Origin of the sequence: Halorubrum ejinorense (genome assembly GCF_039522565.1) — an archaeon.
GTDB lineage: Archaea > Halobacteriota > Halobacteria > Halobacteriales > Haloferacaceae > Halorubrum > Halorubrum ejinorense.
Genome location: NZ_BAAADQ010000009.1, coordinates 111,621 through 157,037, shown reverse-complemented (window position 1 = coordinate 157,037; position 45,417 = coordinate 111,621). Strand labels below are relative to the sequence as shown.

At 68.2% G+C, this 45,417-nt stretch carries 50 protein-coding genes, 1 tRNA gene and 2 pseudogenes (1 of these 53 cut by a window edge); 29 read left to right on the top strand and 24 right to left on the bottom strand.

What is annotated here, in order from left to right; translation table 11 throughout:
- Positions 1-574: 574 nt before the first annotated feature.
- Entirely contained in the window at positions 575-904 is a 330-nt protein-coding gene (locus ABDZ89_RS09705) for a non-histone chromosomal MC1 family protein (protein WP_343778622.1), read from the bottom strand.
- Positions 905-1,246: 342 nt separating this feature from the next.
- Here ABDZ89_RS09705 and ABDZ89_RS09700 point away from each other — a divergent pair, with 342 nt between their 5' ends.
- Both ABDZ89_RS09700 and ABDZ89_RS09695 read left to right on the top strand, forming a co-directional pair.
- Entirely contained in the window at positions 1,247-1,450 is a 204-nt protein-coding gene (locus ABDZ89_RS09700) for a hypothetical protein (protein WP_343778620.1), read from the top strand.
- Positions 1,451-1,547: 97 nt separating this feature from the next.
- Positions 1,548-2,603 (top strand): quinone-dependent dihydroorotate dehydrogenase, encoded by a 1,056-nt coding sequence (locus ABDZ89_RS09695; RefSeq protein WP_343778618.1) that lies wholly within the window; start codon positions 1,548-1,550, stop codon positions 2,601-2,603.
- A gap of 24 nt (positions 2,604-2,627) precedes the next feature.
- Here the strand turns inward: ABDZ89_RS09695 and ABDZ89_RS09690 are convergent, their stop codons facing one another.
- Together ABDZ89_RS09690 and ABDZ89_RS09685 are read right to left on the bottom strand one after the other, a co-directional pair.
- The gene (locus ABDZ89_RS09690) at positions 2,628-5,294 is read right to left on the bottom strand and encodes a valine--tRNA ligase (RefSeq protein WP_343778616.1); all 2,667 of its coding nucleotides are present in this window, start codon (positions 5,292-5,294) and stop codon (positions 2,628-2,630) included.
- Positions 5,295-5,399: 105 nt separating this feature from the next.
- On the bottom strand, positions 5,400-5,654 hold the full coding sequence (locus tag ABDZ89_RS09685; RefSeq protein ID WP_343778615.1) for a DUF7967 family protein: 255 nt from the start codon (positions 5,652-5,654) through the stop codon (positions 5,400-5,402).
- Positions 5,655-6,086: 432 nt separating this feature from the next.
- Between ABDZ89_RS09685 and ABDZ89_RS09680 the strand changes: the two genes are divergently transcribed.
- Positions 6,087-6,329, top strand: a complete 243-nt coding sequence (locus ABDZ89_RS09680) for a ferredoxin (RefSeq protein WP_343778613.1) — start codon at positions 6,087-6,089, stop codon at positions 6,327-6,329.
- A 287-nt stretch (positions 6,330-6,616) separates the two neighbouring features.
- On the opposite strand, the gene hemB is transcribed toward ABDZ89_RS09680, so the two are convergent.
- The 3 genes from hemB to ABDZ89_RS09665 form a co-directional block, all read right to left on the bottom strand.
- Entirely contained in the window at positions 6,617-7,597 is a 981-nt protein-coding gene (gene hemB / locus ABDZ89_RS09675; RefSeq protein ID WP_343778611.1) for a porphobilinogen synthase, read from the bottom strand.
- Between the two features lie 107 nt (positions 7,598-7,704).
- Complete coding sequence (locus tag ABDZ89_RS09670; RefSeq protein ID WP_006114727.1) at positions 7,705-7,869, bottom strand: DUF6757 family protein; 165 nt, start codon at positions 7,867-7,869, stop codon at positions 7,705-7,707.
- A 25-nt stretch (positions 7,870-7,894) separates the two neighbouring features.
- Positions 7,895-8,791 (bottom strand): PHP domain-containing protein, encoded by an 897-nt coding sequence (locus ABDZ89_RS09665; protein ID WP_343778608.1) that lies wholly within the window; start codon positions 8,789-8,791, stop codon positions 7,895-7,897.
- A gap of 147 nt (positions 8,792-8,938) precedes the next feature.
- On the opposite strand from ABDZ89_RS09665, the gene ABDZ89_RS09660 reads away from it, so the two are divergent.
- Entirely contained in the window at positions 8,939-9,223 is a 285-nt protein-coding gene (locus ABDZ89_RS09660; protein WP_008585525.1) for a DUF5789 family protein, read from the top strand.
- Positions 9,224-9,303: 80 nt separating this feature from the next.
- Here ABDZ89_RS09660 and ABDZ89_RS09655 read toward each other — a convergent pair whose 3' ends face one another.
- Positions 9,304-10,353 (bottom strand): DUF5784 family protein, encoded by a 1,050-nt coding sequence (locus ABDZ89_RS09655; protein WP_343778606.1) that lies wholly within the window; start codon positions 10,351-10,353, stop codon positions 9,304-9,306.
- 125 nt (positions 10,354-10,478) lie between these two features.
- Here ABDZ89_RS09655 and ABDZ89_RS09650 point away from each other — a divergent pair, with 125 nt between their 5' ends.
- Complete coding sequence (locus ABDZ89_RS09650; RefSeq protein WP_343778630.1) at positions 10,479-10,646, top strand: DUF5786 family protein; 168 nt, start codon at positions 10,479-10,481, stop codon at positions 10,644-10,646.
- A gap of 213 nt (positions 10,647-10,859) precedes the next feature.
- Here the strand turns inward: ABDZ89_RS09650 and ABDZ89_RS09645 are convergent, their stop codons facing one another.
- Both ABDZ89_RS09645 and ABDZ89_RS09640 read right to left on the bottom strand, forming a co-directional pair.
- Positions 10,860-11,528, bottom strand: coding sequence for a DUF7530 family protein (locus ABDZ89_RS09645; protein ID WP_343778604.1), 669 nt, complete (start codon positions 11,526-11,528; stop codon positions 10,860-10,862).
- On the bottom strand, positions 11,525-12,469 hold the full coding sequence (locus ABDZ89_RS09640; protein ID WP_343778602.1) for an NAD(P)H-binding protein: 945 nt from the start codon (positions 12,467-12,469) through the stop codon (positions 11,525-11,527). The genes ABDZ89_RS09645 and ABDZ89_RS09640 overlap by 4 nt, the downstream gene beginning before the upstream one ends.
- Positions 12,470-12,596: 127 nt before the next feature.
- Between ABDZ89_RS09640 and ABDZ89_RS09635 the strand changes: the two genes are divergently transcribed.
- From ABDZ89_RS09635 to ABDZ89_RS09620, 4 genes are all read left to right on the top strand, one after another.
- Positions 12,597-13,508, top strand: coding sequence for an MBL fold metallo-hydrolase (locus ABDZ89_RS09635; protein ID WP_343778600.1), 912 nt, complete (start codon positions 12,597-12,599; stop codon positions 13,506-13,508).
- A gap of 117 nt (positions 13,509-13,625) precedes the next feature.
- Positions 13,626-14,231, top strand: coding sequence for a PspA-associated protein PspAB (pspAB, locus tag ABDZ89_RS09630; protein ID WP_343778598.1), 606 nt, complete (start codon positions 13,626-13,628; stop codon positions 14,229-14,231).
- Positions 14,222-14,722, top strand: a complete 501-nt coding sequence (locus ABDZ89_RS09625) for a hypothetical protein (RefSeq protein WP_371152056.1) — start codon at positions 14,222-14,224, stop codon at positions 14,720-14,722. The genes pspAB and ABDZ89_RS09625 overlap by 10 nt, the downstream gene beginning before the upstream one ends.
- On the top strand, positions 14,719-15,351 hold the full coding sequence (locus ABDZ89_RS09620; protein ID WP_343778596.1) for an IMPACT family protein: 633 nt from the start codon (positions 14,719-14,721) through the stop codon (positions 15,349-15,351). The genes ABDZ89_RS09625 and ABDZ89_RS09620 overlap by 4 nt, the downstream gene beginning before the upstream one ends.
- Before the next feature lie 81 nt (positions 15,352-15,432).
- Here the strand turns inward: ABDZ89_RS09620 and ABDZ89_RS09615 are convergent, their stop codons facing one another.
- On the bottom strand, positions 15,433-17,118 hold the full coding sequence (locus tag ABDZ89_RS09615) for a DNA-directed DNA polymerase II small subunit (RefSeq protein WP_343778595.1): 1,686 nt from the start codon (positions 17,116-17,118) through the stop codon (positions 15,433-15,435).
- A gap of 174 nt (positions 17,119-17,292) precedes the next feature.
- Between ABDZ89_RS09615 and ABDZ89_RS09610 the strand changes: the two genes are divergently transcribed.
- Entirely contained in the window at positions 17,293-18,432 is a 1,140-nt protein-coding gene (locus tag ABDZ89_RS09610; protein WP_343778593.1) for a S26 family signal peptidase, read from the top strand.
- Between the two features lie 4 nt (positions 18,433-18,436).
- On the opposite strand, the gene ABDZ89_RS09605 is transcribed toward ABDZ89_RS09610, so the two are convergent.
- A complete protein-coding gene (locus ABDZ89_RS09605; RefSeq protein WP_343778592.1) occupies positions 18,437-20,263 on the bottom strand; it encodes a Cdc6/Cdc18 family protein in 1,827 nt (608 codons plus the stop codon).
- A 1,016-nt stretch (positions 20,264-21,279) separates the two neighbouring features.
- Between ABDZ89_RS09605 and ABDZ89_RS09600 the strand changes: the two are divergent.
- Positions 21,280-21,587 (top strand): annotated as a pseudogene (locus ABDZ89_RS09600) (CoA transferase); the annotation flags it as partial.
- A gap of 94 nt (positions 21,588-21,681) precedes the next feature.
- On the opposite strand, the gene ABDZ89_RS09595 reads toward ABDZ89_RS09600, so the two are convergent.
- Positions 21,682-22,332, bottom strand: coding sequence for a TetR/AcrR family transcriptional regulator (locus tag ABDZ89_RS09595; protein ID WP_343778590.1), 651 nt, complete (start codon positions 22,330-22,332; stop codon positions 21,682-21,684).
- A gap of 125 nt (positions 22,333-22,457) precedes the next feature.
- Between ABDZ89_RS09595 and ABDZ89_RS09590 the strand changes: the two are divergent.
- The 5 genes and pseudogenes from ABDZ89_RS09590 to ABDZ89_RS09570 form a co-directional block, all read left to right on the top strand.
- A pseudogene (locus ABDZ89_RS09590) lies at positions 22,458-22,628 on the top strand (amidohydrolase family protein); the annotation flags it as partial.
- 237 nt (positions 22,629-22,865) lie between these two features.
- The gene (locus ABDZ89_RS09585) at positions 22,866-23,507 is read left to right on the top strand and encodes an Era-like GTP-binding protein (RefSeq protein WP_343778587.1); all 642 of its coding nucleotides are present in this window, start codon (positions 22,866-22,868) and stop codon (positions 23,505-23,507) included.
- A complete protein-coding gene (locus ABDZ89_RS09580) occupies positions 23,507-23,923 on the top strand; it encodes a DUF2073 domain-containing protein (protein WP_343778586.1) in 417 nt (138 codons plus the stop codon). The genes ABDZ89_RS09585 and ABDZ89_RS09580 overlap by 1 nt, the downstream gene beginning before the upstream one ends.
- Positions 23,924-24,652: an OapC/ArvC family zinc-ribbon domain-containing protein gene (locus tag ABDZ89_RS09575; RefSeq protein ID WP_343778584.1), complete on the top strand. Its 729-nt coding sequence runs from the start codon at positions 23,924-23,926 to the stop codon at positions 24,650-24,652.
- A 330-nt stretch (positions 24,653-24,982) separates the two neighbouring features.
- Positions 24,983-26,164, top strand: coding sequence for an aspartate kinase (locus ABDZ89_RS09570; protein WP_343778583.1), 1,182 nt, complete (start codon positions 24,983-24,985; stop codon positions 26,162-26,164).
- Positions 26,165-26,228: 64 nt separating this feature from the next.
- Here the strand turns inward: ABDZ89_RS09570 and ABDZ89_RS09565 are convergent, their stop codons facing one another.
- The gene (locus ABDZ89_RS09565) at positions 26,229-26,708 is read right to left on the bottom strand and encodes a hypothetical protein (protein ID WP_343778581.1); all 480 of its coding nucleotides are present in this window, start codon (positions 26,706-26,708) and stop codon (positions 26,229-26,231) included.
- A 92-nt stretch (positions 26,709-26,800) separates the two neighbouring features.
- On the opposite strand from ABDZ89_RS09565, the gene ABDZ89_RS17110 reads away from it, so the two are divergent.
- Together ABDZ89_RS17110 and ABDZ89_RS09560 are read left to right on the top strand one after the other, a co-directional pair.
- Entirely contained in the window at positions 26,801-26,890 is a 90-nt protein-coding gene (locus ABDZ89_RS17110; RefSeq protein WP_425544609.1) for a hypothetical protein, read from the top strand.
- Positions 26,890-27,723 (top strand): DUF7089 family protein, encoded by an 834-nt coding sequence (locus tag ABDZ89_RS09560; RefSeq protein ID WP_343778579.1) that lies wholly within the window; start codon positions 26,890-26,892, stop codon positions 27,721-27,723. The genes ABDZ89_RS17110 and ABDZ89_RS09560 overlap by 1 nt, the downstream gene beginning before the upstream one ends.
- Positions 27,724-27,823: 100 nt before the next feature.
- Here the strand turns inward: ABDZ89_RS09560 and ABDZ89_RS09555 are convergent, their stop codons facing one another.
- The gene (locus ABDZ89_RS09555) at positions 27,824-28,402 is read right to left on the bottom strand and encodes a DUF7090 family protein (protein ID WP_343778577.1); all 579 of its coding nucleotides are present in this window, start codon (positions 28,400-28,402) and stop codon (positions 27,824-27,826) included.
- A gap of 99 nt (positions 28,403-28,501) precedes the next feature.
- Here ABDZ89_RS09555 and ABDZ89_RS09550 point away from each other — a divergent pair, with 99 nt between their 5' ends.
- Positions 28,502-29,074: a magnesium transporter gene (locus ABDZ89_RS09550; protein WP_343778575.1), complete on the top strand. Its 573-nt coding sequence runs from the start codon at positions 28,502-28,504 to the stop codon at positions 29,072-29,074.
- Positions 29,071-29,646 (top strand): magnesium transporter, encoded by a 576-nt coding sequence (locus ABDZ89_RS09545; RefSeq protein ID WP_343778573.1) that lies wholly within the window; start codon positions 29,071-29,073, stop codon positions 29,644-29,646. The genes ABDZ89_RS09550 and ABDZ89_RS09545 overlap by 4 nt, the downstream gene beginning before the upstream one ends.
- 47 nt (positions 29,647-29,693) lie before the next feature.
- Here the strand turns inward: ABDZ89_RS09545 and ABDZ89_RS09540 are convergent, their stop codons facing one another.
- Positions 29,694-30,137 (bottom strand): DUF2391 family protein, encoded by a 444-nt coding sequence (locus tag ABDZ89_RS09540; RefSeq protein WP_343778571.1) that lies wholly within the window; start codon positions 30,135-30,137, stop codon positions 29,694-29,696.
- A 67-nt stretch (positions 30,138-30,204) separates the two neighbouring features.
- Between ABDZ89_RS09540 and ABDZ89_RS09535 the strand changes: the two genes are divergently transcribed.
- From ABDZ89_RS09535 to cgi121, 4 genes are all read left to right on the top strand, one after another.
- Entirely contained in the window at positions 30,205-30,882 is a 678-nt protein-coding gene (locus ABDZ89_RS09535; RefSeq protein ID WP_343778570.1) for a class I SAM-dependent methyltransferase, read from the top strand.
- 96 nt (positions 30,883-30,978) lie between these two features.
- Entirely contained in the window at positions 30,979-31,872 is an 894-nt protein-coding gene (locus tag ABDZ89_RS09530; RefSeq protein ID WP_343778568.1) for a hypothetical protein, read from the top strand.
- A 156-nt stretch (positions 31,873-32,028) separates the two neighbouring features.
- Positions 32,029-34,488, top strand: a complete 2,460-nt coding sequence (locus ABDZ89_RS09525; protein WP_343778566.1) for an ATP-dependent DNA helicase — start codon at positions 32,029-32,031, stop codon at positions 34,486-34,488.
- A complete protein-coding gene (gene cgi121 / locus ABDZ89_RS09520) occupies positions 34,485-35,120 on the top strand; it encodes a KEOPS complex subunit Cgi121 (RefSeq protein ID WP_343778565.1) in 636 nt (211 codons plus the stop codon). The genes ABDZ89_RS09525 and cgi121 overlap by 4 nt, the downstream gene beginning before the upstream one ends.
- Positions 35,121-35,203: 83 nt before the next feature.
- Here the strand turns inward: cgi121 and ABDZ89_RS09515 are convergent.
- Positions 35,204-35,276, bottom strand: a tRNA-Gln gene (locus tag ABDZ89_RS09515).
- A 185-nt stretch (positions 35,277-35,461) separates the two neighbouring features.
- Between ABDZ89_RS09515 and ABDZ89_RS09510 the strand changes: the two genes are divergently transcribed.
- Complete coding sequence (locus tag ABDZ89_RS09510; RefSeq protein WP_343778563.1) at positions 35,462-36,055, top strand: IMP cyclohydrolase; 594 nt, start codon at positions 35,462-35,464, stop codon at positions 36,053-36,055.
- A 97-nt stretch (positions 36,056-36,152) separates the two neighbouring features.
- Positions 36,153-38,294 carry a S9 family peptidase gene (locus ABDZ89_RS09505; protein WP_343778562.1) on the top strand — a complete coding sequence of 714 codons (2,142 nt, stop codon included), beginning with the start codon at positions 36,153-36,155 and terminating at the stop codon, positions 38,292-38,294.
- A gap of 21 nt (positions 38,295-38,315) precedes the next feature.
- On the opposite strand, the gene ABDZ89_RS09500 is transcribed toward ABDZ89_RS09505, so the two are convergent.
- The 4 genes from ABDZ89_RS09500 to ABDZ89_RS09485 form a co-directional block, all read right to left on the bottom strand.
- Complete coding sequence (locus tag ABDZ89_RS09500) at positions 38,316-38,690, bottom strand: helix-turn-helix domain-containing protein (protein WP_343778560.1); 375 nt, start codon at positions 38,688-38,690, stop codon at positions 38,316-38,318.
- Positions 38,691-38,742: 52 nt separating this feature from the next.
- Positions 38,743-38,982, bottom strand: a complete 240-nt coding sequence (locus ABDZ89_RS09495) for a DUF8001 family protein (protein ID WP_343778558.1) — start codon at positions 38,980-38,982, stop codon at positions 38,743-38,745.
- Between the two features lie 101 nt (positions 38,983-39,083).
- Complete coding sequence (locus tag ABDZ89_RS09490; protein WP_343778556.1) at positions 39,084-39,770, bottom strand: DUF5828 family protein; 687 nt, start codon at positions 39,768-39,770, stop codon at positions 39,084-39,086.
- Positions 39,771-39,844: 74 nt separating this feature from the next.
- Positions 39,845-40,105 carry a DUF8007 family protein gene (locus tag ABDZ89_RS09485; protein ID WP_343778554.1) on the bottom strand — a complete coding sequence of 87 codons (261 nt, stop codon included), beginning with the start codon at positions 40,103-40,105 and terminating at the stop codon, positions 39,845-39,847.
- 127 nt (positions 40,106-40,232) lie between these two features.
- Between ABDZ89_RS09485 and ABDZ89_RS09480 the strand changes: the two genes are divergently transcribed.
- Positions 40,233-40,613, top strand: a complete 381-nt coding sequence (locus ABDZ89_RS09480) for a cupin domain-containing protein (protein WP_343778553.1) — start codon at positions 40,233-40,235, stop codon at positions 40,611-40,613.
- Positions 40,606-41,235 carry a DUF8052 family protein gene (locus ABDZ89_RS09475; protein WP_343778551.1) on the top strand — a complete coding sequence of 210 codons (630 nt, stop codon included), beginning with the start codon at positions 40,606-40,608 and terminating at the stop codon, positions 41,233-41,235. The genes ABDZ89_RS09480 and ABDZ89_RS09475 overlap by 8 nt, the downstream gene beginning before the upstream one ends.
- Positions 41,236-41,289: 54 nt before the next feature.
- Here the strand turns inward: ABDZ89_RS09475 and ABDZ89_RS09470 are convergent, their stop codons facing one another.
- The 4 genes from ABDZ89_RS09470 to ABDZ89_RS09455 form a co-directional block, all read right to left on the bottom strand.
- Positions 41,290-43,176: a carbon starvation CstA family protein gene (locus ABDZ89_RS09470; RefSeq protein ID WP_343778549.1), complete on the bottom strand. Its 1,887-nt coding sequence runs from the start codon at positions 43,174-43,176 to the stop codon at positions 41,290-41,292.
- A gap of 229 nt (positions 43,177-43,405) precedes the next feature.
- Positions 43,406-44,359 (bottom strand): ArsA family ATPase, encoded by a 954-nt coding sequence (locus ABDZ89_RS09465; RefSeq protein ID WP_343778548.1) that lies wholly within the window; start codon positions 44,357-44,359, stop codon positions 43,406-43,408.
- A 25-nt stretch (positions 44,360-44,384) separates the two neighbouring features.
- Positions 44,385-44,681 carry a DUF7990 family protein gene (locus tag ABDZ89_RS09460; RefSeq protein WP_343778546.1) on the bottom strand — a complete coding sequence of 99 codons (297 nt, stop codon included), beginning with the start codon at positions 44,679-44,681 and terminating at the stop codon, positions 44,385-44,387.
- A 117-nt stretch (positions 44,682-44,798) separates the two neighbouring features.
- Positions 44,799-45,011 (bottom strand): hypothetical protein, encoded by a 213-nt coding sequence (locus ABDZ89_RS09455; RefSeq protein WP_343778544.1) that lies wholly within the window; start codon positions 45,009-45,011, stop codon positions 44,799-44,801.
- Between the two features lie 120 nt (positions 45,012-45,131).
- Between ABDZ89_RS09455 and ABDZ89_RS09450 the strand changes: the two genes are divergently transcribed.
- A protein-coding gene (locus ABDZ89_RS09450; RefSeq protein ID WP_343778542.1) for a CobW family GTP-binding protein crosses the window boundary here: on the top strand, positions 45,132-45,417 show its beginning. 1,004 nt of this gene lie beyond the right edge of the window; only the first 286 of its 1,290 coding nucleotides appear in the window; its start codon is at positions 45,132-45,134; its stop codon lies off the right edge, out of view.

The following is a 45,417-nucleotide window of genomic DNA, read 5'->3' as shown; positions in this document are numbered from 1 at the left end:
TAGCATGGCTAAATCGGATCCCAATAGCAATGGCCTCCGGCAGGATCAACCGGAATGAATATCCTTTGAGCCTGATTCCCGGCTCAAAGGGGGTGTTGGCGGGTGTCAACTTCGGTTGAGACGAAGGTTGACACACCATTGCATTGGTCTGTGTGGTGTCCGGGTCCAGCCAACGGCTTGGATGGCACCGAACGACCACGGCTCACATCAGATCGCCGCTTACGCCGGAGCGCAGGGGGCGCGATCCTCATCCTTCGCGGACCTGAACGTACCATTCGACGGGTCATAAACCCATCGAATCTGTCCGATCCAGCGAAACCGGGCCGAGTTGAACGGCCCGAGTCCGCGTTGCGTTCTTCGCATTTCTTCGAATGCCCGGGTTGTACTTAACCCCGTCGAACTACCTGCGCCACGTCATGCGATTTCATGCCGGGAAGGAGACGACCTTCGACCGGATCAGGTGAGGGGCGAACGAGGGAACCAGAGTGGTGTCTCCGCAGCGGTCCTGGGTTCAGATCGTGACGGGTCGGACTCCGCCGGCTAAAAGGAGAGATCGGAATCGAAGCGCCCGAGGCTACTCCTCGTCGAGGTACTCGATGCCCTGTTTCGAGACGTTGGCTTTGGTGATGTCGTCGAGGTCGTTGAGCCAGAAGTCGTCTTCCGCCTCGTCGACTTCCGGAGCGCTGTCTTTCCACGCCCATCCCTCGTACTCGTGGACTTTTCGAGTCCCCTTTTCACGAAGGCGGAGCGTCGTTCGTTGCGCCTCCTCTTCGGAGGGCGCCGGCTCGAGCGTTCGAGCCGCTTTGAGTGCCGCCTGACGCGGCATATTCCCCGAGAACTCGCTCGGTTCCGATCCGTCTTCCTCCCGAAGGGCAAAGTTTCGCTTACCGTCTTCACGTACCATGGTTTTGCCTCCGTGTGACACCAGCACACAGTCTGTAATAAATATATCGGGGAAATGAAAGCTGTACGCCACAATTTTTATATACTATCCCGGCTGCTGGTAGCGATTTCGGCGCCGATACGACGGTTGCCGGCGCCCGGACCGCCAGTAGACCTGAGAACGCCCGCACCGCGCGGGCCCGTGTGGGGTTCGTGAGGCGACCCGTTCGCACCCGGAGGCGGCTCCACGCTCGGTCCGACCGTGAGGGAAGGAAGACTGCGAGTGCGGGACCCGGGACCGGACGGCTATCGGTAAACAACACTTATGTGTCTGCTATGGCGAAGTGCGACAAGCACACCCGCGATGGTCCGCAAAAAGAAGCTCAGCCCCAGTGGCGCCAAAGACGACGATGGGGAGTATCACAACGTGCACGTGAACCTCCACGAAGACGAACTCGCCGTCGCCGGCATGGAAATCGGCGACGAAGTGTTCGTGCGGGTCCGAGACGGGAAGATAATCATACAGCGGGCCGATTCCAACCCGGACCAACTCGAACACGACTTCTGACGCGGATCGCGGCGTTCCGTCGGCGAGGGCCTCGAGCGTGTCGAGGGTCGGACCGACGGTCGGCGGATTGATTAGCGCTCGCGAGGAGACTAACACGATGGGCGCGTACGATCTGTTGAAGCCGGCGCTGTTCCGGCTTCCGCCGGAGACCGCACACGGACTGATACATCGACTGCTCGCCGGCGTTCAGGGGACACCGGTGAGCACGGCCCTCGCCGGCCGATACGCGGTCGACGACGATCGCCTCGCGATCGACGCCTTCGGCACGACTGTTCCGAACCCGGTGGGCGTCGCGGCGGGGTTCGACAAGAACGCGCACGTCCCGCGAGCGCTGGCGTCGCTCGGGTTCGGCCACGTCGAGATCGGCGGCGTCACGGCCGAACGACAGCCCGGAAACCCCCGACCGCGACTCTTCAGACTACCGGAAGACGAGGGGCTCGTCAATCGGATGGGATTCAACAACGAGGGGGCGGACGCGGTCGGCGAACGGCTCGATCGCGACCCCCTTCCGGACGTACCGGTCGGCATCAACATCGGGAAGTCGAAGTCGACTCCGCTCGACGACGCGCCAGACGACTACCTGTACACCTACGAGCGCGTCGCGGACGCGGGGGACTACTTCGTCGTCAACGTCTCAAGTCCGAACACGCCGGGACTCCGCGAGCTCCAGAACCGGGCCGCTCTGGAGCGGATCCTCGGGACCCTCGACGACGCCGGCGCGGACCCTCTGCTCGTGAAACTCTCTCCGGACCTGCCCGAACCGGCCGTCACGGACGCGCTCGCGGTCGTCGACGACCTCAACCTCGACGGCGTCATCGCGACGAACACGACGACGTCGCGGCCCGACTCCCTGCGGGGTCACAACCGGGCCGAGCGGGGCGGGCTCTCCGGGAAGCCGATCGAATCGCTCGCGACGGAGCGAGTGCGGTTCGTCGCCGAGCGCACTGACGTCCCGGTGATCGGAGTCGGCGGCGTCTCGGACGCCGCAGGTGCGTACGAGAAGATACGGGCGGGTGCCTCGATGGTCCAGCTGTACACCGGACTCGTCTACGAGGGGCCCGGACTCGCCCGCGACATCAACGAGGGGCTCCTCGAACTACTCGAGCGGGACGGGTTCGACTCGGTCGAAGACGCCGTCGGCGCGGATCTGTGAGAGAAACGAGTCGGCGGCTGAGGCCTACGCCTCGTTGCGGACGATGACGACGACGTCGCCGGCCTGGAGCAGTTCGCCCTCGTCCTGGTACTGCCGCTCCTCCTCGACCGCGAACTCGTCGTCGACGAGCGTGACGTCCGCGACGCGGAGTTCGTCGCCGTCGAGTTCGTACTCTCCTTGCGCCAAGGCGGCCTCGATGTCGCCGACCTGATTGCCGTACTTCGGCCCCACGGTGGCGTAGTCGAGGTCGATGCCCGTGATCACGGTTTCGACGGGCGCGTCTCCGTCGGGGTGGACCGTGAGATCCTCGACGTGCATCACGCCGGTGATATCGTCCTCGAAGCCGCGCACGTCGGCGTACACCTCCACCGCGTCGAGCGCGGCGGTGAGCGGGAGCTGGTTCTCGCTTTTGTACTTCCGGAGGGTACCGACGACGGCCGTGGCGGCAGCGCCGGCGTCGCGGTCGGCCTCGACGCCCATCGGTTCGGGCCAGTCGGAGAGGTGGATCGAATCGGTCGCGCCGTCGGCGAGCGAGACGCCGTCTGCGCCGGCCGCGTCGTCGGCGTACATGTCCTGCCACAGCTCCTCAGTGACGTGGGCTAAGAGCGGCGCGAACAGCTTCAGGAACCGGCGGTGAGCCGTCCGAAGGGTGTAGGCCGCGGCGGCGTCGTCCCGCTGTTTCGCGATCTCGAGGTAGTCGTCACAGAACGTGTTCCAGAAGAAGCTCCGGAGTTCGTCCCGGGCCTTCGAGAACGCGCGCTCTTCCAGCAGGCCGGTGAGCCGCTCGACCTCGGCGTCGAGCTCGGCCAGCAGCCAGCGGTCGAGTTCGCGGAGGCCGTCGGCCGGCTCGGACGGGAACGGCTCCGGCGCGAGCGACTCGACGAGCTTCGAGGCGTTCCACAGCTTCCGGATCAGCTTCTCGCCCGCGCGGAGGTCCTTCTCCTTGAACGGGAAGTCGTCGCCGACGGCGGTGCCGGCGGCCCAGTAGCGCGTGGCGTCGACCGGGAACTGTTCGAGCACCGTCTCGGGTTCGACGACGTTGCCGACGGACTTCGACATCTTCTGGCGGTTCTCGTCGAGGACGTGCCCGTTGATCATCGTCTCGTCGAACGGGACCTCGCCGGTGTGCTCGTAACACTTCACCAGCGTGTGGAACAGCCAGAAGCTGATGATGTCGTGGCCCTGCGGCCGGAGGTCGAACTGGTACAGCTCCGGGTGCTCCATCGTGAACTCCCCGGCCTCGTCGTCCCAGTCCCACCCGGCGTTGATCAGCGGCGTGAGACTGGAGGTGGCCCACGTGTCGAGCACGTCGTCTTCGGGTTCGAACTCGTCGTGGCCACAGGCCGGACAGGCGTCGACCGGCGGGTCGTCCGAAAGGGGGTCGACCGGCAGGTCGGTCTTGTCGGCCACGACGACCTCGCCGCAGTCCGCGCAGTACCACACCGGGAACGGGATGCCGGAGGAGCGCTGCCGGGAGATGAGCCAGTCCCACTGGAGCCCCTCGACCCAGTGTTCGTACCGCGTGAACATCTTCTCGGGAGACCAGTCCATCTCGCGACCGATTTCGAGGTACTCGTCGGTCTTGTCGAGCATCTCGATGTACCACTGCTCGGTGACGAGGAACTCGACGCTCGTCCCGCAGCGCTCGTGGACGTTGACCGTGTGAGAGATGGGGCGGCGGTCCAACAGCGCGCCCGCGTCGTCGAGGTCGTCGACGATGGCCTCGCCCGCCTCGCCGGAGTGTAGTCCCTCGTACTCCTCGGCGACCTCGGTCATGTGGCCGGACTCGTCGATGGCGACCCGGAGGTCTAAGTCGTGGACCTGGTACCACTCGATGTCGTTCTGGTCGCCGAACGTACAGCACATCACGATGCCGGAGCCGGTCTCCATGTCGACGCGCTCGTCGGCGATGATCGGCACCTCGTGGCCGAACAGCGGGACCTCGGCGGATTCGCCGACGAGGTGCTGGTTCGCGTCGTCGTCCGGGTGGACGAACACGGCGACGCAGGCCGGGAGGAGCTCGGGCCGGGTCGTCGAGATGGTGAACGTCTCCGCGTCGCCGGCGTCACCGCTTTCCGCGACGGGGAAGGCGATGTCGTGGAAGTGGCTGTCCTGCTCGTCGTCTTCCGTCTCGACCTGCGAGATGGCGGTCTCGCACTCGGGACACCAGATCGCCGGGGCCTTCTCGCGGTACTCGCGGCCCTTGTCGTACAGGTCGACGAACGACAGCTGGGAGACGCGCTGGACGCGGGGTTCGATCGTCTGGTAGGTGTGGTTCCAGTCGACGGAGACGCCGAGCGACTGGACGTTCTCGGTGAATTGGTCTTCGTACTGCGCGCAGACCTCGCGACATTTCGCCTGGAACTCGCGGCGCTCGAAGTCCTGGTGACGGATGTCGAGCTCGTCCTCGGTGAGCCGCTCGGAGGCGATGCCGTTGTCGTCGTAGCCGAACGGGAAGAACGTCTCCCCGCCGTTCATCCGCTCGAAGCGGGCGACGAAGTCCTGGAGCGTGAACCCGTAGAGGTGGCCCATGTGGAGGCTGCCCGATACCGTCGGCGGCGGGGTGTCGATGGAGAAGACCGTGTTGGGATCGGTCGGATCGTCGTCGGGGTACGCGTACGTCTCCTCGTCGACCCACCGCCGCTGCCACCGCGGCTCGACGGCGTCGGGGTCGTACTCACCACTGGGCATTTCAGCCACACGTTCCGCCGGTTCCCCCTTAACGGACTCGATTGTGTGGGGGCTGGTCGCGCGGACGGGCGGAGTCAGACGCGGTCAGGGCGGAATCGGACGCGGTCAGACCCGGTCGTCGAGGTCGTGTTCGGCGGCCATCTTCGACGCCTCCGCCGCGAACCGCTCCACCTCGTCCGCGGGACTCTCGCCCAGCGCGCTCTCGTCGACCTCGCGGCCGGCGGTGATCCCGTCGCCCGTGACGAGGCGCTGTTCGGCCAGTTCCTTCGTGTGCATCCGCTCGCCGTCTTCCGTGGCGTAGGTGAGCCGCACGAGTCCCTTCGAGTCGAACTGCCGGTCGACGAGCCAGACCGTGGTCATACGCGGCGATGGGTGCCTGTGACGCTTAAAAAGGACGGTCGCGCTGTGGGAGAGCCCGTGGCGGGGACCGGTTCCGGAGGGCGGTCACGGTCGGCGCGTGCCTGTGAGCGGCCGGAGCGAAGCGGAGGCCGCGAGCCAGCACGCGCGAGGGACGCCGCGAGCGACCGGAGGGAGCGAGCGGCGAGGCTGGGGAGGCGTGAGGGGCGGAGCGGAGCGGTGCGGGGTGGGACTCAAGGGCAGTCGGGAGCGGCCCGGAGGCGACGCAAGCACTGGAAGGAGCGAACGAAGTGAGCGACTGAAGCGCGCAGCGAGCGTCCGGGGCGCTCCCGACTGGGGCTTTGGAGGTACTCTCCGGCAGTCGGCAGCCGAATCGACTAGCGTCCTGCGCGTCTCGTCGCCACGGCTTTGTACCGTCTCATCTAAGCGAGAGCCATGTACGTCGAGTTCGACCGCGACACCTGCGTCGGGATGTACCAGTGCGTCGCCGAGTGGGACGCCTTCGAGAAGAACCTGAACGACGGAAAGGCTGATTTAGAAGGGAGCAGCGAGGAAGAAGACGACCTGTTCGTCGTCGAGGTCCCGGACGGCGAGGAGTTCGACGCGAAGTTCGCAGCGCGCGTCTGCCCGGTCGACGCCATCGAAGTGTACGACGACGACGGCGAACAGGTGGTGTGAACGGTTCTGGACGGTCGATTAGCTGTTGATAAATTGGTGCCGGTGTATCGGTTCGGGCGAACGCCACCGAAGCCCCGCCCGCACAGCGCCTCACGCCTCCCCAGCCTCGCGGCTCCCTTCGCTTCGCTCCGGTCGCCGCGTCCAGCGAGGGACCTTCGGTCCCTCTGGCAGTCGGGCTTCGCCCGACGACCTCGCGCGTGCTCCTCGCGGCCGCCGCTGGCGGCCACTCGGAGGCACGCGCCGTAGTGAATAACTCACCGGGCGCGTCGATTCTCGCCCGATTCTATTTACAAGTGTTCGGCCACGTCCTCTGCGAAGTACGTGATGATGAGGTCCGCGCCCGCGCGTTTGAGCGCCGTGAGCGACTCCAGCGCGGTCGCCTCCAGGTCGAGCCACCCCTTCTCCGCGGCGGCGTGGAGCATCGCGTACTCGCCGGAGACGTTGTACGCGGCGATGGGGCGGTCGAACTCCCGCCGGAGGTCGCCCACGATGTCGAGGTACGGGAGACCGGGCTTCACCATCAACACGTCGGCGCCCTGCTCGGCGTCGAGCCGGGCCTCCCGGAGCGCCTCGCGACGGTTCGCGGGGTCCATCTGGTAGTGTCGGCGGTCGCCGAACGCGGGCGCGCCGTCGGCCGCGTCGCGGAAGGGGCCGTAGAACGCCGACTCGTACTTCGCGGCGTAGCTCAGGATGGCCACGTCCTCGTGACCCGACGCGTCGAGCGCCTCGCGGATCGCGCCCACCTGTCCGTCAGTCATCGCCGAGGGAGCGACCACGTCCGCGCCGGCGTCGGCCTGCGAGACGGCGGTCCGGGCGAGCAGGTCGAGCGTCTCGTCGTTTTTCACCGTGAGCGTCGGGTTCGTCTCGGCCGACTCCTCGATCACGCCGCAGTGCCCGTGATCGGTGTACTCACAGAGGCAGACGTCGCCGATCACGGTGGCGTCCGTCTCGGCGTCGAGCCGGCGGACCGCCCGCTGGACGACGCCGTCGTCGGCGTACGCTCGGCTTCCCGTGGCGTCCTTCGACTCGGGAACGCCGAAGAGGATCACGGCCTCGACGCCGGTGTCGCTGATCTCGGCGACGCGCTCGACCGCCTGATCGACCGGGACGCGCTCGTGACCGGGCATCGTCTCGATGGGCACGCGCTCGTCGGTCGTCGCGTCGACGAAGACGGGCGCGACCAGGTCCGACGCCGAGAGGTCGGTCTCGGCGACGAGCGGGCGAACGCCGTCGGCCCGGAGGCGGCGGGGCCGGTCCGTGAGGTCCATACCGGCGGATTGGCCCCGCACGGACTTTTACCGTTCGTCTCGACGCGGATCGTGAGACCGCTCGGAAGGAAGAGGCGGCTCGGAAGCGGCCGGTTCGGCCTCGGCGGCTACTCCGAGGACTCGATGTCGATCCGGTCGCGAAGCTCGGCGAGCTCGTCCGACTCGGCGAGTTCCTCGACGCGCTGTTTGAAGTGGGACTCGCAGAGCCCGACGACCACGCCGCGCTGCTCGGCCTCGTACGTGGCCTCCCGGTCGCAGTAGTGACACCGCATACGAGACACTCCGTTCGGCGCCGGCTTAATCCTGTTTGTCGCCCGTCGCCCCGGCGGAAAGCGATTCGACGGGGACTGGCTCCGGCAGCCGTTCACGAACGGGTTCGAAGGCAGGCCCCGTCAGCCCCGCGACCCCGAGGGTCCGTTCGTGAGCGTCGGTACCGCCGGTTCTGAGCAGGTCTGCCTCCTCAGCGAGACGGTCGATCCGGCCGTCGTCGACCGCGCGGCCGTACGGGTAGAAGCGCTCGATCGCATCGATCGCCGTCGACTCCTCGGCGACCGCGAGCGCCTCGTCGACGCGCTCGTACCGGAACGGGTGGGCGAGTCCGACGAGCGCACAGGCGTCGTCGAGGAGGGCGAGCCCCTCGTCGAGCGTCGTCACCTCGCGCGCGACGTAACACGGGCCGTCGTCCCCGATCAGCTCGTCGAACGCCCCGGCGTAGTCGTAGGGCGCGTCGGACTCGTCGATGGCTCGGGCGACGTGGGGCCGCCCGAGGCCGGGGCGGGGGTCGACGTCGAGGTCGACGCCGAGTCGGTCCTCGACCCGGTCGAGGATGGCGGCCCCGCGCTCCCGGCGGTCCCGCTGGAGGCGGTCGATCTCCGCGTCGAGCGCGTCGGTGTGTTCGACGCCGTAGCCGAGGAGGTCGAGCCGTTCGAAGCCGGCGTCGACGCGGAGTTCGATCCCGCGGACGATCCGGACGCCGTCGCGCTCGACGACCGACGCGTCGAGCCCCGGGTGGATCCGGTCGTGGTCGGTGACGGCGACCCAGTCGACGCCCGCCTCGCGGGCGGCCGCGGGCACCTCGTCGAGGGTCAGCGTGCCGTCGGAGACGACCGTGTGCGCGTGGAGGTCGGCGACGACCGGATCGCCGGGAGCGGCGGAATCGGAAAATTCGGCGGAATCGGCGGAGTCAGCGGGCATGAAGTCGGATGATTGCGCCCGACACTAAGCCGCGGCGGTTCCGGGAACCGCCGGATCCGATCTGATATAAGGCAATATAAGGTATCCCCTCCGACTAAGGTCGTACATGGACAATCATTAAGAACCATCGGCGGTTTCCGACTGTTGATGCGCTTGAACGGCGTCGACGACCGACTCGAACGGCACCAGTACCCGACCACGTCTGAGGAGATCATCGCGGCTCACGGCAACGCGACCGTAGAGCTTGCGAACGGGTCCGAGCGGCTCGGCGACGTCTTAGAGCGGTTCGGCGACCAGACGTTCGAGGACGCGGAGGACGTGTTCACCACGCTCCGGGCCGGCGTCTGTCACCGAGGAGTCGGTCGCCGGTTCTACTCGGACCGCGACCCGACCACCGACGCGGAGGACGGGCCCTCGCCGGTCTCGTTCTGACGCGCCGGACCCACCGAAACCGTATCCGTTTTTACTGAACCGGTCCGTAAAGCGTCAGCCACACTTGCGAAGCGGCGCGACTACGAAACCGGATCGATGGCTCCGTCGAGGTCGAGCGGGACGGACCCCTTCTGATACCCCTCCACCGAGCCGTCGGGCTCGGCGCGGTAGACGACCGCGGGCTTGTGTCGGACCGCTGGTTCGGCCGCGCGCACCGCAGCCCACTCGTCGGCGGGGAACGACGAGCAGTCGACGAACAGCGTGACGCCCCCGCCGTGGGCCGCGAGCTGACCGCTCGTCTTGGTCTCGGCGGTGTCCCGGACGGCGGCGACTGGGTCGTCGGCCGAGCGGCCGGCCGTCGGCTGCGGGCGGGTCACCTCGACGAGTTGCCCGGTGCCCGTCTCGGGGTCCGTCGCCCGGTAGTCGAGCGAGTGGCCCGTCGTCACCTCGATCTCCGGCGTGACCTCGTAGCCGGCCCGCGTGAGGATCCACGCCGCGGTGAACTCGGCTATCGCCGCGCTCATCCGGACGAGGTCGCGGGAAGATGACGTGCCGAGCTTCCCGGCCATCACCTCGCGGTCGTCGTCGAGGACCCCGGACCGGAGCGTCTCCTCGACGAAGCCGGTCCCCTCGTCGCGGGTCGCGTCCGGAAATCCGGCGGCGTGGTCACGGAAGAACGCCCGGCTCGTCTCCGCGCCGTCTTTCGAGCAGAACACGGGGAGGAAGTACCACGAGACGTGGGGGTAGTCGGCCAGCCACGGCTCGTCGTCGTGGAGCCCGGCGAGCAGTTCCCGCTGTGCCCACCGCGAGACCGGGTAGGGCACCTCGTCGAACCCGTACTTGTCGGTCCGCCAGAGCTCGCTCGGCGTCTCCGTGTTGCCGAGCCAGTACCCGACCGGCCCGCCGTCGGCGCCGGACGGCGGGTCCGCGTCGTCGTCGGTCCAGCAGAACAACGCGAAGGATCCGTCGTCCATGTCGAAGCGGCGCGCCTCGTAGCCGGGCGGGGCCGCGAACCACGGGGCGTCGGCGGTCGCTCCGAGGTTCTCGTCGAGAGGGCGGCGGAGCTGCGACCGGACCCGATCCGGAGTCCATCGGCCGGGCGAGCGCCTGAAGCGGAGCGGTTGTGCCACAGTCGTTCGGTATCACACCGCGAGGTTAATCGATTCCGGTGGCGGGAGGCTAATGTTCACGGTTTATGATACGTTCACCGACAGGTATATTACAGGAAACGGTCAAGTGTGGTCGTACCATGTCAATGGGTGCCTATGACGAGGCCGAACACGAGCGTCGCGAGAAGAAGACCAGCGAAGTCGACGCCGACTTCGACGCGGAACGGCCCGAGTACTCCGGATCGCTGACCTACGACTCGGGCGACTCCGCGGAGGCACTCCTCGACAAGTTCGAAGAGCTACAGGGCGAGTGACGCGGCCGCGGCGGCGCCGCGGCTACTGATTCGATTCTCGGCGAGACCGACGACAACGACCGTGAGCGACGGCCCTCGCGATCGCGGCGAGGATTCTAGTGCTCGTTGCGACCGCGGTGATGACGACCGCGACGGACGCGATGGGCGCGACGGACGCGACGGACGCGGATCGACAGGGTGGCGACGGACGTGGAGCGACAGAGTGGCGACGCGTCAGGTGAGCCAGATCGCCGCCGTACACACTATCGCGACCGCGATGACGTGGCCGACGACCGCTCCGAGCAGGACGGGCTCCGTGATCAGGAAGGGGACGAGCACGAGTTGTATCACGGAGAAGCCGATGTTCTCGGCGTCGAGCCGTCTGACCGTCGCCCGCTCCTCGGGCGACAGGTCGACGTGGATCGCTCGCCACAACGCGACGACCGCGCTCCACCACGAGGTGCCGATGCGGTACGTCAGGTCCCAGAGGACGAGCAGCGTGAGGTAGACGACGGGGATCGGCGGATCGGCGCCGAAGAGCCGGTCGAGGAGCGTACCGTCCCAAGCGAACAGGTACGTCACCAGCGCGATGAACGCCAGCACGCCCAACACGATCTCGATGCTCGACCCGAACAGCAGCCGCTTGTGTTCCGGCGGCGTCCCGAGGAGCCGGTTTTTCGCGCCCAGCCGGTGCATCTCGACGCTCCCGATCGCGGCGACGACGACGGCGACCGTCCCCGCGATCACGGCGTTCCAGACCCCGTAGTACCAGCCGAGCGCCACGACGCCGACCTCGAAGATCACGAACTGGAGCGCGACGGCCAGCGTCCGCGAGATGCCGAGCCCGGGTATTCCCCCGACGAGGCTCTCGTACACCCACGTCTCTCCGTACTCTCGGCTCACGGGGAGACCCCGGGGATCGCCCCCAGTCGCGACCGCTCGGCGTTCTGCGAGTCGGTCAGCGCCCGCGCGACTGCCAGTTCGAACGACGTACACTCGATCGGGAGGAACTCCCGAATCCGGTCGTCCTCGACGATGACGGTGTTCCGGAGCCCCTCGACCAGCGACTGGGCGAGGTAGGGGTTCACGTCGGTTACCAGTCGGAGCCACCGTGCCGAGAGCCCGGGGCTCAACACCGGTACCCTGACGATCCGCAGACCGCCGCCGAGCTGTCGCCTGGTCCGCCGCAGGATCTCGGCGTAAGTCATCACCTCCGGGCCCCCGATCTCGAGGGTCTCGCCCGCGGTCTCGTGGACGTCGAGGACGCCGGCGAGGTAGGCGACCACGTCGGTTACCGCGATCGGCTGACAGAGCGTGTCGACCCACTTCGGGGTGACCATCACCGGGAGGCGTCGCGCGAGCCCGGCGATCACCTCGAAGCTGGCGCTGCCGGCGCCGATGATGATCGCAGCCCGCAGCGTCGTGAGCGCCGGGTCGCCCTCGCCGAGGATGCGCTCCACCTCGCGCCGCGAGCGGAGGTGTTCGGAGAGGTCGTCGCGGTCCTCACCGAGCCCCCCGAGGTAGACGATGCGGTCGATGCCCGCGGCCGACGCGGCCGCTGCGAAGTTGGTCGCGCAGTTCCGGTCGCGCTCCTCGTAGCCCGGGCCGCCGTCCATCGAGTGGACGAGGTAGTAGGCGGCGTCGACCGGTTCGCCGTCGATCTCGAACGCTGGCGGGAGGGTGTCAGGCTCTAAGAGGTCGCCCTCGACCACCGCGACCCCCTCGGGAGCCGCGTAACCGTCGGCGTCGCGGACGAGCGCGACCACCTCGTGGCCGCGGTCGAGGAGCGTCGGGACCAGTCGGCTCCCGACGAATCCGGTCGCACCGGTGACGAGTACTCGCATACGGTCTCCACGGGCGGAGCGACCATAAGCCCCGGCCCGTTGGCGGAGCGGGCTCGTGGCGGGGGGACGCGGAGTGCGGCGGCTCCCGGACCGATCGCTAGAAGTGCCCCCGGGTTCCTCGTCCGGTATGCGCGCTGGCGAGTTCGAGCCGGTTCGAGGCGTCGACGACCTGTACGTCCACGACACCGGCATGTTCGAGACCGACGAGTACGGCGCGGTGTACGTCTACGACGCGGAGCGGCCGATCGTGATCGACACCGGAACCGGAGCGAACCGGGAGGCGCTCTTCGGGTCGATCGAGGAGATCGGAATCGGTCGCGAGGAACTCGCGTGGATCCTCCCGACGCACGCCCACCTCGACCACGCGGGCGGGGCCGGCTACCTCGCGGAACGCTACCCGAGCGCGGAGGTCCGAGTCCCGGAGCGAGGGGTCCGCCACCTCGTCGATCCGGAGGCGCTCGTCGCCGGCACGAAGTCGGCGGTCGGCGACCAGTGGGACCACTACGCGGAGCCGAAGCCGGTCCCGGACGACCGGATCGAGGGCGTCACCGAGGGCGACCGGATCGACCTCGGCGACCGCGAGTTGGTCGTTCACGACGCTCCCGGGCACGCGCCTCACCACGCCGTCTATCACGACCCCGACGCAAAGGTCGTGTTCACCGCCGACGCGGCCGGCATCTACGTGCCCGCAGTCGACGCCGTGACCCCCACGACGCCGCCGCCGCAGTTCGACTTCGAGCAGTGTCTCGACGACATTCGACTGGTCGAGGATCTCGATCCCGATACGCTCTGTTTCGGCCACTTCGGGCCGCGAGGCTGCGACGCGGACCTGATCGGCGAGGCGAAGCGGGCGTACGTCGAGTGGGTCGAGCGCGTCCGGCAGAAGCGCGCCGAACTCGACGACGACGAAGCCGTCCTCGATCACTTCGAGGCGGCGAGCCGCGACATCGACTACTGGAACCCGGAGCGGGCGCGCGCGAACACGAGCCTGAACACGCGCGGCGTGTTGACGTACCTCGACCGGGTCGACGGGGAGTGAGAGGCCGACAGCGGGGGACAGGCCGACAGCGAGGAGAGACGGGCCGACCGGCTCGACGGCGCCGAGAGGCGAGTCGAGAGAAACTCCCTAAACCCCGCCGCACGTAGACCCGCTCAGATGGGCATCTTCGACACGATCCGCGCCGTGCTCGGGACGAGCGCCGAGACCGACGCGACCCGCGAGGCGGACCCCGAGGACCTCTTCGGGATGTCGACCGCGTACCTGACGATGGAGGCGGACCTCGGCTACGACCACTGCGGCGAGGCCGCGCTGTGTTTCTCCGGCGTCGACAGCACCCGGTTCGACGACGCGGTCGGGAACGTCGAGGCCATTCTGGAGGCCGGTGAGATCGACACGGGAACCGGGTTCCACCGCCACGAGGACGACCACGGCTACCAGTGGTTCGTCCTCGAGGACGACGACCCCGAGGACCTGGTGACGAGCGTCCACTTCGCGGCCGACCAGTTCATCGAGGAGGGGTTCGGATCGCGGCTGCTCGCCGCCGTCTTCGGCTTCGAGAACGACGAGGGTCCGGCCTACTGGATCTACTCGTTCCGGCGCGGGGCGTACTACCCGTTCGCGCCGCGGGGGACGAACGACCGGAACCAGCGGATCGAGTTCAAGCTCCAGTCGGTCCTCGACGGGGAGCTCGGCTTGGAGGACGACGAGTCCTACTGGTACCCGCTCTGGCCGGACGCGCGCGGTACCCACCCGTGGGAGTGAGCCGAAACGCCGGCTCCGAATCGACGCGAGACGCCCCGAAGAAGCGACTGCTCCGAGGGATCGCCGTTCAGACCGCGGTCGTCGCCGGCGCGGTCCACCTGCTGTGGGCGTGGCCGCGGCTCGGGTCGCCGCCGGACGCGCGGCCGTACTTCTTCCTCGCGGGGAGCGCGCTCGCCGTGGCGGTCGCCGTCGCGACGCTACGGGCGGACGAGTACCGGCGGCTGTACGCGCTCGGGGCCGGGACGCTCGGCACGTTCCTCGGCGGCTTCCTCGTGTGGCACGGGACGGGCGCGCTCGCGGCGCTCGCGGCCGACCCGCTCGCGATCGTGGCCGCGATCGTCGAAGTCGTCGGGGTCGGCGCGTACCTCGCGCTGTTCCGCCTCGCGCCGCCGACGAGCGTCGTCGTCGAACGACGGGCCCGAGGCGAGGGAGGGCCCGAAGCGGAAGGACCCGGAGCGGAAGGGCGAGCAGAGAGCGGAGAGGAGCCGTGACCAACGCGTATCGGACGGTGGCCGAGCGCGCGACGGCGCGGTTCGAGGTCCAGGGGTCTGAGTTCCTCGGACACGTCGCGCCGGTCGACACCGTCGACGAGGCCGAGTCGTTCGTCGAGGCGGTCAGCGAGGAGTACGCCGATGCGACCCATAACGTGCCGGCCTACCGGGTCCCCGCCGGCGAGCCGTCGGAGCGCGCGCCGGGGGCCGAGCCGATGCTCAGGGAGTACTCGTCGGACGACGGCGAGCCGACCGGGTCGGCCGGGAAGCCGGCGCTGAACGTCCTCCAACAGCGCGAGGTCCGGAACGTCGCCGCGGTGGTGACGCGGTACTACGGCGGGACGAACCTCGGCGTCGGCGGGCTCGCGCGCGCGTACTCGCGAGCGGTGAAAGAGGGCGTCGACGCGGCCGGGGTGATCGAGGAGCGGCCGCACCGGAGCCTCGTCGTCGAGACCGAGTACGACGACTCGGGGACGGTTCGCGGCGTGATCGAGTCGACTGGCGTGGAGTTCGACGCCGACTACGGGCAGCGGGTCCGGTTCGACCTCCGGGTGCCCGTCGAGGAGGTCGACGCGCTTCGCGAGCGGCTCAACGACGCGACGAGCGGACGGGTCGAGATAGGAGAGTAGGGTCGGCGGAGTTGATGTCGGCGGAGTTGATGCCGGCGGGGTTGATGCCGGCGGGGTTGATGCCGGCGGGACCGATGCGGGCTACGAGAACTTACGGACCGTCATGTCGAGCGTGTCGAGGTCGAGGATGGGCGCGTAGCCGGCGTCCGGGTCGATGTTGACGGACTTCTGGAAGTCGGTCTGGGCCTGCCAGCAGCCCGAGTTGACCGCGAGGACGTTGTGGTACTTCCCCCAGCCGAGCTTGTGGACGTGGCCGGTGTGGAACACGTCGGGCACGTCCTCTATCACGAGGTAGTCGCGCTCTTCGGGGGCGACGCGGGTGTGGCCGCCGAACTGCGGCGCGACGTGGCGCTTCTTCAGCAGCTGGTACATCGCCTTGTGGGGCTCGTCGTAGCTCGCCTTCTCCTCGGGCAGTTCCGCGATCACCTCGTCGAGCGAGACGCCGTGGTACATCAGCACCTCGACGCCCTCAACGGAGACCGTCGCCGGGTTCGAGACGATCTGCGCGTCGTGGACGTCCATGATCGAGCGAATTTCGTCGTTGAACCCGGGCTGTGGCTCGGCGAGTCGGACCGCGTCGTGGTTGCCCGGGATCATCACGATCTCGGTGTCGGCGGGCACCTCCTTGAGGTGTTCCGCGAAGACCTCGTACTGCTCGTAGATATCGACGATGTCAAGCTCCTCGTCCTGGTCGGGGTAGACGCCGACGCCCTCGACCATGTCGCCGGCGAGCAACAGGTACTCGACCGGGTCCGCCTCCGGCGTGTGGAGCCAGTTGGTGAAGCTGTGCCACGCGTCCGCCATGAACTCGTCGCTGCCGACGTGGACGTCGGAGATCAGCGCAGCCTGGACGTGGCGGTCCGCGCCGCCCGGGTGATGGGTCCGGGGGACGTCAGGGAAGTGGAGCGAGTCGGCGAACAGGATGCCGGCGTCGTCGGCGAGCGTCCCCTCGACCGCGAGGCACTCGTCCAACAGGATCTCGTCGACGACGTCCGCGAGCCCCTTGTCTTTCATCACCAAGGCGGGGAAGGTCCCGGTGGTGTCCTCCAGTTCGATCAACCAGTGACCGGACTTGGTGGAGCGCACGTCGTTGACGAGCCCGATCATCGCGGCGTCGCTGCCGCCGGGCATGTCCGCGATCGCCTCGGCGGGCCGGTGGTTGACGCGACCGCGAAGTATCTTCGAGAGCCGCTCGTACCGGTCGCGGAACGTCGTGACGAAGTCGCCGTACTCGCCGGTCCCGGTGCTGCGGCCGGTCATGTCGTTGCCGACTTCGAGGTCCCGCAGGTCGGGATCCCGAGTGGTCTCGGTGGTCGGAGAGTCGGCGGTGGAAGAACCGGTAGTCCGAGAGTCGGCAGTGGGAGAGTCCGCGTAGGGAGGGACGGCGGAGGAGCCAGCGGTCGGCGCGGAATCGGTCGACCCGGGATCGACGGCCGCGACGGATCCGTCGGCAGGCGAACCCGAGGTCGGTGCGGCCTCTGAATCGGGGACGGAGTTCCCCGTGTCGGCTCCGGCCGACCCCTTCGTTTCGACTGGAGATTGTCCGTTTTTGTCCGGTGAGGCCGGCGATCCTTCGTCGGCAGCGGTCACCGCACGGACGTGGTCGGCGGTGATCCGGAGGGCGTCGTCCGGGGCGTGATCGACGGCGGCCGCGACCGCGGCGGCCGGGTCGGTCGCGCCCGCGAGGAGGGTGACCGCCTCGCGCTCGGCGTTGTAGCCGCGCTCGGCGAGGGCTTTCGCGATCCGGGCGTTCGACTCCAGCGGCACGCTACTCGAAAGGGTGCTCCCGACCAAAACCGTTCCGGACGGTCGGAGCGCGCGTTCGGAAGACGGCGTTCTCCCGCCGGCGTTCTCTCGTCGACCCGTGTCTCGTCGTCCGAGCGCGTCGCTGTCGCAATTGGACCCGGAAGCTTATGAACGAAACCCGCCAAAGCCGACGTAATGGACGAAGGAGATCGGCCGACGGACGCGGACGGGTCGGCCGATCGAGACGAGCGGACGGAAGGAGCGGCCGAGGAGAGTCGAGACGAGCGGACTCAGGGAGAGACCGGAGAGAGTCGAGGCGAGCGAACGGCGGAGCGGTCAGAGAAAGGGACCGACGGACCGGTCGCCGAAGAGCCCGGCGAGGCGGACGGGGTCGATCCGACGACCAATTCCGAACCGGTCGCCGACCCCGACGGTTCGGTCGAAAAACCGGGTGAGCCGGGAGCGGAAACCGGGTCCGAATCCGATTTGGGCGGGTCAGCGGCTGACGGCGAAGGGCCCGTCACCGGCGATTACACTCGGACTGCGGAGCCGGCTGGATCGTCAGAGCCGTCCGGGACGGACGAGTCGCTGCTGTACCGACTCCGACACGACCGGGACGGGGTGCTGATGTGGATCCGGGAGATGTCGGCGAGCGTCGGCGTCGTGCTGCTGGTCGGCCTGCTGCTGTTCGGCGTCAGCGGCATCTGGCCGCCGATGGTCGCCGTCGAGTCGGGGAGCATGGAGCCGAACATGAACGTGGGCGACCTCGTGTTCGTCACCGAGCCCGGGCGATTCGCGCCCGATGCGGCCGACAACGGCGTCGGCGTCGTCACCCACGAGGTGGGCCAAGACGTCGACTATCAAACGTTCGGCGCTTACGGGTCGGTCGTAATATACACGCCGCCGGGCCGGACCGGGTCGCCGATCATCCACCGAGCCATGTTCCACGTTAACGAGGGAGAAAACTGGTACGACCGCGCCGACGAGGAGTATCACAACGCCGTCGACTGCGGATCCCTCGCCAACTGTCCGGCCCCGCACGACGGGTTCGTCACGCTCGGAGACAACAACGGGGCCTACGACCAAGCCAGCGGCCTCTCGCCGCCGGTCAGGGCCGAGTGGGTGAACGGGGTGGCGCGGGTCCGCGTCCCGTATCTCGGGTACATTCGCCTGATAGCGACGGGACAGGTAGAGCTGAACGAAGCGATAGCGCGGACGGTCGGGAGCGCGGTTCCTGTCGAGGGTAGTCTCCCCGTCGAGGGTAGTCTCCCCGTCGGGAATAGTCTCTCCGTCGGGAATAGTCTCCCCGTCGGGAACGCGGGACTGGCCGGGTGACGAGTCAGTTGTCGAACCGCGCCTGAACGAACGGCTGCGCGTTCTCGATGTCGCCGAGCCGCGAGTCCGACAGGAGGACCGCCTCGGTCTCCTCGACCGGGACGGAGAGGCCCATCTCCTTCGTCCGCCCGTACCGGCCCTTCGAGACGACGACGGCGTTGACGATCCCGAGCATGTCGAGTTCGCTGATGAGGTCGGTGACCCGGCGCTGGGTTAAGACGTCGGCGTCGATCTCCTCGCAGAGGCGCTTGTAGATGTTGAACACCTCGCCGGTGTTGATGTTGTGAACGCCGTTCTTCTCGAGGAGTATCACGGCGAACAAGACGATCTTGCTCTGGGTGGGAAGGGTGCGGACGACCTCGACGACGCGGTCGAGTTCGATCTTGTCCTGGGCCTGCCGGACGTGTTTCTCCGCGACGATCTCCGCCTGCGAGCGCTCGGCGAGTTCGCCCGCGGTGCGGAGCAGGTCGAGCGCGCGGCGCGCGTCACCGTGTTCCTGCGCCGCGAAGGCCGCACACAGCGGGATCACGTCGTCCGTGAGCGCGTCGGGTTTGAACGCGGTGTCGGCCCGGTGTTGGAGGATGTCGCGGAGTTGGTTGGCGTCGTACGGGGGGAAGACGATCTCCTCCTCGCCGAGGCTCGACTTGACGCGAGGGTCGAGGAAGTCGGTGAACTTCAGGTCGTTCGAGATTCCCATGATCGAGATGCGCGAGCGGTCGAGTTCGGAGTTCATCCGAGAGAGGTTGTACAGCGTGTCGTCGCCGCTCTTCTCGACGAGCTTGTCGATCTCGTCGAGCATGATCACGACCACGCGCTCGTGGTAGTCGACCGCCTCGAAGAAGGTGGAGTAGACGCGGTCGGTGGGCCACCCCGTCATCGGGACCTCCTCCATCTCGTCCGCGTCGGCTTCGAGTTCGTCGATCCGGTCGTCGAGGTCGTCGACGGAGTCGAAATCGGTGCCAACGAGCGCCGACGCCGCGTCGGCCGCGTCGTCTCGCGCGTCCGCGCGGAGGGTTTCGAGCCGGTCGAGTTTGTCGGCGATGACCGTTTGGTTCTCCTCGATGAACGTGTTCGCGAGCTGCGCGAGGACCCGGTACTGGGTGTCCGTCACCTCGCAGTTGATGTACTCGACTTCGCAGGGAACGTCGTACTTCTGAGAGGTGGACTCCAGTTCCTGCGAGACGAACTTCGCCGAGGCGGTCTTGCCGGTTCCAGTCTTCCCGTAAATGAGGATGTTGGAAGGGGTCTCGCCGCGGAGCGCTGAGACGAGGATGGTCGCCATCCGGTTGATCTGGTCGTTCCGGTGCGGGAGTTCGTGCGGGGTGTACGAGGGCCGGAGGACCTCCTTGTTCTCGAATATCGGTTCACCGGACAGGAGGTCATCGAACAGGCCCTGGTTGTCGTCGTCGTTGTCGAGGACGACGCCGTCGAAGTCGACGTCGGGGGACGACCGGTCGCGGCCGCCGTTGTCGAGCCCCGTCGTTTCGGGTGTAGCGCCGGAGGGGCCGGAGTCGGACTCCGAGCCGCCATCGACATCGAGACCGTCACCCGAAGAGGGGCCGGCCGGACCGCCGCCGTCGAGCCCCTCGATTTCGGAGTCGGGTTCTTCGACGTCCGAAGCGGAGCCTATCGCCTCAGAGCTGTCGGTGCCGGAATCTCCGATGTCGAAGTCGCCCGGGTCGGGAGTCGAGGGAGATCGGTCTTCGCCGGACCCGTCCGGCGGAGACCCGTCCGGCCGGGAGCCGTCGGAGTCGCCACTTCGGTCCGGTTCGTCGACATCGTCCGGGTCGATACCGCCGTCGGCCCGCGGTGTGTTATCGCCTTCGTCCATGTGAACCCCCCTGTTTCAGGTGGAGACGGCCGCGCAGATCGACGCACACGCCGTCTCGTGCCGGAAATACGGATTCGTGGTCGAATCAGGCGTCGACCACGTCCAGTTGATACAGTCGAACCAGATGAAGAGACGGTACAAAAGTGTTCCTCTCTGGAGTTGAAACGATCCCCCTTCGTCGGATCGCTCGTCGATTCGGGGCCTCTCGGACCGGTCGAGAGGGTCGAGGGTCCGTCGCGGAGCGACGGGTCTCGTGGGCCGTTCCGCCGATCGCGGTTTCCGCCCCAACGAACTCCCACCGTCACAGGAGCGGCCGTGTCGTAGCCAGTAACCCTGTTGTGACTTTTTCTCGGGTCGAACCTGCTACGAGTACCCGAATTCTCATTGCCGGAACGCTTCCCTCGGTTTTGTCCGTTTCGTGTGTGCCTCCGTTTCACGCGGATCTCACGCAGATCTCACGCCGATCTCACGTGGACCCTACCTGGACCTCACGGGAATCTCACCTACGATTCGGTTCGACTCGATCCGGCGGACCCCCCCACCCCTTCGTTTCGGGTGGAACGGCGAAACAGGGGGTGGGGGCCGTGAGTGGTGATATAGATATCGGTGGTTTTATTACATAAGGCGAGAAACGGTACCCTCGACAAAGCCTCTCAGTTATTATTGTAGTGTTTGTAGTTATTTTATTCAGTTTCTCTACGAGATATTCTGTCGCCACGGGGACTCCCGCCGAGACGACTACCGACCACCCCGGTCTCTCACGGTTCCACCCGAAACGAAGGGGTGGGGGGCAGGCCCGACAAGCGACACACTTCTATCAGTTATCTGACACGATCAATCGTCGTGACGGACCCATGACCGCTTCCCCGGTGCTCCCACCAAACGAATACCATGGTTGATGCCGGTGTTTTACCATCCGATAAACAAATTCTCCACACACACCTATGCGACAGATCCGCACGTCAGGTGAGGTGCTCCGGTGACATCCAGCAGCGACGCTTAAGCGCGGCGGGAAGATCTTAGGCGGGATCACGGTTCTCAACCTCTCGACGTTCGTCACCGGCGGCTTCTGTTCGGCGATGCTGGCGAGCCAGGGAGCGGAGGTCGTCAAGATCGAACCCCCCGACCGCGGCGACGCCGTCCCGCACTCCGGCCCACCATTCATCAAGGGGAGTGGCCGTACTACCGGAGCCTGAGCTACGGGAAGAAGAGCCTCGAACTCGACCTGAAGAATGACGACGCCAAGGAGGCGCTGTACGAGCTCGTCGAGGAGGCGGACCTCTTCATTCAGAACTTTCGCCCCGGGACCGCAGAGCGAACCGATCCCCGGCTCGTCGTAGTCGACGACTCGTAACCAGGACTCCGAACCGACGAAAGCGGACCAAACAAACTACTCCCGCCTCGCCAGAACCTCTCGGCTACTCGGTCCGTTCGAGCGACTCCAGAATGAACTCGTCTATCGCCTTCCGCGCCTCCTCGGGCGCATCCTCGTGGCCGAGCGAGATGCGACGCCCTCGCGCCGCGTGGATCACGTCGGTCACCAACTGACCCATCCGTTCCGCGTCGACGTCGCGGAAGACGCCCTCCTCGATCCCTTCCTCGACGACCTCTACGATGCTGCCGCGGATCCGCTCGTAGTGTTCGTTGAACACCTCGCGGTGGTCGCCGTCGTTTTGTGCCTGCGTGTACAGCTCGTGGTACACCTTCATGCGGTCCCAGTGGCTGAACTCCTCGAACTCGGGTCCGAACAGGCACTGGTCGACTCGCGCGCGCAGTTCCGTCCGGGGGTCGTCGTCGCCGTCGACGACCACGCTCCCCTCGTACTGGTCGATGATGTGTTCGAGGAACGAGGACATCAGGTCGTACTTCCCGTCGTAATGGTAGTGGATTACCTGTCGCGTGAGGTCCATCTCCTCGCCGATGTCGCGCATTCGGAGGTCCTTGTACCCGTGTTTGCTCAGCGCACGGAAGGTCGCCTCCAGTATCACTTCCTTGGTGTCCTTGGAGGACACCGTCTCGCCGGAGGACTCGGCGGATTCGCGGCCGGACCCGCTTCGCGATTCGCTCATGTCGCCACTCAACGTGTGAGGTACATAATACGATTGCTCCTAGTGCTCTTACTGCCCGGTAAAATCAACCTCACTGCCAAACCCCGTTATCGAACATCACACAAACGATCGTGTAAACCGGGGCCGTGATCTCGCTCGACCCGGACGTGGGTGAGTACGGCGAGGCCGACATCCCGATCGAGGACGGCGAGATCGTCGAGGTGGGGACCGGACTGTCGGCGTCGAACGTCGACGAGATCGTCGCGTCGGACCACGTCGTCGTACTCGGCTTCGTCGATTCGCGCATCCACCCCGCGTAGACGTAGATACGCGGTTTCGCCGGCGACTAGTCACCGATTCACCCCCGCCCGGTCGTCGATTTCGCGACCGTTCGGCGCCGACGCTCCGGATCGGGGGTGTCTGACGCAGTTCTTAAGTGAGAGCGGCGTGGAGCGTACCGTAATTCCCCGAACGGGCGTCGAGCGCTCGGATCGAACGGCGTCGAGGCCGACGAACGCGGTGTTCGGGAGTAAACACACGGACTGGAGGTCAGGATGGGACTGCTCACGAATCTCAGAGACAGCATATCACGGGTCACAGACGGGCTGTTCGCGGCCGACGAACCCAAAAGGATCGGGATCTACGGACCGCCGAACGCCGGGAAAACGACCCTCGCCAACCGGATCGCACGCGACTGGACGGGTGACGCCGTCGGGCCGGAGAGCCACATCCCCCACGAAACCCGCCGGGCACGCCGGAAGGAGAACGTGGAGATCGAACGCAACGGGCGGTCGGTCACCATCGACATCGTCGACACGCCGGGCGTGACGACGAAGGTCGACTACAAGGAGTTCTTGGACCACGACATGGAGAAAGACGACGCCGTCCGCCGGTCGCGCGAGGCGACCGAGGGCGTCGCGGAGGCGATGCACTGGCTCCGCGAGGACGTCGACGGCGTCATCTACGTGCTCGACGCGACCACGGACCCGTTCACGCAGGTGAACACGATGCTGATCGGGATCATCGAGTCGCAGGACCTCCCGGCGCTCATCCTCGCGAACAAGACGGACCTGCCGGGGGCGGACGTCAAGCAGATCGCGAACGCGTTCCCGCAACACGAGACGATCCCCCTCTCGGCGCTGGAGGGTGACAACATGGACGAAGTGTACACCAAAATCGCGGAGTACTTCGGCTGATGCCTGGCCCGAAAGCCAACGTCGGCGCCGCGGACGACGACCCCGACGACTCCGGCGACGGCGTCCGGATCGACATGATAAGCGGCGCGCGGATGGAGGGGCTCACGAGCATGGAGAAGATCCGTCTCATCCTCGACGGCGTCCGCGACGGCAACATCGTCATCTTAGAGGAGGGGCTCTCGCCCGACGAGGAGTCCCGACTCATCGAGGTGACGATGACGGAGATCAGCCCCGACGACTTCACCGGGATCGAGATCGAGACGTACCCGAAGGCCGAGGCCGGCGACCAGAGCTTCCTCGACAAGCTAATGGGGCGGGAGTCGACGCAGAAGCTCACCGTGATCGGCCCGGCGAACCGGATCGAGACACTCCATAAAGACGAGAACCTCATCAGCACGCTCGTCTCCCGCAAGTAGATGCCCCACCAGTGTACCACCTGCGGGCGGACGTTCCCCGACGGCTCCAAGGAGATGCTGTCGGGATGCCCGGACTGTGGCGGGAACAAGTTCCAGTTCCAGCCCGCCAGCGCCGTCGACGACGCGGACCCGGGCGACGGGACCACCGCCGCCGGCGAGACCACTGATCGGACGGTTTCGGACCCGAGCGACCCGTCGGCGTCGACTCCGGGCGACGAGCCGGCGTCGACTCCGGACGAGCCGCACGACGACCAGCCGCCGACCGGCGCCGACCCGACGCCGACCGGCGCCGACGACGCACGGACGAGCTCTCCGGACCCGACCCCCGACACCGACGCTCCCTCGCCGGCGGACGCCGCTCCGGCCGAGTCGGCGACGCCCGCGGCGGGCGATCCGGACGGCACGGAGCAGATCGCGGACCGGAGCGACGAGGACACCGCACAGGCGAGCGCTCGCTCCGATGTCGTCTCTCCGGACGAACTCGACCGCGCGAGCCGCGAGGTCGACGCCGAGGAACCGGAGTCGACGGACGAGGGGCCCCGACCCGGCCTCGACGCGCTCCGCGACGAACTCAACGAGCAGTTCGAGAGCATCCGCATCGTCAGCCCCGGGCAGTACGAACTCAACCTGATGGAACTATACGACAGACAGGAGTACATCATCTCCCTTCAGGAGGACGGCCGGTACGTCATCGAGATGCCCGACGCGTGGGGCATCGAGGACGAGTGACCCCCCGCCTCCCCTAATCCGAACCCTGACCGCCGCGCATTCGACCGCCGAAGCGGAATCCCGTCGATCAATTTTCACGTCTCACCTCCGTTCTATTCCCGTGTTTCACCGCCGCTCGACCCCGTATTCGGCCGACACGGCGTTTCGGGCGACCCTTGTGGAATAAGACACTGTTATGCGGCTTCCACCGCTACGGGGTCGCATGTTTACCGATCGCTTCCGCCGACCGGGCCGGAATTCCGGTTCCGGATCGGTCCCTACCGTCTCGCTCGCCCGCCGTCGACCGGCCGCCGGATCCCGATCCTCTCGGACTGCTGACGAGGTATCCCGATGCGCGTGATCGCGAAGTTCGGGGGCACGAGCCTCGGTAGCGGCGACCGGATCGAGCGCGCGGCCGACTCGGTCGCGAGCGCTGTCGCGGCCGGGCACGAGATCGCGGTCGTCGCAAGCGCGATGGGGTCGACCACCGACGACCTCCTCGACGACATCACCTTCGAGACGGACGACGCCGACCGCGCGGAGATCGTTTCGATGGGCGAGCGCACCAGCGTCCGGATGTTGAAGGCCGCGCTCTCGGTCCGGGACGTCGACGCCGTCTTCCTCGAACCCGGCCACCCCGACTGGCCCGTCATCACGAACGAACTCGGCGAGGTCGACGTGGCAGAGACGAAGCGCCGAGCCCGAGAGATCGCCGCCGACATGGACGGCGTCGTCCCGATCATCACCGGGTTCCTCGCCGAGGACCACGAGGGGAACGTCACCACCCTCGGGCGCGGCGGGTCGGACACGACAGCCGTCATGCTCGGCAACTACATGGACGCCGACGAGGTCGTCATCGTCACCGACGTGGAGGGCGTGATGACCGGCGACCCCCGCGTGGTCGAGGGCGCCCGCAACGTCGGCGAGATCACCGTCGACGAGCTGCGGAACCTCTCGTTCCGCGGCGCCGAAGTGGTCGCGCCGTCGGCGCTCTCGTACAAGGACGAGGATCTCGACGTCCGGGTCGTCCACTACCAGCACGGCGACCTCCTCCGCGGCGGCACCCGGATCGAAGGCGAGTTCGAGAGCCTGATCGACATGCGCGAGGAGCCGTTGGCGTGTCTCACCATCGCGGGCCGAGCGATCCGGAACCGCCCGGGGATCCTCTCCGAACTGGCGAGCGCGCTCCGCGCCGAGGAGATCAACATCGACGCGGTCGCCTCCGGGATGGACTCGGTCACCTTCTACGTCGACGTCGAGGTCGCCGAGACCGCAGAGGCGCTGCTCCACGAGTCGGTCGTCACCGACGAGGCGCTCTCCTCGGTCACCGTGGCCGACCCGATCGCCGTGATCCGCGTCACGGGCGGAGAACTCCCCAACCAGTCGGGCGTCATTCAGGACATCATCGCGCCCATCGCGGACGCCGGCATCAACATCATCGACCTGATCACGAGCGCCACCTCCGTCGCGGTGTTCGTCGACTGGGACGACCGCGAGACCGCCCTCGAAATCGTCCAAGACCGGTTCGACTGAGCTGCTCCCACGGCGACGCCGTCGCCGGTGGCGGCGTCTGACTCGAACCGGAACGACCGCGCCGTCACTCGCTCGCGTCCGGATCGAACCGGTACCGCGTCGTCGACGCGCCGTCGATCCGCGGCCCGGAGCCGACCGCCTCGAACCCGAGCGCTCGGGCCGCCTCGACCGCGGTCCCGTCGGTCGGGAGCACCGCCTCCACGGTCATCCCCTCTCGGGTCGCGAACCGCACCGGCTCCTCGAACAGTCGGCCGAGGGCGTCCGGATCCCCCTCCACGTTCGTCACGTGGACGACGCCGTCGCGCACGTCGAACGCGACGAACCCGAGCACCGAGTCGGCCGGCGTGTCCGCCCCGTCGTCGCCGTCCCGACCCGTCGCCGTCTCTCCGTCGGTCGCGTCACTGTCATCGGCCGCCCCGCCGTCGTCGGTCGCCGCGATGCGGACCGACCGGTCGTGGATCATGTCGCGAACGACGCCGCTCGGCCGCCCCGTCATCGACGCCAGCGCCGCGGCGTCGGCCTCGACCGCGTCGCGAACTCGCATACGTTCGCACTCTCGCCCGACGACATAAAGTCGCTGCCGCGCGGTCGGCGCCGACCGGATGATTTTAACGACGGGCGGACGCACTGACGCGCATGTCCAAACCAACCAAGATCGTGGTCGGAACGGTCGGCGTCTCGGCCGTCCTCTCGGTGCTCATCGTCCTCTCGTACGTCTTCGCCTGATGTTCTCGTCTCGGCCACTCGACGACGACCTCGCGGCGGTCCGCGACCAGCACGCCCCGGGATCGCCCGTTCTCGACGTCGACTCCGACTTCGAGACCCTGCCGCCGGCCGCGGCGGAGGATCTCGGCCTCTTCGTCGACGGACTCGACCCCGCCTCGTACCCCACCGAGTGGCTTCCGGACGCGGTGCCGGACCTGCTCCGCAAACACGCCGGACCGGCGTTCACGGTCGGACTGCCCGGCGACGGGACCGTCGTCCGGACCACGCAGACCGACCCGCACGCCGTGCTCGTCAAGCAGCGCGCGGAGGGGACCCCGGACGGCTTCCTCGCGTTCCTGATCGCCGAGCGACTGGTCCAGATCGGCTGTGACCCCGCCCTGCCCGAAGCGTTTCTCCCCTTCTTCGGCGAGCGGTACCGCGACCTCGACGCGGCGATCCGCCGGCCCGATCCGGAGACCGGAGCGTCGACGACCGGCTTCGGACCGACCGACGTCTTCCAGGTCGCGAACGCGCTGTTCGACGCGTGGGTGGGGCTCCACACCCGCGACGCGTTCGCCTCGTGGGCGGACGAGTATCCTCGGCTGTACGAGGCCTGGGTCGACGCGGGCGACCGTCTCTCCGGGCGGCTCGGTGGCCTCTCCGGGGAGGTCGCGCGCGGCGACACCGAGTTCCCGGCCGCGACGGAGTACGCCTGCTCGGCCGTCAAACACGGCCTCGACCTCCCGGCGCCGTACGGTGCGCTCGACACGGCGGCGTACCGCGACCGCGGCGCCGACTACGCGGTCACGTGGGCGGAGAAGACGTTCGACGCGCTGTTCGACGACGAGGCGTAACCGCACGCTCCGGCGCGTCGTAACCGCACGCTCCGACGCGGAGCGCGGTCCCGTCTTCCGTCACTGGTATACCATTTCGACCGAACGCCGGCGTCGCCGCTCAGAGGTCGACGGTGACGTTCCCTTCCCCGTCGAGGTCGATCACGCCGTCGAACAGCGCTCGGAAGCGATCGAGCGTCGCGACCTCGTGGACCTCCTCCGAGAGGTGGAAGATGCCGACCGCGTCGTGTTCGTCGAGGAGGTCGAGTATCTCGGCGGCGGCGTCGTACACCGCGTCGTCGTCGGCGTAGTAGGCCATCTCCGTGAGCGAGTCGACGGAGACGCGTCGCTTCCCCTCCTTTTCGGTGAGGAACCGCTCGACGCGGTCGACGACGCCGTCGAGGTCGTCCGGCGCGGAGACGTAGTAGACGTCGTCGGCGGTGCGGCGCGAGTAGCCGCGCTCGACCGAGAGCGTGTCGAGGATCGTCGCCTTCGTCTCGTCGACGTCGTAGTACTCGAGTTTCTGTTCGACCTCGCGGGCGGTCGTCCGAGTGGAGACGACGAGGAAGGCGTCCGTGTCGGTCTTCAGGAAGTCGGTGTCGATCCGGTCCGTCTCGCCGATGCTCGGGTGGACGAGCAGGAGTCCGGTCCCGCCCGGTATCGTTTCCGGTCCGTTCTCGACGGCGAGCGAGTAGTCCATGGGATCGGCAATCGCCCGACCGACTTAACCGTGCGGGCCGCCGCGTCTCCCGCCCGGTGGTGGTCGGTTTTTTTGCCCCGCTCGCCGTCGGTCCCGCTGATGCCCGGGCACGACACCGCGCGCGACATCTACCGACAGGCGCTCCCGGTGATATCGATCAGCCTGATCGCCGGGCTCTTCGCGGGGACGATACTCGCCTCCGAGACCATGCGCGCCAACATCGCGGAGGTCCCCGGGCTGCTCCTGTTGCTGCCGGCCTTCCTCGCCACCCGCGGCGGCGTGTACGGCTCGCTCGGCGCGCGGCTCTCGACGGGGCTCCATCAGGGGATCATCGAACCGCGGTTCCGACTCGACCGCCGGCTCACGAACGCTATCGTCGCCTCGTTCCTCAACGGGATGACCGTCTCCGTGTTCATCGCGGTCGTCACCTACGCGACGCTCGTCCTGTTCGGTGACGGCGGGAGCCTGTTCCAGTTGGTCGGCGTGATGGCCGTCGCCGGCTTCCTCTCCGCGGTGTTGATGATCACGGTGTTGATCGCGGTCATCTTCGTCGGCTACCGTCGCGGGCTCGACCCGGACAACGTCATCGGCCCGGTGGTCACGACGCTCGGCGACGTGTTCGGCGTGTTCTTCCTCCTCGTCGGGGTGGCCGTCGTGGGGGTCGTCTCGTGACCGAGCCCGAACCGACGGTCGTCGACGAGTGGGCGATCCGGCGGATCGTCGGGACGATGATCCCGCTTTTAGCCGCGCTGTCCGTGCTCCAACTCGTCTCCGGGACGGTGTTGGAGACCTACGAGGCGGTCCTCCTCCGGTACCCGGCGCTTCTGGTCCTCGTGCCCGTCCAGATCGGGACGGCCGGGAACCTCGCGTCGATCACCTGCTCGCGGCTCACGACCCAGCTGTACCTCGGGACCTACGAGCTCAGCCCGTCGAACCCCGCGCTCCGGGCGAACGCGGGCGCGGTGTTCGGGCTCGCGGCGACCGTCTTCGGCGCGGTGGGGGTCGCCGCGTGGGGGATCGGCCTCGCGCTCGGCGGGTCGCTCGCGCTCGGCCGAGTGCTGCTGATCTCCTTAGTCTCCGGGCTCTGCCTCGCAGTGCTTGTCGTCGTCGCCAGCGTCGCCGCGGTCGAGGTGTCGTACCGCGTCGGGCTCAACCCCGACGACACGACCATTCCCGTGGTGACGAACCTCTGTGACGTGGCCGGCGTGTTGATCCTCTTCGCGGTCGTCTCTGTCGTGTTGTGACGCCGCCGTTTCGGTCGTCCCGGACCGCGGTTCCCCCTGACGACCCCTCAGAACACGCTGTCGGCGGTCGCGGCGCCGACGACGCTGAACACCGCGCCGACCGAGACGGCCTTGAGCGTCGTCCCCCAGAGCTCGGCGCCCGTGACCCCCTGTTCGATCAGGAACGTGTCGGGCGCGTCGAAGAGGATAGCCAGCAGCAGCACGGAGCCGAACGCGACCACCATCAGCGAGACGAACCGCGTGGGGATCCCGGCGATCTCGCTTTCCACGTCCGGGTCGCGGTCGGTGTCGGCCCGATACAGCGCGGCGTAGCCGATCAGCGCCACGATGAAGGCGGTCACCACGCCCTGAATCCAGTGCATCCCGGCCGCCAGCACCCACACCTCCTCGGTGACGACGAACGGGCCCGCGAGCAGGAACCCGCCGACCGCCTGCTGTGCCGAGTCGGCGAGCCGGAACTTCGGTCGCCGGAGCGCCTTCGGCCGCTTCATACCCACGATGGTGCGCGGGGGCCGATAAAACACCGCCGTTTTTCACCGTTCTCCCCGTCGCTCCGGTATGAGCGTTCGCGAGGAGTTCGACGAGTGGGCGGCGACGGGGAAGGACCGCGGCATGGAGGACCGACACTGGCACACCGCGAAACACGTCTTGGCTCGGATGCCCGTCGAGGCGGGCGACGACGTGCTGGACCTCGGCACCGGCTCCGGCTACGCGCTCCGCGCCCTCCGCGAGCGCGGGATCGGTCGCGGATACGGTCTCGACGGCGCCCCGGAAATGGCCCGCAACGCCCACGGCTACACCGACGACGACGCCGTGGGGTACCTGGTCGGCGACTTCGATTCCCTCCCCTTCGCCGACGACTCCCTCGACCACGTGTTCTCGATGGAGGCGTTCTACTACGCCGCCGACCCGGTCCACACCCTCGAAGAGGTCCGCAGGGTGTTGCGGCCGGGCGGCACCTTCTACTGCGCCGTCAACTACTTCGCGGAGAGCGAGACGACCCACGCGTGGCAGGAGAGCATCTCGGTCGACATGACGCTGTGGTCGCGCGAGGAGTACCGCGAAGCGTTCCGCGAGGCCGGGCTGTACGTCGCCGAGCAGGACGCGATCCCGGACCGGGAAACGGAAATCCCGGACGCGGAGGCGTTCCCGACCGAGAACTACGAGACGCGCGAGGCGATGGTCGACCGGTACCGCACGTGGGGGACGCTGCTGACGGTCGGCGTCGCGCCCTGACCCGGTCCGTCGAGATTCGACCTCCCGTGGCGGCCGGTGCGAGACGGACAGTTGATCTCCCAACCGTTTTACCGAGCGCCCCGGTCATCTCCCTCAATGGACGTCCGTGCCCTCCTCGGCCCTCCCGACGGACACCTCCGTATCGCCGGCACCGTCGGTCTCGTGTTCGTCTTTGTGTTCGTGCTCTACGCCGCCTACTGGCGGTCGAACGCGGCGTACGGTGCGAGTACGGAGGTGACCACCCAACTCGGTGCCATCCGCGCGGTCGCCCCGGAGATCAGCGACATCGGTCACTCGCGTGCTACCGCCGTCCTCTACCTGCCCGCCGCGGCGATCGCTATCCTCGTTCAGTATCACGGTGGTACCGCCATCTACACGCTCGCAGCGGGCCCCATCTTCCCGGTCGCATCGGCCCTCGCGCGGGCGGCGTTCAGCCCGTTGCCAGACGTACTGGAGATGGAAGTCCTCGGCGTCACGCTTCCGACTCACCTTCGGCTCGGCCTCGCTGTCGGCGCCTTCGCCGTCGTCGTCGGTTCTGTTCTCCGTCGATTGAGTCCCCCGAGCGAGCGTTCAGCGTCAGAACGCTTTTTCGGCATGTCGGGGGATCGGCACAGAGCGGTCGTCATCATCGCTGTCGCCGCCGTTCTCTCCGTCCTGTCTACGTTGTGGTTATACGCCTCCTATCCGGCTTACCAGCCGTTCGGGTACGCCGTGTTCGGGGCTCCGATCGCGGCGCTCGTCTACTGGTATCGGTGCGGGATCGCACTGGCGTGGCTCGGTGACGCCGCGGCCGTCTTGGGACACGCAACCGCGATCGCGTTCATCGCCGATTCCCCCGACTACGTCCTCGATCCGGCCTTCTTCGTTCCCGCGCTCGCCGTCGCGACCGCGCTCGGGTCGCTCGGCGCGGGCGTCGCCGTCGGCTTTCGAGGTCTGTACGTGGTCGTCAGCCGCCGGGACACCGTAACGTCGGGATCACACGGGGAGTAGGTCGCGAGACGGCGCCCATGGTCTGACCTCTCCCCGACTCCCTCGCGCGTGCGACTCGCGCCCTCCGGGCGCTCGTCGGCACGCGCCACCGCGGTTCTGTCCCTCTCGCGACCCCGTTCCGACGGTTTAAATCGCGTCGGAGACCAGAGTCCGGTAATGGAACCGAGTTCGCTCTCCGGGCTCCCCGCCGGCGTCGGCGAGGCGCTCGAAGCGGAGGGCGTCGCGGAGCTGTACCCGCCCCAGCAGTCCGCCGTCGAGGCCGGCGTGCTCGACGGCGAGAGCCTCGTCGCGGCGGTCCCCACCGCCTCCGGCAAGACGCTGATCGCGGAGCTGGCCATGCTCTCGTCGATCCAGCGCGGCGGCAAGGCGCTGTACATCGTCCCGCTGCGCGCGCTCGCCAGCGAGAAGAAGACCGAGTTCGAGCGCTGGGAGGACCACGGCGTCACGGTCGGCGTCTCGACGGGCAACTACGACTCCGACGGCGAGTGGCTCGCGAGCCGCGACATCATCGTCGCCACCTCGGAGAAGGTCGACTCGCTGATCCGCAACGGCGCCCCGTGGATCGACGACCTCACCTGCGTCGTGAGCGACGAGGTCCACCTCGTCGACGACTCGCACCGCGGCCCCACCCTCGAAGTGACGCTCGCGAAGCTCCGGAAGGTGAATCCGGGCCTCCAGACCGTCGCGCTCTCGGCGACGGTCGGCAACGCCGACGTCATCGCCGACTGGCTCGACGCCGAACTCGTCGAGTCGGAGTGGCGCCCGATCGAACTCCGGACCGGCGTCCACTTCGGCAACGCGATCAACTTCGACGACGGGAGCCAGCGCGAGGTGCCGGTCGATCGCGGCGAAGACCAGACCGCGAAGCTCGTCGGCGACGCCTTAGACACCGAGGAGGGCGGGCAGGGCGGCTCCTCGCTCGTCTTCGTCAACTCCCGGCGCAACGCCGAGTCGTCCGCCCGCAAGCTGACCGACGTGACGGGGGCGCGGCTCACCGACGGCGAGCGCGACCGACTCCGCGACCTCGCCGACGAGATCCGCGGCGTCTCCGACACCGAGACCTCCGAGGACCTCGCGGACGCGGTCGAGAAGGGCTCGGCCTTCCACCACGCCGGGCTCGCGAGCGAACACCGCAGCCTCGTCGAGGACGCCTTCCGCGACCGCCTGATCAAGTGTATCTCCGCGACGCCGACACTCGCCGCCGGCGTCAACACCCCTGCCCGCCGGGTGATCGTCCGCGACTGGCGCCGCTACGACGGGGAGTTCGGCGGCATGAAACCCCTCGACGTCCTCGAGGTCCACCAGATGTGCGGACGGGCCGGCCGCCCCGGGCTCGACCCGTACGGCGAGGCGGTGTTGCTCGCGAACGACGCCGACACCCGCGAGGAGCTGTTCGAGCGGTACCTCTGGGCCGAGGCCGAGCCGGTCCGCTCGAAGCTGGCGGCCGAGCCCGCGCTCCGGACGCACGTCCTCGCGACGATCGCTTCGGGCTTCGCGGCCACCCGCGAGGGCCTGTTGACGTTCCTCGACAACACGCTCTACGCCACGCAGACCGACGACGAGGGGCGACTCGCCGCGGTCACCGACACGGTCCTCGAGTACCTCGAAGTCAACGGCTTCGTCGAGCGCGAGCGCGACGGCGGCGCCGAGAGCCTGGCCGCGACCGGCATCGGCCACACCGTCTCGCGGCTCTACCTCGACCCGATGAGCGCGGCCGAGATACTCGACGGACTCCGGACCGTCGCGGACGGCGCCGACGCGACGCCCGACGCCGAGGGCGACGCGTTCGTCCCGGCGGACGGCGCGGACTCGGACGCCGACGAACCGGGCTTCACCACGTACACTCGGGGGGACGCTGCGGGGACCGCCGGCGAGGACGACGGCGAGGAGTCGGAGGGAGCGGCCGGCTCGGACTCTCCCGCGGTCACCCCGCTCGGGCTCTACCACCTCGTCAGCCGGACGCCGGACACCTACGAGCTGTACCTCAAGTCCGGCGACCGGGAGACGTACACCGAGGTGTGCTACGAGCGCGAGACGGAGTTCCTCGGCGACGTGCCCTCGGAGTACGAGGAAGTTCGGTTTGAGGACTGGCTCGCCGCGCTGAAGACGGCCCGCCTGCTCGAAGACTGGGCGAACGAGGTGGACGAAGACCGGATCACGGAGCGGTACGGCGTCGGTCCGGGCGACATCCGCGGCAAGGTCGACACCGCCGAGTGGCTCCTCCGGGCCGCGGAGACGCTCGCGAGAGACGTCGAGGGGATCGACGGCGACGTGGTCGTCCGGGTCCGCGAGGCCCGCAAGCGGCTGGAGTACGGGGTCCGCGAGGAACTCCTCGATCTGGCCGGCGTCCGGAACGTCGGTCGCAAGCGCGCCCGCCGACTCTACGAGGCCGGCATCGAGAGCCGCGCCGACCTCCGCGAGGCGGACAAAGCGGTCGTGCTCGGCGCGCTCCGCGGCCGCGAGCGCACCGCGGAGCGCATCCTGGAGAACGCCGGCCGCGAGGACCCCTCGCTGGACGGGGTCGACCCCGACAGCTCGGCCTCGGCGGCGGCGACCGCGGGCGCGGACGCCGACGGCGACGGCGACGGACAGGCCAGTCTGGGTGATTTCGGATGACCGACGCGGCGGCGGGATCGACGCCGGAGCCCGCACCCGACCCCGGGGTCAGACTCGTGGCGGGCACCGTCGACATCGACGACCTCGACGCGTTCCTCGCCGACTGCGACGCGATCGCCGCCGACACCGGGGCTGTCGTTCAGGCGTTCGACGCCGACCTCGTCGTCTCCGCGACGCAGCTCCGCGAGGCGGCGCGGCTCGCCGCCAGAGCGATCGCCCGCGGCGAGGCGGTCGCCCGCGACCCCGGCGTCGAGATCTTACTGTACGCCGCCGGACGCAGGCAGATCGACCGCGCGCTCGAACTCGGCGTCTCGGAAGGGGAGCGGTCGGTGGCGATCCTCGTCGCGGACTTCGGCGACGTGCCCGGCGCTGACCGCCCGGCCGCGGATCTCCCCGCCGCGGTCGAGGCGGCCCGATCGCTCGCCGTCGACTCGGCCCGATCGCTCCCGGGCGACTCGATCGACCGCCCCGACGCTAAGGGCCCGGCCGACGGCGACCACTTCGAGGCCGCGTTCGACGAGGACCGCGTCCGCGAGTTCTACGGCGTCACCGACCGCGAACTCGCCGCGACGAACGGCGGCGTGGCCGACGTCGTCCGCGAGCGCGTCGCGCTGCTCGACGTCGAGAAGTGAGAGCGCAAACCCCTTCGTTTCGACTGGAGACCACCGGACGCGGACGCCTCTCCGGCCCAGTCGAAACGAGGAAACAGCAGAAGTAGTCCATCCTGGATTCGAACCAGGGTCGTTGCCCCCAGAAGGCAACAGGATTGGCCACTACCCCAATGGACTGCGTACTCACGAGTAGCCCGCACGTCTTTGTAAGCGTTGCGCGTTACGTCCGCCGTGCGATCGGTTGACGCCGTCGGGTCCTTCCGGCGCTCCTCGTGGGTCCGGCTGGACTCCTGTTCCCTCTACTGGATCGCGTTCGTGATTACATCGACGCGTTTTACACGACTCAATCCGCACGAAGCTGTATGTACGTCGGACGATTCGTCGTCGTCGCGCCCGGCATCGGTGGCTACCGCGTCTCCTCGCGCTCGTTCCCGAACCGCCGCGTCCGCGATCGCGACGGCACGCTCACCGTCGGCCCGACCGCGGGCGCGCCCGAGACGGACAACCCGTACGTCTCCTACAACTGCGCCCGCGCCGTCGAGACGCCGACGGGCGAGTCGCTCGCGGTCCTCGGAAACGGCTCGCACGTCGACCCGATCGCCGAGAAGCTGGAGCTGGGCTACCCCGCCCGCGACGCGCTCGCGTCGCCGCTCCTCGCGCTCGACTTCGAGAAGGACGACTACGACACCCCGCGGATCGCCGGCGTCGTCGGCGCCGAGACGGCGACGATCGGCGTCGTCCGCCGCGACGCGCTGCTCGTCGAGACCGTCGACGATCCCACCGTGGTCGCGACCTACGAGACGGACGCCCCGGAGCCGTACGACCTGACGGCGACCGACGCCGCGTCCGCCGCGACCGAACTCCTGGAGGCCGACCTCGAACACCCCGTCTGCGCCGCCGGCGCGACCGTCGACGGCGACGGCGTCTCGCTCGCGTTCGACAACGGCGGCGACTGACCGGCGGCAGTCGGCGTCCGCCCGACGACCGGCCCACCGCCGTCGACCGCCTTTCCGGCTCCCGACGCCTTTTGCCTCCGCCGTCCGAGTGACGCGCATGGAACGCGTCACCGCGGCGGACTACCACGACATCGCGGTCCCGACCGACCCCCGACTCTCGCCGGACGGCGACCGCGTCGCCTTCGTGCGCCGACAGCCGAACGGCGACGACAGCTACGAGACGACGGTGTACCTCGCCGACGCCGCGGGCGACGACGACCCCCGCAGACTCACCCTCTCGGAAGGCACGGACGCCGAGCCGCGCTGGAGCCCCTCGGGCGACCGGATCGCGTTCACCTCCACCCGGGGCGCGGCGGACGACCGCCAGCAGCTGTGGGTCCTCCCCGTTGACGGCGGCGAGGCCCGCCGCGTCACCGACGTGGTCGGCGGCGTCTCACAGATCGCGTGGTCGCCTGACGGCGAGCGGATCGCGTTCGTCCAGTCGGTGACGGCCGACGACCGCGAGGCCGACCGCGACCGCGCGGTGCCGGACGACTACGAGCCGGCGGAACACCCCGACCCGCGGGTGATCGACCGGACCGTCTACCGCGCCGCAGAGCGGTACTTCGACGGCCGACGCCCCGGCGTGTACGTCGTCGACGCGGACGCGACCGTCGGCGGCGTCACGGACCCCGACCCTGCCGACTCCGAGGCCGTCACCCGCGTCACCGACCGCGACGCCGACTTCGCCGCCCCGGACTGGGGCGACGCCGACACGCTGTACTACACGGAGGCGGTCGGCGACGACCCCGACGACTCGGTCGAGATCGCGATCCGCGCCCACGACTTCGGGTCCGGCGAGACCGAGCGCGTCCACACCACCACCGGCTGGGGCGCGGACCTCGCGGCGACCGCCGACGGCCGCGTCGCGTTCACCCACGCCGAGCCGGACCAGGTGTCGATGCGGCCGACGGACCTCCGCGTGCTCGACGCTGACTCCGGCGCGGTCACCGACCTGACCGGCGACCTCGACCGCGGGCTGGGTCGGGAGACGACGCCGCAGTGGGGCCCCGACGACGAGACGCTGTACTTCGCGACGCCCGACGAGGGGAAGACGGCCCTGTGGCACGTCCCCGCCGACGGCGCCGACGACCCCGAGCGCCTGCTCCGGCCCGGCACCGTGTCCGGCGCGACGGTCGGCGGCGAGGCGGGCGCCGGTCCGGAGTCGGTCGCGGTCGCCTACGCCGCCAGCGAGTGGGACCACCCGGGCGACGCGTTCCTCCACGACGCCGGCGCCGACGAGGCGACGCGCCTCACCGAACTCAACGCCGACTACTTCGCCGAGCGAGCGGTCGGCGAGCCGGAGGAGGTCCGGTTCGAGTCCGACGGCGTCGAGATCCAGGGCTGGCTGTTGACCCCGCCCGCGGGGGTCGACGCCGCGGAGTCCGGTGACGCGGCCGGCGACGCCGACGAGCCGTACCCGCTCGCGGTCGAGATCCACGGCGGTCCGCACGCGATGTGGTCCACCTCGGGGACGATGTGGCACGAGTTCCAGACGCTCGCGGCCCGCGGCTACGCCGTCTTCTGGTCGAACCCGCGCGGCTCGACCGGCTACGGCGAGGAGTTCACTCAAGCCATCGAGCGCGACTGGGGCGCGGTCACCATGCGCGACGTGATGGCCGGCGTCGAGACGGTCGCCGACCGCCCCGAGATCGACGCCTCGAACGCCTTCGTCACCGGCGGCTCCTTCGGCGGGTTCATGACCGCCTGGGCGGTCGGCCAGACGGACTACTTCGACGCGGCCGTCTCCCAGCGCGGCGTCTACGACCTCACCGGGTTCTACGGCTCGACCGACGCGGCCTACAAGCTCGTCGAGGGCGACTTCGACACGGTCCCCGGCGCGGAGCCCGAGTGGCTCTGGGACCAGTCGCCGACGGGACACGCCGACGCGGTCGACACGCCGACGCTTCTGATCCACTCCGAGGACGACACCCGGACCCCGATCTGTACGGCGGAGCTGTACCACCGACTGCTGCGGAAGAACGGGGTCGACACGCGGTTCGTGCGCTATCCGCGCGAGGGCCACGAGCTGTCCCGGTCCGGCGAGCCGGCCCACGTCGTCGACCGCATCGAGCGGATCGCTCGCTGGTTCGACGGCTACTCCGACCACCACGACGCCGAGCGCGCGCTCGACCGTCCCGAGGACGACGGGCTGACCGCGGGCGAGGAGTCCGACGAGTCGGACGAGGCACAGGAGTAGGCGTCCGCGTCAGCTCTCGGCTCAGCGCTCGTCGGGGTCGAACTCGTCGATGGCGTCGTGGACGTCCGCGACCCACTCGTCGAGGGCGTCGTGGAGCCGGCGCTTGGCCTCCGGGACCGGGATCGCGGTGTACTGGTAGACGTAGCCGCCGGAGTCGAGCAGTCGGCGGCGGCGCTCGACGAGCCCCTTCTCGCGCAGCGTCGACAGCGACCGGTTCACGTTCGACCGGTCCCGGTCGAGGGTCTCGGCGAGTTCGGAGACGGTGCTGCCCGGATACTCGAGCAGCGTGAGGTACGCGCGGCTCTCGTGGTCGCGCACGCCGAAGACACAGGAGAGGACGTGTTCGAACGAGGGGGAGCTGTCGCCGACGAGGTCCTCGATTTCGGGGTCGCTCATGCCGCTCGGTTCGCGCGCGGCGAGGTTAAATGTCGGTCTCTTCGGCCGACCGTCACTCCTCGGCCGCGTAGCCCATCTGATCGATACAGCCGCGCATCCCCGACTCGTCCGCGTGTCGGTGGAGGTTCGTCGGCGTGTCGCAGTGGTACGTCTCGCCGTCGTAGCGGAGGGCGACCTCGTGGCTCGCCCCGGCGACCTCCACGTCGACGAGGATGCGTTGCCCGTCGTTGAGGGCGTCGATGAGTTCGTCGACGGCCAGTTCGCCCGCCTCGACCCGGAGTACCTCGCTCATGGGTTCGATTCGACGGTCCGCGAGTTAAAGCCGACCGATGTGCCTCGCGGTCCGTTTCGAGTCGAGCGCCGACTCCCCTTCGTCTCGCCCGACGCGTCCGTTCACGTCTTCGTCGAGTCGGGGCCGCCCTCCTCGGCGGGCGGTTCGACGCCCTCGGCGGCCGCGACGTCCTCGGTCCGCTTTTCGGCCTCGACGTGCCAGCGGTCTATCTCGGACTCGTACTCGTCGAGAACGTCCGAAACCTCGGCTTTCAGCTCGTCGTCGTTGACGTTCACCTCGAAGACGAACGTTTCCCCGTCCTCGGCGCGGGCGACCTCCTGAACGTTGGCGCTGACGAGTTCGTTGTCGAAGTAGTACGGCGCCATCTGGGTCATCACGTTGCGGTAGACGGCGTCCTCGACCCTTCTGAGCGCCTTTCGGCTGGCGGAGTCCGCCGCGCGGGCGACGTGTCCGATCGACTCGCCCCAGCTCTCGCGGGCGCTCTCGGTGTCGTTCTCCTCGACCTTCTCGTAGGACTCCGTGAGCTTCTCTCCGGCCGTCTGGAGGTCGTCGCCGGGGGACTTGCCGGCGCGCTCGCCTTCCCCCTCGTCGACGGACGCCTGCGCCGCGGTCTTCTCCGAGACGTCCTCGTCGATGCGCTCGTGGCTCTTCGGGCGCCACTCGTCGAACTCGTAGTAAGCGCCCTCGTCGACGCCGACCTCGCGGAGCGCCAAGGCGACCCGTTCGCCGTGTTCGACGACGTCGCCCCAGTCGCCGCGCACTTTGAAGCCGGAGATGCTCTCTTCCATCGCGTGTCCCCGTTACGAAACGGACGCGTATAAGTCTCTCCGACCTGACGTGAGTCGGCCTCGGCGCGGCGACGCTACTTCCCGTACGCGATCCGCCGGCCGAGTTCGTTCGCCCGCCGCTTGAGGTCGCCGAGGAATCCCGCGGGCGAGATCCGACGGATCGCTGACTCGTCCACCTCGATCCGCTCGCCGGCGAACAGATCGCGCTCGGCGCGCTCCTCGGGCGACCTGTCGTCTGCCACCGCTCCGACGACGGTCGACATCGAACAGCGACCGCACGCCTCCGCCGTGACCTCCGGATCCACTGCCGGCTCGCGATCGGTGTCGTCTGTCATATACTATCATACAAGACGTTCTCACAGTTAAAACCACTCCTCAGCGTCCCTCGACGCGGTCTCGGCGTATCTCCTCGGACCCGACGGTCCCGACGAGTTTTTCACTCGCTCCGTGGAATGCGTTCACATGGGATATCGCGCCGTCGACGTCGACTCGGTCGAGCCGGAGCCGGACCGCCCCTGCGAGTGTCGGAAGCTGTCCGACCCCGGCGAGCTCGACGCCGCGGCGATCAACCGGTTCCGCGCCGCCCCGGGCGAACAGCTCCCGCTCGCGTACCACTACCACGAGACCCAACAGGAGGCGTTCTACGTCCTCGACGGCACGCTCGCCGTCGAGACTCCCGACCGGACCTACGAGGTCCCGGCGGACGACCTGTTCGTCGTCGACCCCGAGAGCCCGCAGCGAGCGTACAACCCCGAGGACGCCGACGCGCCGGTGACCGTGCTCGCGATCGGCACGCCGCCGGCCGCGGGCGACGCGGTCGCGTACGACCCGGACGATGAGTGACGCGGCCGACGACGGCGACGGGCGTCACGACCCCGAGGAGCTGCCGCCGGAGATCCGCGAGAACGTCCCCGACTACGACGACGAGTACCTCGACCGCGTCTCCGACCGGCTGATGTACAGCTACGACCTCGACCGCGACGTCGTCGCCGACGGCGAGCGGTTCGAGATGAGCGCCGAGATGCGGGTGCGAAACCAGAAGCAGTTCCTCCACCCCGCCCTCAGCTACGCGGACCACGACATGATGGAGCACGTGTTCGCGCGCCGCGTCTCGACCCCGTCCGTCGGCGAATTAGAGCGGCTCGTCGAGTTCGCCCACGGCGTCGCCGACGAGCGCGTCGAGGGACACGAGGAACACTACGGCACCGACGTCACCGTCGTGCTCGTCGCGGACCGGATCCCCGACGACGTCGCCTCGTTCGTCGACGGGTTCCACGACCGGACGCTGCTGAAATTCGGCTACTACGGCCACTACGAGGTGAACCTCGTCGTGGTGGCGCCCGAAAGCGAGGGCCTCGTCGCCAGCGAGAGCGCCGACACCGCCGCCGCGTTCCGCCTGTGGGAGCCGGTCGAGGACCCGGACGAGGGGATCTTCTCGCGGTTCGCGAAGCGGTTCTGGCGCTGAGCGCGCTCGTCGCTGCTCGGTCGAAAAACGAAAAACCGCACCGATCGCAGTCCGTCAGTCGTCGCTCGGTTCGACCGCGGCCCCGCTGCTTCCCCGAACGCTCGTGATGTTGTCGTAGCCGATCCGCACGAGCGACAGCGCGAGGTAGATGAGCACGAACGCGAGCGCCATCTGGACGACGGCCGATATCTGTCCGCTGAGCCCGGCGACGTTACCGAGGATCAGCTTCTGATACAGGTTGTCCCACAGCGCGACCCACGACAGCCCGAGCACGGTGATCGTCACCATGATCGTCATCGGGATGCCGGTGGAGGCCAGCTGCTTCGACTCGTCCCAGTTGGCGAGCCACACGGTGCCGGCCAAGAGCGCCAGCGCCGCGAGCAGCTGGTTCGCGCCGCCGAACAGCGCCCAGAGCGTCACCCACTCGCCGGAGATGACGAGCGCGTACGCGATGAGCGACTGGAGCGCGGGGTTCGTGTACCGGCCCTTGGCGAGGCTGCCGAGGTCGGTGGAGAAGCCCGTCGACGTCCCGCTGCCCTGCGTGCCGACGATCTCCTCCATCATGTAGCGACCGAGCCGCGCCGCCGTGTCGGTCGACGTGAGGAGGAAGCTCACCAGCACGAGCGCCATGAACGGCGCGCCGAAGCGCTGCGGAATCCCGAGACTGGTGAGGATGATCCCGCCGCCGGTCGCGAAGTTCGGGAGCGCACCGCCGATGCCGCCGCCCGCGGCGGCCGTCGTGGAACCGGCGATCGCGAGCGTCGAGATGGCGACGGAGGCGAGCAGCCCCTCACCGAGCATTCCGCCGTAGCCGATGAGACGGGCGTCGCTCTCCTTGTTGAGCTGTTTCGCAGTCGTCCCGGACGAGACCAGCGAGTGGAATCCGCTGATCGTCCCGCAGGCGATCGTGACGAACAGTAAGGGGAAAAGCGGTGTTATCCCCCGTTCTCCGATCGCTAAGTCGCTCCCGAAGAAGCCCATGTACGCCCCGATGGAGGGGTCGATCGTCAGCGGCTCCACCGGCGTCGTGATGAACGTCCCGACGATGATCGCCAGCAGCGCCCCACCGACGCCCGAGTACAGCAGGAACGACGAGAGGTAGTCGCGCGGCTGGAGCAGCACCCACACCGGGAGCGCGCTCGCGAGCGTCGCGTACACGAGGATGACCGGAACCCACGCCGCGACGTTCGGCTGGAGAATGGCGTCGGTGCTCACCACCGCGCCGGGCAGCCAAGCGCCGTTACCGAGGAACTCCAACAGGACGATCGTCCCCTGCGGATACGTTCCCGCCTCGACCGCCGGGAACAGCGCCATCGGGTACTGGATGCCGAGCCAGACGCCGCCGAACACGCCGGCGACGAACAGGACCGTCCCCGGTAGGAACGGACCGTCTAGCTGGTACAGGTAGACCCCGAACGCGAAGGCGAGCGCGATGTACACTAGGCTCGCGGTCGCGGCCGACGGGAACGCGTTCAACACGATCCCGACGACCAGCGCGAACACCGCCACCACGAGGATGATGGTGAGGAACGCGAACCACAGCAGCATGTTCTTGCCGCGCTCACCGACGTACTCGCCGATGATGTAGCCGATCGACTTCCCCTCGTGTCGCATCGACCCCGACAGCGAGATGAAGTCGTGGACCGCGCCCATCAGGGGGTTCCCGATGGCGACCCACAGAAGCGCCGGGACCCATCCCCAGATGGCCCCCGCCGTGATCGGGCCCACGATCGGCGCGCCGCCCGCGATACTCGAGAAGTGATGCCCCAGTAGCACCGGCTTTTTCGCCGGTACGTACTCCTGACCGTCTTCGTACTTGTGTGCCGGCGTCTCCTGCTCGTTGTCCAGTTCGACGAACCGCGAGAGGTACCGAGAGTACCCCACGTAGCCGACGGTGAACGTACTGAGCACGGCGACGACGATCCAAATTACACTTGTCATAGGCTCCCTGCCTCGTGGTATCGGTTCACTATGCCCAACTTAAACGTTACTTTCGTTCATGATGATTGCGCGATAACGAGGCGATCGCTCCCGTCTCTTCGGCGATATTCCGGTTTTTTGCTCCGCTCGCCGGGTTAAATTCGGGCCGTTCAGCGGGTGATCGACCTCGCGCGCGGCCGGTCCGCAGTCGGGTGATACGGACTCAGCCGGGGGTCGGGACCCGAGTCCCCTACGGTTCCACGTCGAGGGCGTCGGCGACGTCGGCGAGCACGTCGCCGCGGACCTCGGTGGTCCGCGACTCGATTTCCGCGACCAGCGGCGGCTCGAACCCGTCGCGGACCTGCGCGAGCCGGTCCCGCTCGGTCTCGACCTTCTCCCGGAGGTACCGCGCGCCGCGGCCCGTCTCGTCGTCGTCGGGCGACGGCGTGAGCTTGTTCGCGACGAGCCCCCGCACGCGCAGGTCGCGATCGGTGAACCCCTCTATCGCCCGCGCGGTCTCGTTGACCGACAGCTGGTCGGGGTTGAACACGAGGAAGAAGGCGGCGTCCGTCCGCATCGTCTCGCCGGCGTACTCGAAGAACTCCTTGCGCTTTTGGAGCCGCTCGATCACGGGATCGCCCTCCAACAGCCGCCGCGGCTCCATGTCGCCGATGGCGGCCTTCTCGAACAGGTCGATGGACTGCTTCCGCTTGTACAGCAGTCGGTCGATCCAGTCGCCGAGGAAGTCGGGAAGCCCGAGCAGTCGCAGCGTCGACCCGGTCGGGGCGGTGTCGAAGACGACCCGGTCGTACGGGTCGCTCTCCTCGCGCATCACGTCGACGAAGGCGTCGAACAGCGCCGACTCGTACGCCCCGGGGGTGCCGTGAGACATCTCCAACTGGCGGTTGATCTCCGACACCATCGCCGCCGAGACCTGCTCGGAGAGCGACTCCCGGATCTCGTCGAGGTGCCGTTGCATCTCGTCTTCGGGGTCTATCTCCATCGCGTCGAGGCCTTCGACGCCGTTGACCGAGCGCGGTTCGTCCGCGAACTGCTGGTCGAACACGTCCGACACCGAGTGCGCCGGGTCGGTCGAGACGACGAGCGTCCGCACGCCGTCGGTCGCACAGCGGTGAGCGTACGCGCACGAGACGGTGGTCTTGCCGACCCCGCCTTTTCCGCCGAAGAAGACGAACTGCTCCATCACGTACCCCCGAATCGGTCGCTCATCAGAAGTGGTACTGCTGGCCCTTCCGTTCGAGGAGGGTCTCGCGGTCCCACAGCCGACGCTCCCACGCCTCGAACTCGTCTTCGAGGTACGGGAGCAGTTCGGCGGTGTAGTACGAGACCGGCGACGGGATGCCGAAGGCGTCCGGGAAACACGCCAGCATGAACTCGTCTTCGGTGTCTTCGGCCTCCTTCTCGATCTTCTCGTAGGCCGGGTGCGTGATCATCCCGTGGTACAGCCCCCGGACCCACTCCTCGAGGACGGCCCGGTACCGCTCGATACGGTCTGCTACTGTCATCATTCCTGATGACATTTCCCCCGCGTTAAAACCTGTCGCGGGCGACGAACTCGGCTCGTCGTTCACTGCGGCCCCGCCCGGTCCGGTCGGTCGTTACGGTCGCCGCCGATCTCGGCGTCAGGCGGAGCTGCCGTCGGGCAGCTCTCCCTGCGTCTCGTCGTCTGCCGCGGCCTCGTCGGTGTCGCCGAGCTCCGGCTGTTCGTCGTTGCCCGGACTCGGCGAGTGGATGTCGCTGTCACGGGTTTCCCAGACGAGGTACAGCATCGCGGCGACCATCAGCACCGTCATCGCCACGCTGACCAGGCCCACGGTGGAGACGGATGCAACCATGCCGCGAGTTCGACGACCGCGGGGTATCAACGTATCGGCTCGGAGCGACCGTGCGACGGGCGACCGGCGCGCCGCTGCCGTCGCCGGGGAGTTGAAGGGGGTCCTGTCCGATCCGACCGTATGGACGACCGCATTCCGGTGACCGTGCTCTCGGGGGGGCTCGGCGCCGGCAAGACGACGCTGTTGAACCACCTGCTACGGAACGCCGGCGACCGGGAGATAGCGGTCCTCGTCAACGACATGGGGGACGTCAACGTCGACGCGGAGCTGATCGCCGAGGAGTCCGAAGTCGACGTGGATGGCGTCACGGAGCTGTCGAACGGCTGTATCTGCTGTGAACTCCAAGACGACCTGGAGTCCGCGGTGGTCCGGCTCGCCGACGACCGCTCGTTCGACGCGCTGGTCG

Bases quoted from the DNA above. Each gene is read 5' to 3' on its own strand.
- ABDZ89_RS09705 (WP_343778622.1), bottom strand. From the start codon at position 904: ATGGTACGTGAAGACGGTAAGCGAAACTTTGCCCTTCGGGAGGAAGAC.
- ABDZ89_RS09700 (WP_343778620.1), top strand. From the start codon at position 1,247: ATGGTCCGCAAAAAGAAGCTCAGCCCCAGTGGCGCCAAAGACGACGAT.
- ABDZ89_RS09695 (WP_343778618.1), top strand. From the start codon at position 1,548: ATGGGCGCGTACGATCTGTTGAAGCCGGCGCTGTTCCGGCTTCCGCCG.
- ABDZ89_RS09690 (WP_343778616.1), bottom strand. From the start codon at position 5,294: ATGCCCAGTGGTGAGTACGACCCCGACGCCGTCGAGCCGCGGTGGCAG.
- ABDZ89_RS09685 (WP_343778615.1), bottom strand. From the start codon at position 5,654: ATGACCACGGTCTGGCTCGTCGACCGGCAGTTCGACTCGAAGGGACTC.
- ABDZ89_RS09680 (WP_343778613.1), top strand. From the start codon at position 6,087: ATGTACGTCGAGTTCGACCGCGACACCTGCGTCGGGATGTACCAGTGC.
- hemB (WP_343778611.1), bottom strand. From the start codon at position 7,597: ATGGACCTCACGGACCGGCCCCGCCGCCTCCGGGCCGACGGCGTTCGC.
- ABDZ89_RS09670 (WP_006114727.1), bottom strand. From the start codon at position 7,869: ATGCGGTGTCACTACTGCGACCGGGAGGCCACGTACGAGGCCGAGCAG.
- ABDZ89_RS09665 (WP_343778608.1), bottom strand. From the start codon at position 8,791: ATGCCCGCTGACTCCGCCGATTCCGCCGAATTTTCCGATTCCGCCGCT.
- ABDZ89_RS09660 (WP_008585525.1), top strand. From the start codon at position 8,939: ATGCGCTTGAACGGCGTCGACGACCGACTCGAACGGCACCAGTACCCG.
- ABDZ89_RS09650 (WP_343778630.1), top strand. From the start codon at position 10,479: ATGGGTGCCTATGACGAGGCCGAACACGAGCGTCGCGAGAAGAAGACC.
- ABDZ89_RS09640 (WP_343778602.1), bottom strand. From the start codon at position 12,469: ATGCGAGTACTCGTCACCGGTGCGACCGGATTCGTCGGGAGCCGACTG.
- ABDZ89_RS09635 (WP_343778600.1), top strand. From the start codon at position 12,597: ATGCGCGCTGGCGAGTTCGAGCCGGTTCGAGGCGTCGACGACCTGTAC.
- pspAB (WP_343778598.1), top strand. From the start codon at position 13,626: ATGGGCATCTTCGACACGATCCGCGCCGTGCTCGGGACGAGCGCCGAG.
- ABDZ89_RS09610 (WP_343778593.1), top strand. From the start codon at position 17,293: ATGGACGAAGGAGATCGGCCGACGGACGCGGACGGGTCGGCCGATCGA.
- ABDZ89_RS09605 (WP_343778592.1), bottom strand. From the start codon at position 20,263: ATGGACGAAGGCGATAACACACCGCGGGCCGACGGCGGTATCGACCCG.
- ABDZ89_RS09595 (WP_343778590.1), bottom strand. From the start codon at position 22,332: ATGAGCGAATCGCGAAGCGGGTCCGGCCGCGAATCCGCCGAGTCCTCC.
- ABDZ89_RS09585 (WP_343778587.1), top strand. From the start codon at position 22,866: ATGGGACTGCTCACGAATCTCAGAGACAGCATATCACGGGTCACAGAC.
- ABDZ89_RS09580 (WP_343778586.1), top strand. From the start codon at position 23,507: ATGCCTGGCCCGAAAGCCAACGTCGGCGCCGCGGACGACGACCCCGAC.
- ABDZ89_RS09575 (WP_343778584.1), top strand. From the start codon at position 23,924: ATGCCCCACCAGTGTACCACCTGCGGGCGGACGTTCCCCGACGGCTCC.
- ABDZ89_RS09570 (WP_343778583.1), top strand. From the start codon at position 24,983: ATGCGCGTGATCGCGAAGTTCGGGGGCACGAGCCTCGGTAGCGGCGAC.
- ABDZ89_RS09565 (WP_343778581.1), bottom strand. From the start codon at position 26,708: ATGCGAGTTCGCGACGCGGTCGAGGCCGACGCCGCGGCGCTGGCGTCG.
- ABDZ89_RS17110 (WP_425544609.1), top strand. From the start codon at position 26,801: ATGTCCAAACCAACCAAGATCGTGGTCGGAACGGTCGGCGTCTCGGCC.
- ABDZ89_RS09560 (WP_343778579.1), top strand. From the start codon at position 26,890: ATGTTCTCGTCTCGGCCACTCGACGACGACCTCGCGGCGGTCCGCGAC.
- ABDZ89_RS09555 (WP_343778577.1), bottom strand. From the start codon at position 28,402: ATGGACTACTCGCTCGCCGTCGAGAACGGACCGGAAACGATACCGGGC.
- ABDZ89_RS09550 (WP_343778575.1), top strand. From the start codon at position 28,502: ATGCCCGGGCACGACACCGCGCGCGACATCTACCGACAGGCGCTCCCG.
- ABDZ89_RS09540 (WP_343778571.1), bottom strand. From the start codon at position 30,137: ATGAAGCGGCCGAAGGCGCTCCGGCGACCGAAGTTCCGGCTCGCCGAC.
- ABDZ89_RS09535 (WP_343778570.1), top strand. From the start codon at position 30,205: ATGAGCGTTCGCGAGGAGTTCGACGAGTGGGCGGCGACGGGGAAGGAC.
- ABDZ89_RS09530 (WP_343778568.1), top strand. From the start codon at position 30,979: ATGGACGTCCGTGCCCTCCTCGGCCCTCCCGACGGACACCTCCGTATC.
- ABDZ89_RS09525 (WP_343778566.1), top strand. From the start codon at position 32,029: ATGGAACCGAGTTCGCTCTCCGGGCTCCCCGCCGGCGTCGGCGAGGCG.
- cgi121 (WP_343778565.1), top strand. From the start codon at position 34,485: ATGACCGACGCGGCGGCGGGATCGACGCCGGAGCCCGCACCCGACCCC.
- ABDZ89_RS09510 (WP_343778563.1), top strand. From the start codon at position 35,462: ATGTACGTCGGACGATTCGTCGTCGTCGCGCCCGGCATCGGTGGCTAC.
- ABDZ89_RS09505 (WP_343778562.1), top strand. From the start codon at position 36,153: ATGGAACGCGTCACCGCGGCGGACTACCACGACATCGCGGTCCCGACC.
- ABDZ89_RS09500 (WP_343778560.1), bottom strand. From the start codon at position 38,690: ATGAGCGACCCCGAAATCGAGGACCTCGTCGGCGACAGCTCCCCCTCG.
- ABDZ89_RS09495 (WP_343778558.1), bottom strand. From the start codon at position 38,982: ATGAGCGAGGTACTCCGGGTCGAGGCGGGCGAACTGGCCGTCGACGAA.
- ABDZ89_RS09490 (WP_343778556.1), bottom strand. From the start codon at position 39,770: ATGGAAGAGAGCATCTCCGGCTTCAAAGTGCGCGGCGACTGGGGCGAC.
- ABDZ89_RS09485 (WP_343778554.1), bottom strand. From the start codon at position 40,105: ATGACAGACGACACCGATCGCGAGCCGGCAGTGGATCCGGAGGTCACG.
- ABDZ89_RS09480 (WP_343778553.1), top strand. From the start codon at position 40,233: ATGGGATATCGCGCCGTCGACGTCGACTCGGTCGAGCCGGAGCCGGAC.
- ABDZ89_RS09475 (WP_343778551.1), top strand. From the start codon at position 40,606: ATGAGTGACGCGGCCGACGACGGCGACGGGCGTCACGACCCCGAGGAG.
- ABDZ89_RS09470 (WP_343778549.1), bottom strand. From the start codon at position 43,176: ATGACAAGTGTAATTTGGATCGTCGTCGCCGTGCTCAGTACGTTCACC.
- ABDZ89_RS09465 (WP_343778548.1), bottom strand. From the start codon at position 44,359: ATGGAGCAGTTCGTCTTCTTCGGCGGAAAAGGCGGGGTCGGCAAGACC.
- ABDZ89_RS09460 (WP_343778546.1), bottom strand. From the start codon at position 44,681: ATGACAGTAGCAGACCGTATCGAGCGGTACCGGGCCGTCCTCGAGGAG.
- ABDZ89_RS09455 (WP_343778544.1), bottom strand. From the start codon at position 45,011: ATGGTTGCATCCGTCTCCACCGTGGGCCTGGTCAGCGTGGCGATGACG.